Annotated in this window: 53 protein-coding genes, 2 tRNA genes and 1 pseudogene (1 of these 56 cut by a window edge); 37 read left to right on the top strand and 19 right to left on the bottom strand. The window is 70.8% G+C overall.

Going from position 1 to position 56278, the window contains the following annotated elements:
• Positions 1-797 carry the 5' end (the start) of a transglycosylase domain-containing protein gene (locus ACPXB1_RS21280; RefSeq protein WP_355593936.1) on the bottom strand. The gene continues 1336 nt to the left of window position 1, outside the view, so the window shows 797 of its 2133 coding nt (coding positions 1-797); it begins with the start codon at positions 795-797; its stop codon lies off the left edge, out of view.
• 122 nt (positions 798-919) lie between these two features.
• On the opposite strand from ACPXB1_RS21280, the gene cobC reads away from it, so the two are divergent.
• From cobC to cobA, 3 genes are read left to right on the top strand one after another with little or no spacing between them, the layout of a single operon-like run.
• Entirely contained in the window at positions 920-2017 is a 1098-nt protein-coding gene (gene cobC, locus ACPXB1_RS21275) for an Rv2231c family pyridoxal phosphate-dependent protein CobC (protein WP_355593937.1), read from the top strand.
• Positions 2017-3105 (top strand): nicotinate-nucleotide--dimethylbenzimidazole phosphoribosyltransferase, encoded by a 1089-nt coding sequence (gene cobT, locus ACPXB1_RS21270; RefSeq protein ID WP_355594018.1) that lies wholly within the window; start codon positions 2017-2019, stop codon positions 3103-3105. Before cobC ends, cobT begins: the two co-directional genes overlap by 1 nt.
• Positions 3106-3133: 28 nt before the next feature.
• On the top strand, positions 3134-4366 hold the full coding sequence (gene cobA / locus ACPXB1_RS21265) for a uroporphyrinogen-III C-methyltransferase (RefSeq protein ID WP_355593938.1): 1233 nt from the start codon (positions 3134-3136) through the stop codon (positions 4364-4366).
• Positions 4367-4683: 317 nt separating this feature from the next.
• Here the strand turns inward: cobA and otsB are convergent, their stop codons facing one another.
• Together otsB and ACPXB1_RS21255 are read right to left on the bottom strand one after the other, a co-directional pair.
• Positions 4684-7245, bottom strand: a complete 2562-nt coding sequence (otsB, locus tag ACPXB1_RS21260) for a trehalose-phosphatase (protein WP_355594020.1) — start codon at positions 7243-7245, stop codon at positions 4684-4686.
• Between the two features lie 41 nt (positions 7246-7286).
• Positions 7287-8687 carry an alpha,alpha-trehalose-phosphate synthase (UDP-forming) gene (locus ACPXB1_RS21255; protein ID WP_053653015.1) on the bottom strand — a complete coding sequence of 467 codons (1401 nt, stop codon included), beginning with the start codon at positions 8685-8687 and terminating at the stop codon, positions 7287-7289.
• A 364-nt stretch (positions 8688-9051) separates the two neighbouring features.
• On the opposite strand from ACPXB1_RS21255, the gene ettA reads away from it, so the two are divergent.
• From ettA to ACPXB1_RS21235, 4 genes are all read left to right on the top strand, one after another.
• On the top strand, positions 9052-10728 hold the full coding sequence (gene ettA, locus ACPXB1_RS21250) for an energy-dependent translational throttle protein EttA (RefSeq protein ID WP_355594022.1): 1677 nt from the start codon (positions 9052-9054) through the stop codon (positions 10726-10728).
• Positions 10729-10740: 12 nt separating this feature from the next.
• Positions 10741-11187: an acyl-CoA thioesterase gene (locus tag ACPXB1_RS21245; RefSeq protein WP_053653013.1), complete on the top strand. Its 447-nt coding sequence runs from the start codon at positions 10741-10743 to the stop codon at positions 11185-11187.
• The gene (locus ACPXB1_RS21240; RefSeq protein WP_425735707.1) at positions 11184-11915 is read left to right on the top strand and encodes a hypothetical protein; all 732 of its coding nucleotides are present in this window, start codon (positions 11184-11186) and stop codon (positions 11913-11915) included. The genes ACPXB1_RS21245 and ACPXB1_RS21240 overlap by 4 nt, the downstream gene beginning before the upstream one ends.
• 131 nt (positions 11916-12046) lie before the next feature.
• Positions 12047-12631, top strand: a complete 585-nt coding sequence (locus ACPXB1_RS21235) for a YbjN domain-containing protein (RefSeq protein WP_355593940.1) — start codon at positions 12047-12049, stop codon at positions 12629-12631.
• Between the two features lie 33 nt (positions 12632-12664).
• Here ACPXB1_RS21235 and ACPXB1_RS21230 read toward each other — a convergent pair whose 3' ends face one another.
• From ACPXB1_RS21230 to ACPXB1_RS21220, 3 genes are all read right to left on the bottom strand, one after another.
• Positions 12665-13051, bottom strand: coding sequence for a globin (locus ACPXB1_RS21230; RefSeq protein ID WP_425735706.1), 387 nt, complete (start codon positions 13049-13051; stop codon positions 12665-12667).
• A 137-nt stretch (positions 13052-13188) separates the two neighbouring features.
• Entirely contained in the window at positions 13189-14649 is a 1461-nt protein-coding gene (locus ACPXB1_RS21225; RefSeq protein WP_425735705.1) for an MFS transporter, read from the bottom strand.
• Between the two features lie 247 nt (positions 14650-14896).
• Entirely contained in the window at positions 14897-16063 is a 1167-nt protein-coding gene (locus tag ACPXB1_RS21220) for a mechanosensitive ion channel family protein (RefSeq protein ID WP_355593943.1), read from the bottom strand.
• Between the two features lie 158 nt (positions 16064-16221).
• Between ACPXB1_RS21220 and ACPXB1_RS21215 the strand changes: the two genes are divergently transcribed.
• On the top strand, positions 16222-16758 hold the full coding sequence (locus ACPXB1_RS21215; RefSeq protein ID WP_053653125.1) for an HNH endonuclease: 537 nt from the start codon (positions 16222-16224) through the stop codon (positions 16756-16758).
• A gap of 39 nt (positions 16759-16797) precedes the next feature.
• Here the strand turns inward: ACPXB1_RS21215 and ACPXB1_RS21210 are convergent, their stop codons facing one another.
• The 3 genes from ACPXB1_RS21210 to ACPXB1_RS21200 all read right to left on the bottom strand — a co-directional run bounded on the left by ACPXB1_RS21210 (position 16798) and on the right by ACPXB1_RS21200 (position 18772).
• Positions 16798-17574 (bottom strand): class F sortase, encoded by a 777-nt coding sequence (locus tag ACPXB1_RS21210; protein ID WP_355594026.1) that lies wholly within the window; start codon positions 17572-17574, stop codon positions 16798-16800.
• Positions 17575-17649: 75 nt separating this feature from the next.
• The gene (locus tag ACPXB1_RS21205) at positions 17650-18123 is read right to left on the bottom strand and encodes a hypothetical protein (RefSeq protein WP_053653124.1); all 474 of its coding nucleotides are present in this window, start codon (positions 18121-18123) and stop codon (positions 17650-17652) included.
• 184 nt (positions 18124-18307) lie between these two features.
• A complete protein-coding gene (locus tag ACPXB1_RS21200; protein WP_053653008.1) occupies positions 18308-18772 on the bottom strand; it encodes an Lrp/AsnC family transcriptional regulator in 465 nt (154 codons plus the stop codon).
• Between the two features lie 144 nt (positions 18773-18916).
• Here ACPXB1_RS21200 and ACPXB1_RS21195 point away from each other — a divergent pair, with 144 nt between their 5' ends.
• The 14 genes and pseudogenes from ACPXB1_RS21195 to ACPXB1_RS21130 all read left to right on the top strand — a co-directional run bounded on the left by ACPXB1_RS21195 (position 18917) and on the right by ACPXB1_RS21130 (position 32107).
• Entirely contained in the window at positions 18917-19819 is a 903-nt protein-coding gene (locus tag ACPXB1_RS21195) for a tryptophan 2,3-dioxygenase (protein WP_425735704.1), read from the top strand.
• Between the two features lie 74 nt (positions 19820-19893).
• Entirely contained in the window at positions 19894-21195 is a 1302-nt protein-coding gene (gene kynU, locus ACPXB1_RS21190) for a kynureninase (protein ID WP_425735725.1), read from the top strand.
• Entirely contained in the window at positions 21192-22529 is a 1338-nt protein-coding gene (locus ACPXB1_RS21185; protein WP_425735703.1) for an FAD-dependent oxidoreductase, read from the top strand. The genes kynU and ACPXB1_RS21185 overlap by 4 nt, the downstream gene beginning before the upstream one ends.
• Before the next feature lie 23 nt (positions 22530-22552).
• Positions 22553-24034, top strand: a complete 1482-nt coding sequence (locus ACPXB1_RS21180; protein ID WP_355594030.1) for a 2-hydroxymuconic semialdehyde dehydrogenase — start codon at positions 22553-22555, stop codon at positions 24032-24034.
• A gap of 22 nt (positions 24035-24056) precedes the next feature.
• Complete coding sequence (locus ACPXB1_RS21175; protein WP_425735702.1) at positions 24057-24854, top strand: 2-keto-4-pentenoate hydratase; 798 nt, start codon at positions 24057-24059, stop codon at positions 24852-24854.
• Positions 24851-25846, top strand: a complete 996-nt coding sequence (locus tag ACPXB1_RS21170) for an acetaldehyde dehydrogenase (acetylating) (RefSeq protein ID WP_425735701.1) — start codon at positions 24851-24853, stop codon at positions 25844-25846. The genes ACPXB1_RS21175 and ACPXB1_RS21170 overlap by 4 nt, the downstream gene beginning before the upstream one ends.
• A pseudogene (gene dmpG, locus ACPXB1_RS21165) lies at positions 25843-26895 on the top strand (4-hydroxy-2-oxovalerate aldolase); the annotation flags it as partial. The gene ACPXB1_RS21170 and the pseudogene dmpG, both read left to right, overlap by 4 nt.
• Positions 26896-27020: 125 nt before the next feature.
• Complete coding sequence (locus ACPXB1_RS21160; protein ID WP_355593953.1) at positions 27021-27794, top strand: 2-keto-4-pentenoate hydratase; 774 nt, start codon at positions 27021-27023, stop codon at positions 27792-27794.
• On the top strand, positions 27791-28213 hold the full coding sequence (locus ACPXB1_RS21155; protein ID WP_053653000.1) for a RidA family protein: 423 nt from the start codon (positions 27791-27793) through the stop codon (positions 28211-28213). The genes ACPXB1_RS21160 and ACPXB1_RS21155 overlap by 4 nt, the downstream gene beginning before the upstream one ends.
• Complete coding sequence (locus tag ACPXB1_RS21150) at positions 28210-28734, top strand: 3-hydroxyanthranilate 3,4-dioxygenase (protein ID WP_355593955.1); 525 nt, start codon at positions 28210-28212, stop codon at positions 28732-28734. The genes ACPXB1_RS21155 and ACPXB1_RS21150 overlap by 4 nt, the downstream gene beginning before the upstream one ends.
• Positions 28734-29735 carry an amidohydrolase family protein gene (locus tag ACPXB1_RS21145; RefSeq protein WP_355630669.1) on the top strand — a complete coding sequence of 334 codons (1002 nt, stop codon included), beginning with the start codon at positions 28734-28736 and terminating at the stop codon, positions 29733-29735. The genes ACPXB1_RS21150 and ACPXB1_RS21145 overlap by 1 nt, the downstream gene beginning before the upstream one ends.
• Before the next feature lie 154 nt (positions 29736-29889).
• The gene (locus ACPXB1_RS21140; RefSeq protein WP_355630667.1) at positions 29890-31356 is read left to right on the top strand and encodes an amidase; all 1467 of its coding nucleotides are present in this window, start codon (positions 29890-29892) and stop codon (positions 31354-31356) included.
• Positions 31357-31428: 72 nt separating this feature from the next.
• A complete protein-coding gene (locus ACPXB1_RS21135; protein WP_355630672.1) occupies positions 31429-31713 on the top strand; it encodes an aa3-type cytochrome oxidase subunit CtaJ in 285 nt (94 codons plus the stop codon).
• Complete coding sequence (locus tag ACPXB1_RS21130; RefSeq protein WP_167943004.1) at positions 31700-32107, top strand: DUF5130 family protein; 408 nt, start codon at positions 31700-31702, stop codon at positions 32105-32107. The genes ACPXB1_RS21135 and ACPXB1_RS21130 overlap by 14 nt, the downstream gene beginning before the upstream one ends.
• 70 nt (positions 32108-32177) lie before the next feature.
• Here the strand turns inward: ACPXB1_RS21130 and ACPXB1_RS21125 are convergent, their stop codons facing one another.
• Both ACPXB1_RS21125 and pepN read right to left on the bottom strand, forming a co-directional pair.
• Positions 32178-32741 carry a Uma2 family endonuclease gene (locus tag ACPXB1_RS21125; RefSeq protein ID WP_355593961.1) on the bottom strand — a complete coding sequence of 188 codons (564 nt, stop codon included), beginning with the start codon at positions 32739-32741 and terminating at the stop codon, positions 32178-32180.
• 81 nt (positions 32742-32822) lie between these two features.
• On the bottom strand, positions 32823-35372 hold the full coding sequence (gene pepN, locus ACPXB1_RS21120; protein WP_355630665.1) for an aminopeptidase N: 2550 nt from the start codon (positions 35370-35372) through the stop codon (positions 32823-32825).
• Positions 35373-35593: 221 nt separating this feature from the next.
• Between pepN and ACPXB1_RS21115 the strand changes: the two genes are divergently transcribed.
• The 4 genes from ACPXB1_RS21115 to ACPXB1_RS21100 all read left to right on the top strand — a co-directional run bounded on the left by ACPXB1_RS21115 (position 35594) and on the right by ACPXB1_RS21100 (position 38873).
• A complete protein-coding gene (locus ACPXB1_RS21115; RefSeq protein WP_355593965.1) occupies positions 35594-36220 on the top strand; it encodes a disulfide bond formation protein DsbA in 627 nt (208 codons plus the stop codon).
• Positions 36221-36401: 181 nt separating this feature from the next.
• Positions 36402-37028, top strand: a complete 627-nt coding sequence (locus ACPXB1_RS21110; protein ID WP_355593967.1) for a hypothetical protein — start codon at positions 36402-36404, stop codon at positions 37026-37028.
• Positions 37029-37117: 89 nt separating this feature from the next.
• The gene (locus ACPXB1_RS21105) at positions 37118-38317 is read left to right on the top strand and encodes a DUF1015 family protein (protein ID WP_355593969.1); all 1200 of its coding nucleotides are present in this window, start codon (positions 37118-37120) and stop codon (positions 38315-38317) included.
• Positions 38318-38405: 88 nt separating this feature from the next.
• Entirely contained in the window at positions 38406-38873 is a 468-nt protein-coding gene (locus ACPXB1_RS21100) for a ribose-5-phosphate isomerase (protein WP_355593971.1), read from the top strand.
• A gap of 51 nt (positions 38874-38924) precedes the next feature.
• On the opposite strand, the gene ACPXB1_RS21095 is transcribed toward ACPXB1_RS21100, so the two are convergent.
• On the bottom strand, positions 38925-39272 hold the full coding sequence (locus tag ACPXB1_RS21095) for a hypothetical protein (protein ID WP_355593973.1): 348 nt from the start codon (positions 39270-39272) through the stop codon (positions 38925-38927).
• Between the two features lie 138 nt (positions 39273-39410).
• Between ACPXB1_RS21095 and ACPXB1_RS21090 the strand changes: the two genes are divergently transcribed.
• Positions 39411-39959, top strand: a complete 549-nt coding sequence (locus tag ACPXB1_RS21090; protein ID WP_355593975.1) for a hypothetical protein — start codon at positions 39411-39413, stop codon at positions 39957-39959.
• A gap of 161 nt (positions 39960-40120) precedes the next feature.
• Here ACPXB1_RS21090 and ACPXB1_RS21085 read toward each other — a convergent pair whose 3' ends face one another.
• From ACPXB1_RS21085 to ACPXB1_RS21075, 3 genes are all read right to left on the bottom strand, one after another.
• Positions 40121-40387, bottom strand: coding sequence for a hypothetical protein (locus tag ACPXB1_RS21085; protein ID WP_355630659.1), 267 nt, complete (start codon positions 40385-40387; stop codon positions 40121-40123).
• A gap of 95 nt (positions 40388-40482) precedes the next feature.
• On the bottom strand, positions 40483-42621 hold the full coding sequence (locus ACPXB1_RS21080) for a M14 family zinc carboxypeptidase (RefSeq protein WP_355593979.1): 2139 nt from the start codon (positions 42619-42621) through the stop codon (positions 40483-40485).
• A 90-nt stretch (positions 42622-42711) separates the two neighbouring features.
• Positions 42712-43347, bottom strand: a complete 636-nt coding sequence (locus ACPXB1_RS21075) for a hypothetical protein (protein WP_355593981.1) — start codon at positions 43345-43347, stop codon at positions 42712-42714.
• A gap of 123 nt (positions 43348-43470) precedes the next feature.
• On the opposite strand from ACPXB1_RS21075, the gene ACPXB1_RS21070 reads away from it, so the two are divergent.
• On the top strand, positions 43471-44013 hold the full coding sequence (locus ACPXB1_RS21070) for a hypothetical protein (protein WP_355593983.1): 543 nt from the start codon (positions 43471-43473) through the stop codon (positions 44011-44013).
• Positions 44014-44120: 107 nt separating this feature from the next.
• Complete coding sequence (locus ACPXB1_RS21065) at positions 44121-44567, top strand: hypothetical protein (protein WP_355593985.1); 447 nt, start codon at positions 44121-44123, stop codon at positions 44565-44567.
• Positions 44568-45162: 595 nt separating this feature from the next.
• Here the strand turns inward: ACPXB1_RS21065 and ACPXB1_RS21060 are convergent.
• Positions 45163-45804, bottom strand: coding sequence for an SIMPL domain-containing protein (locus ACPXB1_RS21060; RefSeq protein WP_355593987.1), 642 nt, complete (start codon positions 45802-45804; stop codon positions 45163-45165).
• A gap of 194 nt (positions 45805-45998) precedes the next feature.
• Here ACPXB1_RS21060 and ACPXB1_RS21055 point away from each other — a divergent pair, with 194 nt between their 5' ends.
• On the top strand, positions 45999-46934 hold the full coding sequence (locus tag ACPXB1_RS21055; RefSeq protein ID WP_355593989.1) for a hypothetical protein: 936 nt from the start codon (positions 45999-46001) through the stop codon (positions 46932-46934).
• 1184 nt (positions 46935-48118) lie between these two features.
• Here ACPXB1_RS21055 and ACPXB1_RS21050 read toward each other — a convergent pair.
• A tRNA-Gly gene (locus ACPXB1_RS21050) sits at positions 48119-48192 on the bottom strand.
• A gap of 308 nt (positions 48193-48500) precedes the next feature.
• Between ACPXB1_RS21050 and ACPXB1_RS21045 the strand changes: the two genes are divergently transcribed.
• From ACPXB1_RS21045 to clpX, 5 genes are all read left to right on the top strand, one after another.
• A tRNA-Pro gene (locus tag ACPXB1_RS21045) sits at positions 48501-48574 on the top strand.
• A gap of 117 nt (positions 48575-48691) precedes the next feature.
• A complete protein-coding gene (gene tig, locus ACPXB1_RS21040; RefSeq protein WP_355593991.1) occupies positions 48692-50038 on the top strand; it encodes a trigger factor in 1347 nt (448 codons plus the stop codon).
• Between the two features lie 194 nt (positions 50039-50232).
• The gene (locus tag ACPXB1_RS21035) at positions 50233-50874 is read left to right on the top strand and encodes an ATP-dependent Clp protease proteolytic subunit (RefSeq protein WP_053652979.1); all 642 of its coding nucleotides are present in this window, start codon (positions 50233-50235) and stop codon (positions 50872-50874) included.
• Between the two features lie 10 nt (positions 50875-50884).
• On the top strand, positions 50885-51547 hold the full coding sequence (locus ACPXB1_RS21030; protein ID WP_053652978.1) for an ATP-dependent Clp protease proteolytic subunit: 663 nt from the start codon (positions 50885-50887) through the stop codon (positions 51545-51547).
• Positions 51548-51758: 211 nt separating this feature from the next.
• Positions 51759-53054: an ATP-dependent Clp protease ATP-binding subunit ClpX gene (gene clpX / locus ACPXB1_RS21025; protein ID WP_053652977.1), complete on the top strand. Its 1296-nt coding sequence runs from the start codon at positions 51759-51761 to the stop codon at positions 53052-53054.
• Positions 53055-53079: 25 nt separating this feature from the next.
• Here the strand turns inward: clpX and ACPXB1_RS21020 are convergent, their stop codons facing one another.
• On the bottom strand, positions 53080-53703 hold the full coding sequence (locus tag ACPXB1_RS21020; protein ID WP_355593994.1) for a helix-turn-helix domain-containing protein: 624 nt from the start codon (positions 53701-53703) through the stop codon (positions 53080-53082).
• 41 nt (positions 53704-53744) lie between these two features.
• Here ACPXB1_RS21020 and ACPXB1_RS21015 point away from each other — a divergent pair, with 41 nt between their 5' ends.
• Positions 53745-54578: a DMT family transporter gene (locus ACPXB1_RS21015; RefSeq protein WP_355593996.1), complete on the top strand. Its 834-nt coding sequence runs from the start codon at positions 53745-53747 to the stop codon at positions 54576-54578.
• Between the two features lie 39 nt (positions 54579-54617).
• Positions 54618-55415, top strand: coding sequence for a carbon-nitrogen hydrolase family protein (locus ACPXB1_RS21010; RefSeq protein WP_355593998.1), 798 nt, complete (start codon positions 54618-54620; stop codon positions 55413-55415).
• Positions 55416-55419: 4 nt separating this feature from the next.
• Here the strand turns inward: ACPXB1_RS21010 and ACPXB1_RS21005 are convergent, their stop codons facing one another.
• Entirely contained in the window at positions 55420-55644 is a 225-nt protein-coding gene (locus tag ACPXB1_RS21005) for a hypothetical protein (protein WP_355594000.1), read from the bottom strand.
• Positions 55645-56278: the final 634 nt, after the last annotated feature.

The raw sequence follows: 56278 nt of genomic DNA, 5'->3' as shown, positions 1-56278 counted from the left end.
GGGGAGAGGTAGCCGAGTTGGCTCATCCGGTCCAGCACGTAGTTGCGCCGCCCGGTGGCCTCCTTCTGGTCGGAGTCGGCGGGGTCGTACTCGGATGGGGACTTGACCAGGCCGGCGAGGGTGGCCGCCTCGACGGGGGTGAGGTCCTTCGGGGTCTTGGAGAAGAAGATCTCGCTTGCCGCGTAGATGCCGTACGCCCGGTGACCGAAGTACGCCGAGTTCAGGTAGCGCTCCATGATCTGTTCTTTGCTCAGCTCCTTCTCCAGGTCCAGCGCCATCCGCATCTCCTTGACCTTGCGCAGGCTGGTCTGCTGGGTGGCTTCCTGGACCTCCTTGGGCGTTGTCGCGCTGTCCCGCAGGGCCATCCGGACGTACTGCATGGTGAGCGTGGAGGCACCTTGGGAGACCCCGCTGGAGCGGGCGTTGGACACGAAGGCGCGGGCCACGCCCTTCGGGTCGACGCCGTGGTGCTGGTAGAAGCGGGAGTCCTCGGCGGCGACGATCGCCTGCTGGATGTTCGGCGACATGTCCGACAGCTTCGTGTACTGCCGGTACTCCTCGTAGAACATGGTCAGTACGGTCTTGCCGTCCGGGGCGTAGAGGTAGGAGGTCTCGGCGGGCAGGGCGGTGGCCAGCAGCTTGGTCTTGTGCTCCACGGCGTGTGCGGTGGCCTTCGCGCCGAGCCCGGTCAGGGCGACGAGCGGGTACGCGGCGGCGGCGATCACGATGCCGGCGATGAGCCCGGCGCGCAGGAGAGGAACGAGTCGACCAGCGGCAGCAAGGGGTCGGTTGCTCACATGGCCAAGTTATGACATTTCAGAATCGAACATGAGAAAAACTCATAAACCAGCGCTGTGGTGATGTGCCTTACGCCGGGATCGACTGTCCCGCCGGCCGCCTTCCCGGCAGGATCGCGGGCATGCGTGATCAGCCGAGCGACGTACCGCCGGTCGCCGCGGCCGACCCGGCGCTGGCGCCCGAGCCGGATCTGGCACACCACGGGGACGCGGAGGTCGGCAACGGCCTCATCGACCTCGCCGTCAACGTCCGCCAGGCACCACCGCCTGCCTGGTTGGCCGAGCCGATCGCCGCCACCCTCACCGACCTGGCCCGCTACCCGGACCCGACGCAGGCCCGTGCCGCCGTCGCCGCCCGGCACCGGCGTCCCCCGAACGAGGTAGTGCTCACCGCCGGGGCCGCCGAGGGCTTCGTGTTGATCGCCCAGGCGCTGCGCGGCATCCGCCGACCGGTGGTCGTGCACCCCCAGTTCACCGAACCGGAGGCGGCGCTGCGGGCCGCCGGTCACCAGGTCGAGCGGGTGCTGCTCGACCCGGCTGACGGCTTCCGGCTCGACGCGTCCCGGGTGCCCGCCGACGCCGACCTGGTGATGATCGGCAACCCGACCAACCCCACGTCGGTGCTGCACCCGGCCCAGACGGTGGCCGCGCTGGCCCGCCCGGGTCGGGTGCTCGTTGTCGACGAAGCGTTCGCCGACACCACAGGCGGGCACAGCGGCGAGCCGGAATCACTCGCCGAGCGGCGCGACCTGCCCGGACTGCTCGTGGTGCGCAGCCTCACGAAGACCTGGGGGCTCGCCGGCCTGCGGATCGGCTACCTGCTCGGCGCCCCGGAGCTGCTGTCCCGGCTGGCCGCCGTCCAGCCGCTCTGGGCCGTCTCCACGCCCGCGCTGGCCGCCGCCGCGGCGTGCGCCACGCCCGTCGCAGTCTCCGCCGAGCGCGCGATCGCCGTCGACCTCGCCGCCGACCGCGACCACCTGGTGGCACGCCTCGCCAGCATCCCCGGTGTACGCGTCGCAGGCCGCCCCGCCAGCGCGTTCGTGCTTGTGCACCTGCCCGGCGCGATGCGGGTGCGCTCGGCCCTGCGGGACCGGGGCTGGGCGGTGCGTCGCGGTGACACGTTCCCGGGTCTCGGCCCGGACTGGCTGCGCCTGGCGGTACGTGACCGAAACACCACCGACGCGTTCGTCGAGGTGCTGCGCGAGATCATGGAGGCATGATGCTGGAGACCACGATCGCGGCCATCGCGCCACTGGACGAGTCGGCGATGGCCGCGGCCCGGGAGATGCACGGCCGCCTGACCAAGCCGCCGGGCTCGCTCGGTGCGCTGGAAGACCTGTCGGTACGCCTCGCGGGGCTCGCCGGGGTCTGCCCACCGCCGTTGCCCGAGCCGGCCGCAGTGGCGATCTTCGCGGGAGACCACGGGGTGCACGCCCAGGGGGTGACCCCGTGGCCGCAGGAGGTCACCGGGCAGATGATCGGCAACTTCCTGGCCGGCGGCGCGGTCGTCAACGCGTTCGCCCGGCAGGCCGGCGCCTCGGTCACAGTTGTCGACGTCGGGGTCGCCAACCCGCTGCCCACCCCGGACGAGGTACCCGACCCGGCCGTGCACGATCCGGCCACGCCCCGGCTTGTCACCGCGTCAGTACGCAGGGGCACCCGGGACTTCACAGTGACCGCCGCGCTCACCCGGGACGAGGCGCTCGCGGCGGTGTGCACCGGCATCCGGATCGCCGACGAGTTGATCGATGCCGGCGCCGGCATCCTGCTCACCGGCGACATGGGCATCGGCAACACCACCCCGGCGGCCACCCTGATCGCCGCGTTCACAGGCGTCGACCCGCTCGACTCCACCGGCCGGGGCACCGGCGTCGACGACCCGACGTACGCCCGCAAGGTGGCAGTGGTGCGTGCCGCGCTGGCCCTGCACGAGCCCGACCCGGCCGACCCGCTGGGCGTGCTGGCCGCCGTCGGCGGCCTGGAACACGCGGCGCTGGCCGGGCTGATCCTGGGCGCGGCAGCGCGCCGCACACCTGTGCTTCTGGACGGCGTGATCGCTGTCTCCGCCGCGCTCGCCGCCGCCGCGTTCGCGCCGAACGCGGTCTTCGCCATGGTCGCCGGGCACCGCTCAGCCGAGCCGGGTGCCACGGTGGCGCTGCGCAGCCTGGGCCTTGACCCGCTTATCGACCTGGGGCTGCGTCTCGGCGAGGGCACCGGGGCGCTGCTGGCGCTGCCGGTGGTCACCGGCGCGGTGCGGGTGCTGCACGAGGTGGCCACGTTCGACTCCGCAGGGGTGGCCGAGAAGTGACAATGCGCGTCCGGCTCGGAGGTGCGCTGTGAGCGCCAGCCCGTACCCCCTCGGTCTGCGGCTCGACGGGCGTCGGGTGGTCGTGGTGGGCGGCGGCGCGGTCGCCACCCGGCGCGTCCCGGCGCTGCTGGACGCCGGCGCGGACGTCCTGCTCGTGGCACCGGAGCTCACCCCGGCGTTGCGTGCGCACGCCGACGCGGGGCGGCTGCACTGGGTGCCGCGCCGGTTCACGCCCGACGACCTGGACGGGGCGTGGCTGGTCCAGGTGGCGATCGACGATCCCCTCGCTGCGGCGTCGGTGAGCGCCGCCGCCGCCGAACGGCGGATCTTCTGCGTCCGGGCCGACGACCGGACGGCTGCCACCGCGTGGACCCCGGCGGTGACCCGGCACGGCCCGGTCACAGTAGCGGTGCTCGGCGGCGGCGATCCGCGACGGGCGATGAGTGTCCGAGACGCGATCCGCGACCTCCTCGGTGTAAGGAAGGGCCCCCTGTTAACGCCTGCGGTAGAGGAAGGGGCCCTTCCTAACGCGGGCGGCGGGCGGGTGGCGCTGGTCGGGTCCGGTCCCGGTGACCCGGAGCTGATCACTGTGAAGGGCTGGCGGCTGCTCACCGAGGCTGACGTGGTCGTCGCCGACCGGCTGGTGCCCGGGCTGCTCCTGGACGAGCTACGTCCCGATGTCGAGCTGGTAGACGCCTCGAAGATCCCCTATGGCCCGTCCCGGGCACAGGAGGAGATCAACCAGATCCTGGTCGACCGTGCCCTGGCTGGCGCCTTCGTGGTGCGGCTCAAGGGCGGCGACCCGTACGTCTTCGGCAGGGGCGGCGAGGAGTTGCTGGCGTGCGCGGCGGCGGGCGTACCGGTGACCGTGGTCCCCGGGGTGACCAGCTCGATCGCCGCTCCTGCGGCGGCCGGGATTCCGGTCACCCACCGGGGGGTGGCGCACGAGTTCACAGTGGTCTCCGGGCACCTGGCACCCGACTCGCCGGCGTCGCTTGTGCGTTGGGACGCCCTTGCGGGTCTGCGTGGAACCCTTGTGATCCTGATGGGGCTGAAGAATCTCGCCGCCATCACGGCAACCCTGATCGCGCACGGCCGACCGCCGCAGACGCCGGCCGCCGTCGTCCAAGAAGCCACCACGGGCGCCCAGCGGGTGCTGCGGTCGACGCTCGACGCGGTGGCTGCCGACGCGGTGGCGGCCGACCTCCGTCCGCCCGCCGTCGTGGTGGTGGGTGACGTGGTGGGTGCCCTCGACGGGTGACCGGTGGCACGGGTCCACGCGGACCGGAGCGGCCCTGGGCGGTGCGGGCGCGGAGCGGCCCCTGGGCGGTGCGGGCGGCAGAGACCGGCCGGTCCCTGCGGGCCCTTTGCTCTGCTTCAACCGACGCAACACGGAGACGTCGTTTGTGTTGCGTGGAGTGAAGCAGAGCAAAGGACGCGCGGAGGGCCCATGGCGAGGGCGGTGACGGCGGCGCTCGGGTGGCCGCTACCGCCGGTGCGGTCCACCGACCGACGCCGGCCGGAGCGACGACGGGCCGGAGCAGCGCTGCTCCGGCCCGTCGTCGAACTGCCTGTCGGCTACTGCTTGAGCATGTTGTCCAGCAGCAGGGCGCAGCGGATCAGCCCCAGGTGGCTGTACGCCTGCGGGTGGTTGCCCAGGCCCCGCTCGGCGAGCGGGTCGTACTGCTCGGGGAGCAGCCCTGTCGGGCCGGCCGTGAGCACCATCTGCGCGAACAGTTCCTCGGCGTCGGTGCGGCGGCCGGTGCGCAGGTACGCCTCGATCAGCCACGCCGTGCAGATGTGGAAGCCACCCTCACGGCCGGGCAGGCCGTCGTCCCAGTGGTAGCGGTAGACGACCGGCCCGCTGCGCAGGTCCGCCTCGATCCGCAGGACTGTGGACAGGAAACGCGGGTCGTCGCCCGCGAGCAGGCCGGAGAGCCCGATCCAGAGCGACGAGGCGTCCATGTCCTCGTCGCCGTAGGCGACGCTGTACGCCTCCACGTCGGAGTGCCAGCCGTGCTCCAGCACGTTGGCGCCGATCCGGTCGCGCAGGTCCGTCCACTCCGGCCGGTCCTCGCCGCCGTGCTGGCGCATCACGTGCAGCGCCCGGTCGACGGTCATCCAGCACATCACCTTGGAGAAGACGTGGTGCCGAGGTGGGAGCCGAGCCTCCCAGATGCCGTGGTCGGGCTCGTGCCAGCGGCGGCGGACCGCCTCGACCATGTTCTCCAGGACCCGCCACTCGTCGTCACGCACCGAACCGCGGGCGTCGGCGACGGCCGCGATGAGGTCGGCGATCGGGCCGAAGACGTCCAGTTGCAGCTGGTGGTTGGCGAGGTTGCCGACCCGGACCGGCCTGGAGCCGGCGTACCCGGGCAGCGTGTCGATGACCGCCTCGGCACCCAGCTCGTAGCCGTCGATCGTGTAGAGCGGGTGCAGCCGCTCCGGGTGACCGCCGGTGCGTTCGATGCAGCCGTCGACCCAGAGCAGCAGCGCTTCGGCCTCCTCGATGGAGCCGAGGTCGACAAGCGCGCGGGCGGTTAGCGCCGCGTCCCGTAGCCAGCAGTAGCGGTAGTCCCAGTTGCGGACGCCGCCCAGCTCCTCGGGGAGCGAGGTGGTGGCCGCGGCCAGGATCGAGCCGGTCGCCTCGTGGCAGAGCCCTCGCAGCGTGAGGGCGCTGCGGGCGACCAGGTCGCGGGCGGTGGACGGCAGCCGCAGCGAGGCCACCCAGTCCTTCCACGGCTGCTCGGCAGCGGCCTGCCGCTCGTGGACCGGCACCCGGTGGTGCTCCAGGCTGTTCGTGCCGAAGCGAAGCTCCAGCACGATCTGCCCGCCGGCTGCCGAGAGGTCGACGATCGCCTTGGCGGTCTCGTAGCCGCCGTCGTTCGTGACGTCCCACTCCACCCCGGGGGAGTAGAGGGCGATCGGCTCGTTCGAGCCGAGCACCAGGAGGCCGTCGCCGAGCGGTTGCAACTGCACGGCGACCTGACCGAATTCGGGTCGCGGCGCGAAATCCACCCGGACCCGGCCACTGCCGGTCAGCACCCGGACCAGCGTCGAGTCACCCGTGATCACCGCGGCGCCGTCCGGGATGGTCTCCCTGGTCGGCTTGTCCAGCCAGTCGGTGACGGTGAGCCCGGACCACCGGGTCTCCACTGTCATCGTGCCGGAGCGGTAGCGCTGGCCCAGAGGAATACCGCCGCGTTCCGGGGCGACGCTGAAGTGGCCGGCGGGGCTGCCGCCGACCAGGTCGGCGAAGATCGCCGCCGAGTCCGGCTTGGGGTGGCAGAGCCAGCTGACCTTGGCCTCGGGGGTGAGCAGCGCGACGGTACGGCCGTTGGCCAGCATGGAGTGCCGTTCGATAGGCACCGCCCGCTCACCGAACAGCCAGTGCCGACGGGTCTCCAGCAGCAGCCCGAGCGCGCGGGCCGCCTCGATCGGCTCGGCCACCCGGTAGTCGGCCTGCGTCTCGCCCGGACCGATCTTGATGCCGAGGTCCGGTCCGTGCAGGTTGCCGAACGCGTTCTCGTCGGTGACGTCGTCGCCGATGAAGAGCACCGCGCTTGCCGCGAGCTGGGTCCGGAGCTGGTCGATAGCGGTGCCCTTGTGGGTGGCCACCACTGACAGCTCGATGACCTCCTTGCCCTGCGTGACCGTGACGCCGTCGAAGGTCGCCGGGCCGCTCAGGGCCGCTTCGATTGCCGAGGCGGCGACCTGCGGGTCGACTCCCCGGGTGTGCATGGCGACGCTTGCCGGCTTGCGTTCCAGCCGGATGCCGGGGTGCTCGGCGGCGATCTCCCGCAGCGCGTTGCGCACCTGCTGGCGTACTGCCACCAGCTCGGGGGAGAGCCGCTCGACGAAGCCGATGTCGAACTCGGAGCCGTGGCTGCCGACGAGGTGCACCTCGCTGGGCAGCCGGGAGAGCGCGGCCAGATCGCGCAGCGCCCGGCCGGAGACCACCGCCACGGTGGTCTGCGGCAGCGCGGCGAGCGCGCGGATCGCGGCCACCGCCTCGGGCAGCGGTACGGCTGTGCTCGGATCCTCCACGATCGGCGCGATCGTGCCGTCGTAGTCGCAGGCGATGAGGAGTTGGGGAACCCGGGCGATCCGGCCGATGGCGGATCGTAGTTCCGGGTCCATCACTGCGGCGGCGATCGCCGCTCCGTCGGTGACGGACGTGTTCACGCGGCCTCCGCCTCGGACACTCCGAGCTCGGAGAGGAAAGACTTGGCCCAGTGCCCCACGTCGTGGGTGCGCAGGTGGCGTTGCATTGTCCGCATCCGGCGGCGTGCCTCGGTTTTCTCCACGTGCACTGCCCGGAGCAGGGCGTCCTTGACCGCGTCCGGGTCGTGCGGGTTACACAAAAATGCCTGGCGCAGCTCTGTTGCGGCGCCGGCGAATTCACTGAGCACGAGCGCGCCACCCTGGTCGGCGCGCGATGCGACGTACTCCTTGGCCACCAGATTCATTCCGTCTCGCAGCGGGGTCACCATCATCACGTCGGCAGCGACGTACATCGCGGCCAGTTCACTGCGACTGTACGACTGATGCAGATAATGCACCGCCGGCACGCCGACCCGGCCGAATTCGCCATTAATCCGACCAACCTCGCGCTCAACCTTGACTCGAAGTGCCTGGTAGTGCTCGACGCGCTCGCGGCTCGGCGTGGCCACCTGCACCATAACCGCATCCGGAACTGTCAACTTTCCGTCAGCAAGCAGTTCGCGGAAGGCCTTCAGGCGCAACTCGATGCCCTTGGTGTAGTCGAGCCGGTCCACACCCAGGATGATCGTCTTCGGGTCGCCCAGTTCGGCGCGGATCTGCTTGGCCCGGGCCTGGATCGCCGGGTCCTCGGCAAGCCGCTCCATCTCCTTGGTGTCGATCGAGATGGGGAACGCGCCCGCCTTCACCTGCCGCCCGTCGACCTGGATCATCTGACCCTCGTAGCGCAGGCCGAGCAGGTGCCGGGCCAGCCGGACGAAGTTCTGCGCGGCCAGCCGCTGCTGGAAGCCGACCAGGTCGGAGCCGAGCAGGCCGCGCAGGATCTCCGTACGGAACGGCATCTGCATGAACAGCTCGATCGGCGGGAACGGGATGTGCAGAAAGAAGCCGATCCGCAGGTCCGGTCGCAGCTCACGCAGCATCGCCGGGACCAGTTGGAGCTGGTAGTCCTGCACCCAGACCGTCGCGCCCTCGGCGGCCACGTCCGCCGCGGCCTCCGCGAACCGGGCGTTCACCAGGCGGTACGCCTCCCGCCAGCGACGCTTGTACGCAGGTGTCTCGACAGCGTCGTGGTAGAGCGGCCAGATCGTCGCGTTGGACTGGCCCTCGTAGTAGCGCTCCAACTCCTCGGCGCTCAGCGGCACCGGGTGCAGTCGGATGCCCTCAAGGTCGAAGGGCTCGGGGGCGGCGCCGGTGCCACCGGCCCACCCGACCCAGGTGCCCTGGTGTTCGGCGAGCACGGGGTGCAGCGCGGTGACCAGCCCGCCGGGGCTGCGTCGCCACTGCCGTCCCTCGGGTGTGCTCACCTCGTCGACCGGCAGACGGTTCGCCACTACGACAAAGGAGCTACGGACGGTCACGATCGGCCACCTCCGGGTACTGACGGGTCCACCGCGATGAGCGTACTGAGCGTAGCTGCGGTGTCTGGGCCCCCGTGCCGGAGTCTCCTACCCGCTCACGCTTCGGCGAATCCTCAAGGTGATCTTGTCGACAACCGGCAGGTCCAGAGGTCCGGCGAGCGGCTCGCGGCAGCCGGCAGCGGGTCCGGCCGGCGGCGCGCCGCGTACCCCGGAGGCGGGGTGATGTGGGCGAAGCGCGCCGTACCTGTCAGGATTGAGGGTGGCGTGCGCGTGGCCGGCTCCCGGCCGGCGGCGGCGGGTGGAGATTCGAGCCCGCGCCGCGCCGCCGATCAGCGACAGCAAACCGACGGAGGTAGCCCGCACCGTGGCCCAGTACATCTACGTCCTGGAAAAGGCGCGCAAGGCGCACGGCGACAAGGTCGTGCTCGACAACGTGACGCTGAGCTTCCTGCCGGGGGCCAAGATCGGTGTGGTCGGCCCGAACGGCGCCGGTAAGTCCAGCCTCCTCAAGATCATGGCAGGGTTGGACAAGCCGAGCAACGGCGAGGCCCGGCTCATGCCCGGTTACACGGTCGGCATGCTCGCCCAGGAGCCTCCGCTCAACGACGCCAAGACCGTGCTCGGCAACGTCGAGGAGGCGGTCGCCGAGACGAAGGCCAAGCTGGAGCGGTTCAACAAGATCGCCGAGCAGATGGCGACCGACTACTCCGACGAGCTGATGGAGGAGATGGGCCGGCTCCAGGAGGAGCTGGACCACGCCGACGCGTGGGACATCGACTCCAAGCTCGAACTGGCAATGGACGCCCTGCGCTGCCCGCCGCCGGACGCCGACGTGACCCAGCTCTCCGGTGGTGAGCGGCGCCGCGTCGCGCTCTGCAAGCTGCTCCTGGAGGCCCCCGACCTGCTGCTGCTCGACGAGCCCACGAACCACCTGGACGCGGAGAGCGTCTCCTGGTTGGAGCAGCACCTCGCCAAGTACGCCGGCACCGTCATGGCGATCACCCACGACCGGTACTTCCTGGACAAGGTGGCCGGCTGGATCCTGGAGCTGGACCGGGGCCGGGCCATCGGGTACGAGGGCAACTACTCCACCTACCTGGAGAAGAAGGCCGCACGGCTGGCCGTCGAGGGCCGCCGCGACGCCAAGATGAAGAAGCGCCTCACCGAGGAACTGGAGTGGGTGCGCTCCAACGCCAAGGCCCGGCAGACCAAGTCCAAGGCCCGCCTGGACCGGTACGACGAGATGGCCACCGAGGCGGAGAAGACCCGCAAGCTGGACTTCGAGGAGATCCAGATCCCGCCGGGCCCGCGTCTGGGCAGCACGGTGATCGAGGCGTCGCACCTCAGCAAGGGCTTCGGCGACCGGCTGCTGATCGACGACCTGTCGTTCTCGCTGCCCCGCAACGGCATCGTCGGCATCATCGGCCCGAACGGCGTCGGCAAGACCACGCTCTTCAAGACCATCGTCGGGTTGGAGGAGCCGACCAGCGGCGAGGTCCGGGTCGGCCCCACCGTCTCGCTGTCGTACGTCGACCAGAACCGGCAGGGCCTCGACGGCGACAAGACCGTCTGGGAGGTCGTCTCCGACGGTCTGGACTACCTGATGGTGGGCAAGGTCGAGATGCCGTCGCGGGCGTACATCGCCGCGTTCGGTTTCAAGGGACCGGACCAGCAGAAGCCGACGAAGGTTCTCTCCGGCGGCGAGCGCAACCGGCTCAACCTGGCGCTGACCCTGAAGATCGGCGGCAACGTCATCCTGCTCGACGAGCCGACGAACGACCTGGACGTGGAGACGCTGTCCAGCCTGGAGAACGCCCTGCTGGAGTTCCCCGGCTGCGCCGTTGTCATCTCCCACGACCGGATGTTCCTCGACCGGGTCGCCACGCACATCCTGGCCTGGGAGGGCGACGACCAGAACCCGGCGAAGTGGTTCTGGTTCGAGGGCAACTTCGAGGCGTACGAGAAGAACAAGATCGACCGTCTCGGCGCGGAGGCCGCCCGTCCGCACCGGGTGACCTACCGCAAGCTGACCCGCGACTGACCGGCCGAGAAGGTGTCTGACCGGTTCGTCTACCACTGCACACTGCGCTGGTCCGATCTCGACGCGTACGGCCACGTCAACAACTCGCGCTTCCTCACCCTGTACGAGGAGGCGCGGGTGGCGTTGATGTTCGCCGGCGGTCGGGCCTGGGGAGTGGGCTCGTTCGCCGACGGCGTCGTGATCCGTCGGCACGAGGTCGACTACCTGCGCCCCGTCGACTACGCGCTGGGTCGGGCCACCGCGGAGGCCGCGCCCACGGTCCGCATCGAGCTGTGGGTGGAGGAGATCAGGCCCTCGCGGTTCACCGTCGCCTACGAGCTGTACGACGGCGACGTGCTGGCCAGCCGCGCCCGCTCGGTGCTGGTGCCGTTCGACCTGACCCGCCAGGTGCCCCGGCGGATCACCGCAGAGGAGCGGGCGTTCCTGCTCACGTACGCCCCGCAGGGCGGTGACGGGTGACCCGGCCGGACACGGCGGGGCCGGACCGGGCGGCGGCGTCGCAGCCCGGTCACGGCCTGACCGGGGTGGCCGACGCGGGCGCGTTCCTGGCCCGCCTGGTCCGACTGGACCCGGGTGCGCTGGTCCGGCTGCGGCCGGGTGGCGCGCCCGGCCGGGTCGCACTCTGGGCCCGGTTGCCGTGGCAGGCGCTCGTGGTCCGTACGGTGGCCGGCGGTCCGACCGACGGCACCGCCGTGGACGTCACCGTGAGCGCCGCGCAACTGCTGGCGGAGCTGGAACGCGGTGGCGTGACGTTGCCGGCTCCCAGGGACGCGCAGTGGCAGTGGCCGTTGCCGCCGGCACGCAGCCAGCCGGTGGAGGTGTTGCCCACCGCGGAGCTGCGGCGGATCGCGGACGCGGCGGCAGGCGCTCTGCGTGCCGCGAGCGAGCAGGGTGTCGCAGGTCGTGCGGTGGGTCAGCGTGCCCTGCGTGACGCGCTTCTCGACCACGTGGCAGTGCTCGTCACTCCGGACGACCCGCCGGGCCCGCCGGTGGAGGTGTCGCAGCGGTTGGTGCAGGGGCTGGTCCGGATGGGCTTTCTCGGCCCGGCCGACGGCGCCGCGCGGTCGCAGGTGCAGGTGCGTGTCGCCGGCCGATGGGTCGGCCTGGTGGGACCATATGGAGCCACTTGGTTGCAGAAGGCCACCGATCTTGGCCTGACCCCCCTCAACACTCGTACGAACGGATGACCCTGGCTCATTCTTCTGGGTCGGTGCGGTCGTTGGGGGGGTGCTTCAACTCGGCTGTCCGGGTACCGTCCATCCTCGGATCCAACGCACCGTAGGCGGCTGGATCCGCTGGGGAGTGAGGTGCGCGAGCGATGCCGTGGTGGTCATGGCGCCCCGGTCCCGCCGACGGCGGGAATCCGGAAACCGGAAGCGGGATCACAGTCGACAGCGCGGTCCGGGTCGGGCCGCCCAGCCCTCGCCAGCCGGGGGACGACTGCCCGGGCAACGACAGGCCCGCGCTGGCCGACATGTCGGTCACCGTCGAGCCGGTGAGCCTGGGGCGGGTCTGTGACGCGCTCGATCTACTCGACGTGCGTTACCTGGCAGACGGCGACGGCAATCTCCTGGCCATGTGGGAGCGGCACGCGGTGCTGGTGACCCTCGAAGGCCCGGAGGACGAGATCCTGGTCATGCGGGCCCGCCCGCACGCCACGGTCCCGCCGGACTGGGCTGACCGGGCCTACCGGGTCGTCAACGAGTGGAACCACACCCGTCGGTTCTGCAAGGCGTACATCGGTGACCCGACCGAACGCGGTCAACTGCCGATCTACGCCGAGCTTCAGGTGCCGCTCGGCGCCGGCACCCACGACGCGCTGCTTGTCGAGATGCTCGACTGCGGCGCGGCGGTGGCCACCAGCTTCGTGGACTGGCTGCACGACGAGGGCGCGCTGCTCTGAGCCTCGCGCCTGCCGACGGCCCGGTGCGGGCCGTCAGGCGGGCTCGGCCGGGTCTTCCATGGCGTTGACCATGAAGTACGCGGCCCGCTCCAGGTAGTCCCAGAGGGCGGTGGCGACCTGCGGCTCCAGATCGAGCTTGTCCACCGCGTTGCGCATGTGCCGCAGCCAGGCGTCCCGTTCGGCAGCGCCGATCCGGAACGGGGCGTGCCGCATCCGCAGCCGCGGGTGCCCACGCTGGGTCGAGTACGTGTTCGGGCCACCCCAGTACTGCATCAGGAACAGGGTCATCCGGTCGGCAGCCGGGCCCAGGTCCTCCGGATACATCGGCCGTAGCAGAGGATCGCCTGCCACGCCGACGTAGAACTCGTCCACAAGCCGGCGGAAGGTGGGCTCGCCGCCGACCGCTTCGAAGAGGGTCATCGACGCACCGGGACGGTCGGATTCACCTGCGGGGTTCACCGTTCCATCCTGCCAGGTGCGGCCCGGCCCGGCCGGACCCGTAGGCCGTGCGTCGGGTCACGGCAGCTGGGCGCCGGCCCCCGGGGCTGGACCGACGGTCAGGTGACCGCCTGCCGGTGACGGTCGTCACCTGAGCGTGGATCGGTGCTCCGCGCCATGTCGCCGGCTGCGGGGCTACGCGGGCCGGGTGCGGGCGCGGCGCCAGACGAGGTGCCTGCCGCCGACGTGGCCGGTGCGGGGGTGGCCGGTGCGGGGGTTGCCGGTGCGGGGGCGGGCGTGGCATTGGCCGCGGTGGCCGCCGCGATCGTCGCGTCGATGGTCTGCTTGTCCGGCCAGCGCAACGCGGCGATCGTCATCAGCACCACCCCGACGGCGCTCCACACCCCGACCACCATCGGAATGGAGAACCGCTCGGAGAGCATTCCGGTGATCAGCACCGCGAGGCCCTGGATGACCTGGACGCCTGTCGCCATCACGCCGAAGGCGCGCGCCCGGAAGCCGGCGGGCAGCGCCTGGACGAACAGCCCGTTGGCCATCGGCAGCATGCCGGCGACCGCGAACCCGCAGAGGGCGGCCAGCAGCGCCACCACCAGCGGAGACGGATTCAGTAGTGCCGGCACCAGCACCAGCGGTGAGAGCACCGCGAGCGGGCGCATCAGGGCCAGCCGGCGGGCCGGGCCGAACAGCCGGCTCACCAGCAGCCCGCCGAGGATGAAACCCACCGGATTGGCGACCATGATCACCGCTTGCGCCGTGCCGGGGTTCATGTTGACGTTCGGGTGCTCGTTGGCCCAGGCGGCGGCCAGCCCTTCCGGAACGATCGAGAAGAGCATCGCGCTGAACACCAGCACCGCGATGGCCCGCAACACCGGTGTGCCGAACACGATCTGGAACCCCTGCGCGGTCTCCCGGAGCAGGTGGCTGCGGTGCGCGCTTGTCATCAGCGCCGGTCGGTTGCGCACCCCGAGGCGGACCAGCAGCGCGGAGACACCGAACGTGACCGCGTTGAACAGCAGCGCGGCCCTCGGATCGATCGAGGCGATGGCCGCGCCGAACAGATAGCCGACAACCTGGGCTGCCTGCCCGATGCTGCTGTTCAGCGACAACCCGACCACCAGCCGGTCCCCGGTGAGGATCTGCGGCATCAGCGCGGACTTCGCGGCCTGACTCGGTGGGTTGGCGAGCGTCGTGGCGAAGATGAGCACCAACAGCGCCGGGACCGGCAGGTTCGGAAGGGCGATGAGCAACATCAGCGCCATCCGGATCAGGTCACACAGCACCATCACCCGCCGGTACGGGTAGCGCTCGGCCAACGCCGCGAGCAGCGGGCCACCGACCAGCCACGGCAGGTAGCTGATGGCGAACGCGGCGGCGGAGAGCGCGACCGACTCGGTCTGCCGGTAGACGAGGAGGGTGACGGCGGCCTTGGCGACGTAGTCGCCGATCCAGGAGAGGGCCCCGGCTGCGAAGACAGCTCGGAACTCGCGCTGGGCGAACACTTCGCGAAAAGTGGCCGGCCCCTCCGCGGAAGGTCGCTCGTCAGGCACCGTCGCCTCCATCGGCCCCCGGAACAGCCGCTCGTGACAGCCCGGCCGGGAACACTCGTCAGATCTACGGGTCAGCGAGGATGTGACCACGTTCCGGCGGGAACGCGTGTTTCGGATTCTGCCCGATCGTCTGACAACTAGCTAGGGCGAACGGCTCGTTCGTCGCATCCCCGACTGAACGAACGGACGATACCTGAGGGGCCGGGCGGCTCGCGACCCCTGCATCGGCGGCCAGCGCTGCCGGGCCAGATCGCCGAGGTCAGGTGGCACCACCCTGACCCGTCTCACCTTCGGCCAACGGTCGGCTCGGCGCACCCTGATAGATGCGGGAGGCGGCGATCTGCGCGGTGATCCCCGAGTTCTCCAGCGCCTCCGCCAGCCTGCGGCGCAGCTCCCGGCCCACAGCGAACTGGCCGTCCGCTGTCGTCTTCACCACCGTACGGATCACCGCACCATCCACTGTCATCTGCTCGACACCGAGCACCTCGGGCGCCTCCACGATCTCCGGCGACAGCTCCGGGTCGAGCGCCACCGAGGCTGCCGCCGTCCGCAGTACGGCGCTCGCCTCCTCGGTGCCGCTGAACCCGATCGGCAGGTCCACGACCACAAGCGCCCATCCCTGGCTCTTGTTGCCCACCCGGATGATCTCGCCGTTGCGGATGTACCAGAGCACGCCCCGGCCGTCGCGGACCGTGGTGACGCGGAGCCCGACCGCCTCGACGACACCTGTCGCCTCTCCCAGATCGACGTTGTCGCCCACGCCGTACTGGTCCTCGATGAGCATGAACAGCCCTGCCAGCAGGTCCTTGACCAGGCTCTGCGCGCCGAAGCCCAGCGCGACGCCGGCGATGCCGGCGCTGGCCAGCAGTGGCGCGAGGTCGAAGCTGAACTCGCGCAGGATCATCAGCAGCGCGATGCCGAAGACGAACGCGGTGGTCAGGCTGCGCAGCACCGAGCCGATCGCCTCGGCCCGCTGCCGACGCCGTTCGGGTACGAACTCGGCCGGGTCGACAGCGGCGGTGGGCACCCGCTCGCGCAGCGGCCGCAGCATCGTCGGCACAGCGCCCTCGGCTGTGGTCCGGACCAGACGGTTGATCGTCCGGTGCAGCGCCCAGCGGGCCACCATCGCCAGCACCAGGATCAGCAGCACCCGCAGTGGCTTGAGCAGGATCCAGTAGCTGCCCTCCGCGAACCATTCCGACCTGGTCATGCGGTAGAGGAATTCGCAGGAGGTGCTGCCCTGGCAGTTCACCGATCCGACGGTGGGCAGGGCGAAGGGGGTCACGCTGGCGGCACTCACACTGCCTTCGTACCGCAAGGGGCCCGGCCGCCCATCGGCGACCCACCGGCCGGGTGAGATCCCGCCGAGGGCTGGGTCGGACCGGCCTGAACCGGCCATCGTGACAGGTGCGGTAAGGAGCTTCATGTCCGACCCCGGATTAGTACGTGCAATCCGGGGTCCGATCAGGGACGATTGGCGCAACGGACGTCGGTGATCGGACGGGCGTCGACCGTTCGGGCCGTCATGCCCGACCTCGGTCGGCGGTCCTCCGCAGCAGCCGCTGAACCGGGAGGGTGACCGCGATGCCTGACATACGACCCACTGTGGGCTCCGGCGCGCTTGTCCTCAACGCCACCTACGAGCCCCTGTGTGTCGTGTCGGTGCGTCGTGCCGCGATCCTCGTGCTGACCGCCAAGGCTGTCTGCGTGGCCGACGGCGACGGCATCCTGCACAGCGCCCGCGACGCGCTCCCGGTGCCGTCAGTGGTTCGGTTGACCCGCTTCGTCCGGGTGCCGTACCGCACTCATGTGGGGTTGTCCCGGCGGGCGATCTTCGCCCGGGACGGTTGGCGCTGCGCCTACTGCCGCGGGCCGGCCGAGACCATCGACCACGTGTTCCCGCGTAGCCGGGGCGGCCGGCACGCCTGGGAGAACGTGGTCGCCGCGTGTGCCAGGTGCAACCACACCAAAGGTGACAAGACGCCGGCGGAGTTGGGCTGGCGGCTGCACGCGCTCCCGGCCGCTCCGAAAGGCACCGCCTGGCGGGTCCTCGGGCACCGCGCTCCGGACCCCCGCTGGGCGGACTGGCTCGACCTGCGGGAGCCCGAAGCCGCCGCCTGAGCCGAGGCCTGGTCGCGGCAGGGCCTGCGTCTCCCGCCGTCAAGCGCCACGGGCCTTGACCAGCGACGCGAAGACCACCACGTTGTCCGAGTAGCCGGTCTCACCGCCGACCCATCGGCCGCCGCAGGTGATCAGGCGTAGGCCGGGGCGGCTGAAGTCGCCGTACACCTCGTCGACGGGCAGTCGCCCCTTGTCGAAGTGGTCCACCGAGTCCACCTCGAAGACCGCCACGCTGTGGTCGGAGCGGGTCACCTCGATCTCGTCGCCGGAGCGCAGTTCGCCGAGCTGGTGGAAGACAGCAGGCCCGCTCGTGGTGTCCACGTGTCCGACGATCACCGCCGGGCCGTACTGGCCGGGGGTGGGGCCCTGGTCGTACCAGCCGGCCTCCTGGGCGCGGGCGGCGTCCGGCACGGCGATGGTGCCGTCGGCGGCGATGCCCACGTCATGCACCGGAGCCCGTACGTCGATCTTGTTGATGGCCAGGTCGGTTGGTCGACTGGCCGGCAGCACCGGGAACTTCTTCGGCGGTGGCCGCAGGCCGGCGCTGAGACTGTCCGGCAGGACGTTGATCCCAGTGACCTGTTCGATGCCGAGCATCGTGACGATCAGCACCATCACGGCAGCGACGGCAAGCACCGGCAGCCCCGGCCCCGGGCCGAACCGGCGACCCGCCAGCGGCGACCCGACGGGACGACGGCGCGGCGGCAGCGGGCGGGCATCCGGGTCGGTGGTGGCGACGCTCGCTGCAACCGCCTGGCCGGCGACCCGACGCAGTCGGCGCGAGGCGCCGGCCACCAGCCGACCGGAGGCGCGCAGCGCCGTCCCGGCCCGCTGTCGGGCACGGCGCTCCGGCCGCGTACGCGCGGATCTGCGGGTCATGGCCTGCCCGGCTCAGGAGCCGGCTCCGGTCCGACGCCGGCTGCCCGCCATGCCCAGCGCGACTGCGACGCCCACCACTGCCACGCCGCCGAGCACGAGCATCGAGCCGGTGCCCCGGCCGCCGGCGGTGCCGCCACCACCGGTCGCCGGTCCCTTGCTGGGCGATGCCATGTTCAGCACTGTCAGCATGGTGGAGGCCGTCTGGTTGTTCTGGCACTTCAGGTCGACCGGGTAGTCACCGGGCTGCTTGTTGGCCGGCACTGTGACCTCCCCCTTGAGGAAGCCGTTGTCCGGCCTGAGCATCACGTGCCCGAACGCGTCGGAGTGCACGTTTGCCTGCCGGTCGTTGTTGTTGTCGCAACTCGCCTTGATGCTCACCCGGCTGCCGGCCTGGACGCTGTTGGGCGTCACCTCGATGAAGGTGTTCTCACCGGCTCGCGCCGGTGCCACCGACAACAGGACGAACGCCCCGACCAGCCCCAACAGTGTCAGTGCGGACGAGAGCGCGCGGTTGATCGTGCGAAGTCCCTGCATGATTTCCCCCTCCCGGCGTCGACCGCCGGAACCCTCCCCTGGGCACGCCGCTGAGTTCCCGCTGGCCCGGGGGCAAACCCGCGAACGAGCAGGGTCAGCGGCGGGGACGGCAGGGTCAGCGGCGGGGACGGCAGGGTCAGCGGCGGGGGACGGCGGGGTCGGCGGGCGGGAGTGGGTGGATCGGCTGCCAGTGCAGCGGCGACGAGAGGACCATCGTGCTCGACGGCTGGCCGTACGGGGCGAGCCGGTCGATGACCCCCTCGAAGTCGTCGATCGAGCCGGCGGCCACCTTGAGCATGCTGCACGCGTCCCCGGTGATCCGGTGGATCTCCAAGATCTCGGGCCAGCCGGCCACCTCCGGGTCGTGCAGGATGCAACGCGCCCCATAACAGGACATTCGGATCAGCGCGACCACCGTACGACCGGCCCGGGTCAGGTCGACGTGGGCGTGATAGCCGACGATCACCCCGGTCTCCTCCAGCCGGCGGACCCGCTCCGCAACCGCTGGTGGGGACAGGTGCACCCGTCGCGACAGCTCGCTGAAGGAGAGCCTCGCGTCGGCCTGCAACTCGCGCAGCAGCGCCCAGTCCATGTGGTCCACGCTGCGACCTTACTTTCGTGAAGCCGATTCGCCCACCTGCCTTTCGTTCGCCATCTCAGGCCGGGAAGTGCCGTTGATCAGGCATTCCATCTGCCGATCCAACCGCGGGATCATGTTGTCGGCACATCCGGAGGGAGACGACTGGTGGATCAGACGGAGCAGCGGGCGCCTAACCGCGGCGTCACGGTACGACCGGTGACCCCGCGTCAGCGGGCCGCGCGGGCCGCACGCAACGGCGGCGAGCCGACGCTGGAGTTCGCCGAGCTGGTGCCGTATGACGCCTACGTGCGGGCGAGCGCACTGCACCAGTTGCAGCAGCCACTGAGCGACGACCCCGGCGAGATGTCCTTCCTGGTGGTCAGCCAGATCATGGAGCTGTACTTCGGGCTTACCTGCCACGAGCTGCGCGACGCCCAGCGCCTGCTGCGCGAGGACCGGATCACGGAGGCCCTGGCCCCGCTGCGCCGCGCCACCCTGCACCTGGAGGGCCTCAACGCCTCCTGGAAGGGTCTGCGCTGGATGACCCCTGCCGACTTCAACAGGTTCCGCAACCTGCTCGGTGAGGGCTCCGGCTTCCAGTCGGCCATGTACCGGCATCTGGAATTCCTGCTCGGCCTGCGGGACCCGGCGCTGATCCGACCGTTCCGCCGGCAGACCGAGGTGTACGCGGCGCTGACCGCCGGGCTGGCCGCACCGAGCCTCTGGGACGACGTGGTGGCGCTGCTCGCCCGGAAGGGCTTCGAGATGCCCGCCGACCTGCTCAACCGGGACGTGGCTGTCGAGCACGACCCGCACCCGACGGTCGAGACGGCGTGGGTGCGGATCTACGCCGACGGCGACGCGGACAACGAGCTGCGGCGGCTGGGCGAGGCGCTCAGCGGTGTCGCCGAGGAGTTCGGCGACTGGCGCTGGAACCACGTGAAGGCAGTGCAGCGGACAATGGGCGCGAAGGTCGGCAGCGGCGGCTCGGCCGGCCTGGCGTGGCTGCAACGGAGCATGGCCCGGGTGGTCTTCCCGGAGCTGTGGTCGGCACGTACGGCGATGTGAATCGAGAGCGAGACACCCCTGTGGACACCCCTGCAACCGACCTCCTGGCCTTCGTCGCGGGCGAAGTCGACGGACTGGACGTCGCCACCGCCGAAGCGCGGGCGCTGCGTCTCGACGAGGCCGACCCGGGTCACCGGCACCTCTTCCACGTGCCGCCCGCCGACGGCGGCGAGCACCCCGAGTCGGCGTACCTGGCGGGCAACTCGCTCGGCCTGCAACCACGTGCGACCCGTGACGAACTCCTCGCCGACCTGGACGACTGGCGCCGGCTCGGCGTCGAGGGGCATGTGGAGGCGGGGCGGCCCTGGCTGCCGTACCACGAGCTGTTGACAGCGCCGGCCGCCCGACTGGTCGGCGCCCGGCCCGCGGAGACCGTGGTGATGAACTCGCTCACGGTGAACCTGCACCTGCTGATGGTCAGCTTCTACCGCCCGGCGGGGGAGCGCACCCGCATCGTCATCGAGGACACGGCGTTCCCCTCGGACAGCTACGCGGTGCGCAGCCAGGCCCGTTTCCACGGTCTGGACCCGGACGCCACGGTCGTGCGGCTCAAGCCTCGCCCCGGCACCGACACGCTCGGCACCGAGGACGTCCTGGACTTCCTGGCCTGCGAGGGGCACACGGTGGCGCTGCTGATGCTCGGTGGCGTCAACTACCTCACCGGCGAGTTGATGGACATCCCGGCGATCACCGCAGCCGGGCGGGCCGCCGGCGCGGTGGTCGGCTGGGACCTGGCGCACGCCGCCGGCAACGTGCCGCTGGCCCTGCACGACTGGGACGTCGACTTCGCCGCCTGGTGCTCCTACAAGTACCTGAACTCCGGTCCGGGCGCGCTCGGTGGCGTCTTCGTGCACGAGCGCCACCTCGGCAACCCCGATCTGCCCCGCTTCGAGGGCTGGTGGAGCACCGAGGCGGCCACCCGTTTCGAGATGACCCCGGAGTCCCGCCCACCGGCCACCGCCGACGCCTGGCAGATCTCCAACCCGCCGATCTTCGCGATGGGCCCGGTGCGCACCTCGCTGGAGCTGTTCGACTCGATCGGCATGCCGGCGCTGCGCGAGCGCAGCCTGCGGCTCACCCGCTGGCTGGAACTCCTGCTCGACGAGGTCACCGCCGACCGGCCGTTGCAGGTCGTCACCCCCCGTGACCCGGCCCGCCGGGGCTGCCAACTCTCCGTCCGGGTCGGTGCCGGCAACGCCGCCGAGCTGACCAAGCGGCTGCGGCACGAGCACGGCGTGATCGCCGACGCCCGGGAACCGGACATCGTCCGCTTCGCCCCGGTGCCGCTCTACTCCACCTACCACGACTGCTGGCGGGCCGCCGCCGCGCTCGCCGCGACGGTCGCGCAGTCCTCGACGAAGGGGCAACCGCGATGACCTCCCGGCGCGACGAGATCGCGATCATCGGCGCCGGGCTGGCCGGCAGCCTTGCCGCCTGCTTCCTCGCTCGACGCGGCTACCCGGTGGTCCTGTACGAGCGTCGGCCCGACCCGCGTGCCGGCACTGCCGAGCGTGGGCGCTCGATCAACCTCGCGCTCTCCGAGCGTGGCCTGGACGCGCTGCGCCGGGTCGGTCTCGACGAGCAGGTGATGGCCGACGCGCTGCCGATGCGTGGCCGGATGATCCACCCGGTCGAGGGGGAGCCGCAGTTCCAGTCGTACAGCGCCGCCGGTGACCGGGCGATCAACTCGATCAGCCGGGGCGCGCTGAACAACGCCCTGCTGGACGCCGCCGCCGCGCTGCCCGGTGTACGCGTCGTCTTCGACCACCGTCTCGTCGGGCTCGACCCGACGAACGGCAGCCTTACCTTCGAGACCCCGCAGGGCCAGGTCGCCGCCAAGGCGTCCGTGGTGCTGGGCGCCGACGGTGCGGGTTCCGCAGTACGCGGGCAGTTGCTCGCCGACGGTCTGCTTACCGAGAACGTGGACCTGCTCGACTACGGCTACAAGGAGCTGACCCTGCCGCCGCTGGGTGGGGACTTCGCGCTTGACCCCGACGCGCTGCACATCTGGCCGCGCGGCACCTCGATGATGATCGCCCTGCCGAACCCGGACCGGTCGTTCACCTGCACGCTGTTCTGGCCGAACGAGGGCGCGGGCAGCTTCGCGGCGCTTGACAACCCGGCGGCCATCGAGCACTACTTCGCCAGGCACTACCCGGACGTGGTGCCGCTGGCCCCGAACCTTGTCGACGACTACGAGAACAACCCGGTGGGTGTGCTCGGCACCGTCCACTGCGCCCCCTGGCAGGTCAACGGCACCGTCGGCCTGCTGGGCGACGCGGCGCACGCCATCGTGCCGTTCTACGGGCAGGGCGCCAACTGTGCCTTCGAGGACGTCGTCGAACTGGACCGCTGCCTCGACGAGTGCGCCGACGAGTGGTCGGAGGCGCTGCCGCTGTACCAGCAGCGGCGGCACGAGAACGCCGAGGCCATCGCGACGATGGCGCTCACCAACTTCGTGGAGATGCGCGACAAGGTCGCCTCGCCGGTCTTCCAGCTCAGCCGTCGGGTGGAGCACGCTCTGGAGCGGGCGCTGCCCGGCCGGTACGTCTCCCAGTACGAGCTGGTGTCCTTCTCCACCACCCCGTACGCCGAGGTTCGCCGTCGGGTCCGGCGGCAGCACCGGGTGCTCGGCGCGATCGCCGGTGGTGTCGCGTTGTTGCTGGCCGGCGCGGTCGGCACGGCGCTCAGCCGAGGACGGCGCGGATGACCGGCCACTGGGATCCCGAGCTGATGACCGGTCGGGCGCCGGCCGGGCCACAGCGGTTGCGCAACTTCGTCGGCGGTGAGTTCGTCGACGGCGGGTCGACGTTCGCCAAGGCCAGCCCGGTGACGGGTGAGCAGGTCTTCGAGGTGGACGAGGCATCACGATCCACTGTGGACGACGCGGTGGCCGCCGCCCGCGCGGCACTGCGCGGCCCGTGGGGCCGGATGGGGGAGCGGGAACGCGCCGAGGTGCTGCGCCGGGTCGCCGACGAGTTGGAGCGACGCTTCGACGACCTGGTCACGGCGGAGGTCGCCGACACCGGCAAGTCCATCTCCCAGGCCCGCACCCTTGACATCCCGCGCGGCGCGGCGAACTTCCGCGCGTTCGCGGAGATCGTGGCGACAGCACCCACCGAGTCGTTCACCACTGTCACCCCGACCGGCGGCCGGGCTCTCAACTACGCGGTCCGCAAGCCTGTCGGTGTGGTCGCTGTCATCGTGCCGTGGAACCTGCCGCTGCTGCTGCTCACCTGGAAGGTGGCTCCGGCTCTGGCCTGCGGCAACGCGGTGATCGTGAAGCCCAGCGAGGAGACGCCCGCCTCGGCGACAGTACTCGCCGAGGTGATGGCCGCGGCCGGCGTACCGGCGGGTGTGTTCAACCTGGTGCACGGCTTCGGGCCGGACTCGGCGGGCGAGTTCCTCACCCGCCACCCGGGGGTGGACGCGATCACCTTCACCGGCGAGTCGGCCACCGGCGGGGCGATCATGCGGGCCGCCGCCGACGGCGTGAAGGCGGTGAGCTTCGAGCTGGGTGGCAAGAACGCCGGCCTTGTCTTCGCCGACGCCGACCTGGACGCCGCGGTGGCCGGATCGGTGCGGTCCAGCTTCACCAACGGCGGGCAGGTGTGCCTGTGCACCGAACGCATCTACGTGCAGCGCCCGGTTTTCGAGGAGTTCACCGCCCGGCTCGCCAAGCGGGCCGGCGAACTGGCGTACGGCTGGCCCACCGACGAGGCCACCGCCACCATGCCGCTGATCTCCCGGCAGCACCGGGCCAAGGTGCTGAACCACTACGACCTGGCCCGCGCCGAGGGTGCCGAGGTGCTGGCCGGCGGGGGTGTGCCCACCTTCGGGGACACCCGTGACGGCGGATCGTACGTGCAGCCGACAGTGCTCACCGGCCTCGGCCCGGACGCCCGTACCAACCGTGAGGAGATCTTCGGCCCGGTGGTGCACGTCGCGCCGTTCGACACCGAGGACGAGGCGTACGCGCTTGCCAACGGCACCGAGTACGGCCTGGCGGCGACAGTGTGGACCCGGGACGTCGGCGTCGCGCACCGGGCCGGCGCCCGGCTGGACGCAGGCATCGTCTGGGTCAACACGTGGTTCCTGCGGGACCTGCGCACCCCGTTCGGCGGTGTGAAGGCGTCCGGCATCGGCCGTGAGGGCGGCGTGCACTCGCTGAACTTCTATTCCGAACTCACAAACGTCTGCGTGGATCTGTCGTGACCCGACGCAGCGAGGAGCGGGCATGAGAGCTGACATCGAGGGTGCGAACCGGGAGCTGGCCGAGGCCCGCAGCACCGGCAAACCGTGTCCGCCGCTGCGCGGGCGGCTGCTGCCGGAGGGGGACGTCGAGTCGGCGTACCGCGTGCAGCAGCTCCAGGCGCGGGCCTGGCAGGACCGCGGCGAGCGCCGGGTCGGCGCGAAGATCGGGCTCACCTCCCGGGTCGTGCAGGAAGCCTTCGGGGTGTTCCAACCGGACTTCGGCGTGCTCACCGACGTGATGGCTGTCGGCGACGGCGTCGAGGTGGACATCGACCGGCTGCTTCAGCCTCGGGTCGAGGCGGAGATCGCGTTCGTGCTCGACAGGGACCTCGACGACCCGCAGATCACCACAGTCGACCTGATCCGCGCTGTCGACCACGTGCTGCCGGCAATCGAGATCGTCGACTCGCGCATCGCCGCCTGGGACATCTCCATCGTGGACACCATCGCCGACAACGCCTCCAGCGGGCTCTTCGTGCTCGGCACCTCGCCGCGCCGGCTCGCCGACGTCGACCTGCGGCTGTGCGGGATGGTGCTGGAGCACGCCGGTGAGCCGGTGTCGGTGGGCGCGGGCGCGGCCTGCCTGGGCAACCCGTTGCACGCCCTGCACTGGCTGGCCGGCACGCTCGCGCGCGCCGGTGACCCGTTGCGTGCCGGCGACGTGGTGCTCTCCGGGGCGCTCGGGCCGATGGTGTCGGTCACCCCCGGCGCCGCGTACGAGGCACGGATCTCGGGGCTCGGCTCGGTGCGGGCCTGCTTCTCGCGAGGAGAGTCAGCATGAGTGGCGGCGTGGCGGTGCTCGGTTCCGGGAACATCGGCACCGACCTGATGATCAAGGTGTTGCGGCTGAGCAGTGCCGCCGATGGGTCGCGACTGCGGGACTCCGCTTCGCTGCGTTCCTCGCGCTCCCCGGCGAGCCTCCGGATGGTGGCGATGGCCGGCATCGACCCGGCCTCCGACGGCCTGGCCCGTGCCCGCCGGCTCGGCGTCGCCACCACCGCCGAGGGCGTCGACGGGCTCGTCGCGATGCCCGAGTTCGCCGACGTCGAGCTGGTCTTCGACGCCACCTCGGCCGGCGCGCACCGACGTCACGACGAGGTGCTGCGCGCCCACGGCCGTACCGTCGTCGACCTGACCCCGGCCGCCATCGGCCCGTACGTGGTGCCGCCGGTCAACCTGGACGAGCACCTGCACGAGCCGAACGTCAACATGGTCACCTGCGGCGGGCAGGCGACAGTGCCGATCGTCGCCGCCGTCGGGCGGGTCACCCCTGTGGCGTACGGCGAGATCGTCGCCTCGATCGCGTCTAAGTCGGCAGGGCCGGGCACCAGGGCCAACATCGACGAGTTCACCGAGACCACGGCGCGAGCCATCGAGGTGGTCGGCGGCGCCGAGCGGGGCAAGGCGATCATCGTGCTGAACCCGGCCGACCCGCCGCTGCTGATGCGCGACACCGTCTACTGCCTCTGCCCGGACGCCGACGCCGACACCACAGCCATCGCCGCCTCGGTGGCGCAGATGGTGGCGGCGGTCCAGGAGTACGTCCCCGGCTATCGGCTCAAGCAGGACGTGCAGTTCGAGCGGGTGCAGGCGTACCTGCCGACGCTCGGGCGGCAGCTCACCGCCCTACAGGTGTCGGTCTTCCTGGAGGTCTCCGGCGCCGGGCACTACCTGCCGGCGTACGCCGGGAACCTGGACATCATGACCTCCGCCGCGCTGCGCACCGCCGAGCGGCTGGTGGCCCTGCGCTCCTCGGAGGTGGCTGCGCGATGACCGACCTGTACATCCAGGACGTGACGCTGCGCGACGGCATGCACGCCGTCGCCCACCAGTACACGGTCGACCAGGTGCGGACGATCGCCGCCGCGCTGGACGCCGCAGGGGTGGCCGCGATCGAGGTGGCGCACGGCGACGGGCTCGCGGGGTCAAGCGTCAACTACGGTCACGGCGCGGCAAGCGACGCCGAGTGGATCTCGGCAGCCGCCGAGGTGCTGACGACGGCGAAGCTCACCACCCTGCTGCTGCCGGGCATCGGCACCATCGCCGACCTGAAGGCCGCGAAGGCGCTCGGCGTGACAAGCGTGCGGATCGCCACCCACTGCACGGAGGCCGACATCTCCGCCCAGCACATCTCCTGGGCGCGGGAGAACGGCATGGACGTGTCCGGCTTCCTGATGATGTCGCACATGAACGATCCGGCCGGGTTGGCCGGGCAGGCCAAGCTCATGGAGTCGTACGGGGCGCACTGCGTCTACGTCACCGACTCCGGCGGCCGGCTGCTGATGTCCGACGTGGCGCAGCGGGTCGACGCGTACCGGCAGGTGCTGGAGCCGGAGACGCAGATCGGCATCCACGCCCACCACAACCTGTCCCTCGGCGTGGCCAACAGCGTGCTCGCCGTCGAACACGGCCGGATCTCCGGGTCCGCAGCCGTCGGCGCCGACGCGACACACGGGCGGACCGTCCGCGTCGACGCCTCTCTCGCCGGCATGGGCGCGGGCGCCGGCAACGCGCCGCTGGAGGTCTTCGTGGCGGTCGCCGAGTTGCACGGTTGGAAGCACGGCTGCGACGTGTTCGCGCTTATGGACGCGGCGGACGACCTCGTCCGCCCTATTCAGGATCGGCCGGTCCAGGTGGACCGGGAGACGCTCTCCCTGGGCTACGCGGGGGTCTACTCCAGCTTCCTGCGGCACGCGGAGCGAGCTTCGGAGCGCTACGGCGTCGACGTCCGGTCGATCCTGGTCGAGTTGGGTCGCCGTCGGATGGTCGGCGGCCAGGAGGACATGATCGTGGACGTGGCACTCGACCTGGCCGCTAAGCAGCCTGCGGGCGCGAGGAGTGAGCCGGGTCTGCGAGCCCCGCAGTCGCGAACGAAGGATGAGTCCGTGAGCGCGAGGAGTGAGCCGGGTCTGCGAGCCCCGCAGTCGCGAACGAAGGATGATGCAGCATGATCGGCGTGGACACCCTGGGCGTCGCGGCGAAGCTCGGCGAGGCCGCCGACACCGCCACCGCGATCCCGCAGCTCGCCGCCGAGGTGGGGCTCGACGTGCCTACCGCGTACGGCGTGCAGGCCGCGCTCGTGCAGCGCCGGCTGGAACGCGGCGAGCGGCTCATCGGGCTGAAGATGGGGCTTACCAGCAGGGCGAAGATGGCCCAGGTCGGTGTGGACGAGGTGATCTGGGGGCGGCTCACCGACGCGATGCGGGTGCCCGACGGCGGTGTCGTGGACCCGGCCGCGTACATCCATCCCCGGGTCGAGCCCGAGGTGGCGTTCCTGCTCGACCGGCTGCCCGAGCCGGGCGAGCCGGTGGGCGACTTCACAAGCGCGGTCCGCGCGGTGGCGCCGGCCATCGAGCTGATCGACTCCCGGTACGCCGACTTCCGCTTCTCGCTGCCGGACGTGATCGCCGACAACACCTCGGCCGCCGCTTTCGTGATCGGGCCGTGGTCGCCGGTTCCGGCGGGACTTGACAACCTCGGCGTGCTGCTGGAGGTCGACGGCCGGGTGGCGCAGGTCGGTTCGACGGCGGCGATCCTCGGCGACCCGCGTCGGGCACTCGACGAGGGCATCCGGCTGGCCGGCCGGCACGGCGTACGCCTGCAGTCCGGCTGGGTCTTCCTGGCCGGCGCTGCCACCGCTGCCGTCCCGCTGCGTCCGGGCGCCCACGTCCGCGCTGTTGTGGAGAAGCTGGGCACCGCGTCGCTGAGGGCGGCGTCATGACGGCGCGGGTCGTGGCCGGCAAGGCCGTGCCACGCGGCGCGTTCCCGCACGTCAAGGTCGCGGGCGGGTTCGTCTTCGTCTCCGGTACGTCGTCACGGCGGCCGGACAACACGTTCGCCGGAGTCGAGGTCGACGAACTCGGCACCACGAACCTCGACATCCGGGCACAGACACGTGCGGTCATCGAGAACATCCGGGACCTGCTGCGGTCGGTCGGCGCAGACCTCACCGACCTGGTGCAGGTGACGTCGTACCTGGTCAACATGAATGACTTCGGTGGCTACAACGAGGTGTGGGCGGAGTTCTTCGACGCGTCGGGGCCGACCCGCACCACAGTGGCGGTGCACCAGTTGCCCCACCCGCACCTGCTCATCGAGATCCAGGCCGTGGCCCTTCTTCCCTCGGGAGGTCAGTCGTGAGTGAAATCGCCGAACCGTTCAGCTTTCCGGGCTGGATCGCTGACAACCAGCACCTGCTGAAGCCGCCGGTTGGCAACAAGGAGATGTTCCCCGGCGGCGACGACTTCATCGTGATGGTGGTGGGCGGCCCCAACCAGCGCACCGACTTCCACGTCGACCCGTACGAGGAGTTCTTCTACCAGGTCAAGGGCAACATGCACATCAACCTCATGACCCCGGAGGGTCCGCGTACGGTGCACGTGCGCGAGGGGCAGATGTGGATGCTGCCGCGCAACACCCCGCACTCCCCGCAGCGCCCCGAGGCCGGCTCGATCGGTGTGGTCGTCGAGCGGGTCCGCGAGGAGGGCACCCTGGAGAAGTTCCAGTGGTACTGCCCGGAGTGCGGCAACAAGGTGCACGAGGTGGAGTTGCAGGTCCGCGACATCGCCGCCGACCTGCCGCCGGTGTTCCAGGCGTTCTACGCCGACGAGCAGGCGCGTACCTGCGCCAACTGCGGCACCCTGCACCCGGGTAAGGGCTGATGGCGGCAGGCGTCGTCGACGTGCACACGCACGTCGTACCGAAGGGTTGGCCGGATCTCGGCGCGGCGTGCGGCGGGTCCGGCTGGCCGTGGCTGCGTGTCGACTCCGAGCGCGCCGCGATGATCATGGTGGGGGAGACGGAGTTCCGCCCGATCGGCGCCGAGTGCTGGGACGCGTCCCGGCGGCTTGCCGACATGGACGCCGACGGCGTTGACGTGCAGGTGGTTTCGCCGACCCCGGTGTTCTTCAGCTACGACCGCCCCGCCGACCAGGCGGTGAAGATAGCCCGGATCTTCAACGACCTGACACTTGAGGTCACCGCTGCCGGCGGCGACCGGCTCGTGCCGTTCTGCCAGGTGCCGTTGCAGGACCCGGACGCCGCCTGCGCCGAACTGGACCGCTGCCTGGCCGCCGGGCACGTCGGCGTGGAGATCGGCAACCACGTCGGCGACATCGACCTGGACGACGCCGGCGTGGTCACCTTCCTGCAACACTGCGCCGAGGTGGGCGCTCCGGTCTTCGTCCACCCGTGGGACATGCCGAACAGCCCTCGGCTGGACCGGTGGATGGCCCGCTGGCTCACCGGCATGCCCGCCGAGACGCATCTGTCGGTGCTGGCGATGATCCTGGGTGGCGTCTTCGACAAGGTGCCGGAGACGCTGCGGATCTGCTTCGCGCACGGCGGCGGCAGCTTCCCGTTCTGGCTCGGCCGCGCCGACAACGCCTGGCACCGACGGGGTGACCTGGTTCGTGGCGCGTCCGCAGGCCCGCCCAGCAGCTACCTCGACCGCTTCCACGTCGACTCGGTGGTCTTCGCGCCTCCGGCGCTGCGGCTGCTCGTCGACACCATGGGGTCCGACCGGGTGCTCGTCGGCAGCGACTACCCGTACCCGTTGGGCGAGCGCCCGGCCGGTGCGGTGGTCCGGGCCGCCGACTTCCTGACCGACGACGAGCGCCACAAGCTGCTGTCCACAAACGCCCTGCGCTTCCTGTACGGCTGAGCGTCCGCCCGGCCGGGGCGCGCCGCCGTCCCCACGGGCGCGAGCAGATCTTGGACAGTTTCCGTTCGGGGCGGACGGAAACTGTCCAAGATCTGTTTGGTCTGCGGTCCGAGTGTCGGGTACGGCGGGTGGCGGCGGACGGCAGGATGACGGGATGGTTGAGCCGCACGACCTGACCGCGTTGGAGCAGGCAGCCGCCATGGCCCGTGGCGAGTTGTCAAGCGTCGACCTCGTCGAGCACTACCTGCACCGGGTGGCGGCCCTCGGCGACAGCGTGGGCGCGTTCGTCACTGTCACCCCGGAACTCGCCCGGGAAGCCGCCAAGGCCGCCGACGCCGCACCGGCCGAGGCGCGCGGGCCGCTGCACGGCGTACCGACCGCGATCAAGGACCTCACCCTCACCGCAGGGGTCCGCACCACCTTCGGCTCGGCTGCCTTCGCCGACTACGTCCCGCCCGTCGACGCCGACGTGGTCCGGTTCATCAAGGCCGCCGGCCTGGTCAGCCTCGGCAAGACGACCACCTCCGAACTGGGCTGCTCGCTCTACTCCGAGGGCCGCGTCGCGCCGCCGGCCCGCAACCCGTGGCAGTTGGCGTACACCGCAGGGGGTTCCAGTGGCGGCGCGGCGGCGGCGGTGGCGGCCGGGCTGGTCCCGGTCGCACAGGGCTCCGACGGTGGCGGCTCGCTGCGCATCCCGGCGTCGCTCTGCGGCCTGGTCGGCTACAAGCCCAGTCGCGGCGTGGTGTCCGGCGGACCGCTCGGCTCCGGTGCGTTCGGCCTGCCCACGAGCGGCCCGCTCGGACGGACCGTCGCCGACGTCGCCGCGCTGCTCGACGTGCTGGCCGTGCCGGTGCCCGGCGAGCCCTACCTGGCGCCGCCCGCCCCGCCCGGGGGATACCTGGCCGCCGCCCGCCGGGCCGACCCCGGCCGACTGCGGATCGGCCGTTTCACCACGCCGATGCTCGCCGACGAGCCGGTGCACCCCGACTGCGTGGCCGCCGTCGACCGGGCCGCCGCGCTGCTCACCGCCGCCGGCCACGAGGTGGTCGAGGTGCCACCGCCGCTCGGCCCCGAGGCGTGGCCGCTGTTCGAGACCATCTGGTACGTGCTTGCGCTCTCCCCGGTGGACCCGCAGCGGGAGGCGGAGCTGCTGCCTCTGACCCGGCTGCTGCGTGCCCGGGGCGCCGAGATCTCCGCCGGCACGTTGGCAGCCACCCTCGGCGAGTTGCAGGCCCAGGTCCGCCTCGGTGCCCGCCGTACCGCCGGATGCGACATGCTGCTCTGCCCCACGCTCGCCGCACCGCAGGCGCCCATCGGCTGGTTCACTGCCGACGGTGACCCGGCAGCCGACTTCGACAGGCAACGCCGATTCTCGCCCTACTGTGCCATTTTCAATGTCACCGGTGACCCCTCGGTGTCCCTGCCGGTGGGCACGACGGCCGCCGACGGGCTGCCCGTCGGCGTGCTGCTCACCGGCCGGTACGGCCACGACGCGCGGCTTCTCGAGACTGCTGCGCAACTGGAACACGCCAGTGACTGGTGGGATCGCCACCCCGCAATCTGGCGGGCGGTCGACTCCGCTAACGTGAATAGCGACGGAATCGGCCGGCCACCATTGTGACCGTCCATCCGGCCCGGTTGTTCGAGGTCCTTCTTCCGCCTGGGGGCGTTGGGATTGTCTGTTACCGAGACGTTGCTGGTCTTCGTCGGCATCCCCGTGGCTGCGGTGTTGGTGATCGCCGGCCTGGCGTACGCCGGAAGCCGCGGCGGTGGCGGTGGCGCCAAGCGCTACCGGCCCGGCCGGCCCTTCGACTTCACCCCGGTCTGGTTCCTGGGCCGCCCGGGGCAGCTGGCCGACTCGGCCGGCACCGCGCTGGCAGCGGGCGCGCAGGCACCCGCCCTGACCAGCCACAAGCTTGAACAGGCCAGCGTCGAGGCGCCGGCCGGTGGAACCGGAGGCGCAAGTGACCGTTGGTGAGAAGCAGACCGGGACGGAAAACCCGCCGGAGGTGCTTGACGGGCCGTTCTCGACCCGCCAACTGCTGCGCATCGACGAGGCCCTGCGCCTGGCCGACCAGGGCACCGGCCTGGTCTTCTCGATCTTCGTCGGCGGCCTCGACGAGCCGGTCCGTGAGCACGCCCAGCGGCTGCACCGCCAGCTCGCCGACCCCGACCGGTCGGTGCTGATCGCGGTGTCGCCCAACCAGCGCCAGTTGGAGATCGTCACCGGGCGGCACGCCCGCAAGCGCATCCCCGACACGTACGCCAAGCTGGCCGCGCTCTCCATGGTCGGCGCGTTCAGCGGCGGTGACCTGGCCGGCGGCATCATCAACGGCCTCGACCAGCTGGCCAGCCACGCCGGCAAGGGCTGAGCCCTCCTCGTACGACGAAGCCCGGTCCCGCTCTCGGCGGGCCGGGCTTCGGCCTGTCCAGAGCTGCCGGTCAGCGCGGCCAGGCGGACGGGTCGAGTCGCATCTCCCACGGCTCGTCAACGGTCACCGGGTCGTCCGGGCCCACAGTGCCCAACAGCTCGTAGTGGTCGCCCTTGCCGAGCCGATAACGGTAGACCACCGGGCCGAAGTCGCCACGTTCCACACGCCAGTAGTGCGCGATGTCCGCCTCGGCGTAGAGCGCCGGCTTGGTGAACCGGTCATGCCGGCGGCTGCCGACCGACTCGACTTCCAGGACGAGCGCGATATCCGCCGGCTCGGCCCACATCCGCTCGCGCGGTGCGCCTGGGCGCAACACCGTGAGGTCGGGGATGAGGTTGGCGCCGGGCACCCGCACGCCGATCTCCCGGATGACCCGCCAGCCGGTGGGTGCCGCCTGGCGCAGCGTCATCCGTACCTCGTCGGCCAGCTCGTGGTGCTCGGGACCGGCTGGAGGAGTCACGTGCAGGCTTCCATCGATGATCTCGTAGCGGTTGCCGTCGGTGGGCAGGTCGAACAGGTCCTGCTCCTGCCAGCCCCGATCCGGTGGTTGCCACTGGTAGATCGGATGTGCCATCTCGTCCACCTCCTCCCGTCACGATAACGCCGGGGGCCGGCGCGGGTTCACACCCACGCCGACCCCCGACGGTAGTAGCGGTCAGGCGCCCTGGGCGTCCTTCGCGCGTGCCTTGAGCGCCCGCACCACACCGTCGCGGCCCTCGGCGACAAGGCGGCGCAGCGGAGCGGGGTGCCCGTCCTCGGCCAGCCACGCGTCGGTGGCCGCCACCGTGTCGTCGTCCACCAGGTAGGTCGGGTACGCCAACTGGGCGAACTCCTGCGCCGGCTCGCTGTCCCGAGTTGCCCACACCTGACCCACCGCCGCGAAGTAGCGTTCCCGGTAAGGGGTGACCAGCTCCACCTGCGTCGGGTGGGCGAAGCCCTGCAACAGCGCCCGGTGCCGCCAGTTTGGCAGCGCCTCCGTGCCGGTCAGCAGATCCCACACGGCCGCCTTGTTGGCAGCGGTGGACACCAGCGCGTGCACGTACGCGGCCTCCCGCTCGCCACTTGCGGTGCGGTCACCGGCCAGCTCCGCCTCGATCTCGGCCGGGCCGGCCGCGCCGTTGGCCACGAGCGCGCCGAGAACCGCCCAGCGCAACTCCGTGTCCACGGTCAGCCCTTCGGGTGCGCCGGAGCCGTCCAGCCAGCCGCGCAGCGTCGCCAGGTCCTCGTCGGAGCGGGCCGCCGACGCGTACCCCCGAGCCCAGGCCAGCTGGAAGCCGCTGCCCGCCTCGGCAGCGGCGAGCGCGTCCTTTGCCGTGCGGGCCAGGTCGGCCCAGCCGGTCGGCGCCCACGCCGGGTCGGCGTACAGGGTGAGTGCGGTGGTGGCCTGACGCAGGGTGGCGGTGACCAGGTTGATGTCGGTCTCCGCGGGCAGCCCCGCCAACACCAGCGCCACGTAGTCGCGGGCGGCCAGCTCGGCGTCACGGGTCATGTCCCACGCGGCGGTCCAGCACAGCGCACGCGCCAGCGACGAGTCGAAGCCGCCGATGTGCTGCACCACAGTCGACATCGACCGGTCGTCCAGGCGCAGCTTGGTGTAGCTCAGGTCGTCGTCGTTGAGCAGCAGCACGTCGGCCGCCCGCACACCGCGCAGCTCGGCGAGGTCGGTCCGCTCGCCGGTCACGTCGACCTCGTACCGCTCGCGGCGCACCAGCCGGCCGTCGGTCAGGTCGTACAGGCCCACGCCGATCCGGTGCGTACGCAGCGTCGGGTACGCCGCCGGCGCCTCCTGCCGGACCACCACCTGCTCGTACGTGCCGTCCGCGCCGATCGTCAGCTCCGGCCGCAGCGTGTTCACCTGCGCGGTCTCCAGCCACTGTGCCGCGAACTTGCGCAGCTCCCGCCCCGAGGCCGCCTCCAGCTCGGTGAGCAGGTCGTCGAATGTGGCGTTGCCCCACGCGTACTTCGCGAAGTACGCCCGCAGCCCGGCCACGAACGGCTCCTCACCCACGTACGCGACGAGCTGCTTGAGCACGCTCGCGCCCTTGGCGTAGGTGATGCCGTCGAAGTTGACCTCGACGGCCTCCATGTCCGGCATCTCGGTGTAGACCGGGTGGGTGGAGGAGAGCTGGTCCTGCCGGTAGCCCCAGTTCTTCCGGATGGACAGGAACGTCGTCCACGCCTCGGTGAACCGGGTGGCGTGGGTGTTGCACCAGTGGCTGGCCCACTCGGCGAACGACTCGTTGAGCCACAGGTCGTTCCACCAGCGCATGGTGACCAGGTCACCGAACCACATGTGGGCCATCTCGTGCAGGATCGTGTTGGCCCGCTGCTCGTACTCGAAGTCGGTGACCTGCGAGCGGAACAGGTAGTGCGACTCGGCGTGCGTCACGCAGCCGAAGTTCTCCATCGCGCCGGCGTTGAAGTCGGGCACCCACAGCTGGTCGTACTTCGGCAGCGGGTAGCGCACACCGAACTTCTCGTGGAAGAAGTCGAAGCCCTGCTTGGTGATCAGGAACAGGTCGTCGGTGTCCATGTGCTGCGCCATCGACGCCCGGCAGAACGCACCCAGGTCGATGCCGTCGTGGGTGTCGCGCACCTCGTGGTACGGCCCGGCGCACATCGCCGTGATGTAGGTGCTCATCCGGGGCGACTCGGCGAAGTGCAGCGTCTTGAGCCCTTCACCCGCCGGCTCCTCGCGCTGCACTGGCATGTTGGACACGGCCCGCCAGTGCGCCGGGACCGTGGCGTGCCAGGTGTAGACGCTCTTCAGGTCGGGCTGGTCGAAGCAGGCGAACACCTTCTGTGCGTCGGCCGTCTCGAACTGGCTGTAGAGGTACGTCTCGCCGTCGACCGGGTCGACAGTGCGGTGCAGCCCCTGGCCGCTGTTGGAGTAGGCGAAGTCCGCGTCGACGACCAGGACGTTCTCACTGGCCAGGCCGGACAGCGTCAGGCCCTTCTCGGCCGACCAGTCGGACAGGTCGACGGGAGCGCCGTTCAGAGTGGCGGATCGCACCGACTCGGCGGCCAGCTCGATGAACGTGCTCGCCCCCGGCTCGGTACAGCCGAACCGGACCTCGGTTGTCGACCGGAACGTGCGGCCTTCGGCCGCCAGCACGGCGGTTGACAGGTCCAGACTGATGTCGTACCCGATCACGTCGAGCAGGCTGGCCCGCTCGGTCGCCTCCACCTGCGTCAGGTTGCGCACTCCCGGCACTGTTCGTCTCCATCCCACAATTCGCCGTACGCCCGGCGGCGCCCGTCTGCCGACCACTTGTGGCGCCGGCCCGGCCCCGAGTCTTCCACGTACGGGCAGCCCGCGGTGGCCGAGGTCACGCTCTCACTCAGGTGCCGGTCGATGGGCTGCGGGGTGAGGATCGAGGGTGCGGCGTCGCACACCTGACGCCACCGTCATGAAGGGACCTCACCGTGACCGATCGTGTCACCGCCGACATGTGGTTCGACCCGGCCTGCCCGTGGGCGTGGATCACGTCCCGCTGGCTGCTCGAAGTCGAGCAGGTCCGAGACGTGGACATTCGTTTCCACGTGATGAGCCTGGCCGTACTCAACGACGGCCGGGACGAACTGCCCGAGGAGTACAGGGAGTTCCTGAAGACCGCGTGGGGGCCGGTGCGGGTCTGCATCGCCGCCGAGCAGCGGTACGGCAACGACGCCCTGCGCCCGCTCTACACCGCGCTCGGCACCCGGATCCACCTCGGCGGGGAGGAGCGGGGCCACGACCTGTACGTCGCCGCGCTCACCGACGCCGGCCTGGACCCGGCGCTGGCCGCGGCGGCCGACAGCACCGAGTACGACGAGGCGCTGCGGGCCAGCCACGAGGCCGGTATGCGTCCGGTCGGCCAGGACGTGGGCACCCCGGTCGTCCACGCGCCCGGCCCCGACGGCTCTCCTGTCGCGTTCTTCGGCCCGGTGATCACGCCGGCGCCGAAGGGCGAGGCGGCCGGTCGGCTCTGGGACGGCGTGCTGCTGGTCGCCGGCACTCCCGGCTTCTACGAGCTCAAGCGCACCCGCGAGGAGGGCCCGATCTTCGACTGATCCACGCCTACCCGCGCCCCCGCCCGGTCAGCCTCGGTTGCCCTGGCGGGGGCGTGCCGCGCCGGACGACGGGTACGCCTCGCGGTCACGGCGTCACCGGTAGGCGGGCGGCGTCGTTTCCCTCGGTGTCCGCCGCAGCGACCCGCAGGGCCGCACACCGCAGCTCGTGGAGGCAATCCCGATGGCGAAGCACCGTGCGACCGGTGACGATCAGTTGACCCGACAGGGGGTGATCGAGACTCCCGACCCGGCGTACTGGTCGGTCGACGACTCCCGCTGGCCGGTGGTCCGGCCCGACCTTCCGGCCCACCTCGTGGACCTGCTCGCGCCGCCCATCGTGGTCGGCGTGGCCCGGGTGCCGGTCACCTCCCGCCTGACCCCGCCCACCCCGCCGACCGGGAGCGCACCCGTCGCGCCGTCCGGCAGCGCGCTGGTGGTGTCGACCACGTCGGCCGCCGAGCCCGTGTCGGCCGCCGAGCCCGCGGTGCCCGTGTCGGCCGTCCCGCCCCCGGCACCCGTGCCGGCCGCCGTGCCCGCGCCCGTCGTGCCCGTGGCGGCGGCTGCTCCGGCTGAGCCGGCCCCGCCTCCGCCTGCGCCCACCGCTCCGCGTCCCGTGCCGACACCGCCGTTGAGCCCGCGGCCGGTTCCGGCGCCGCCGCCCGAGCGTCCCGTGCCGGGGCCGCCCGCGTCGCCCCGCCGCAACGCGATCGGCGGCCCGGTCGGGACCGGCCGGCGAGGCAACAACGGCGGTCCGGTCGTCGCCGGCCGGCACCGCCGGCACAACGGCGCGTCCGGTCGCGCCGGCTGACCTCGCAAGCCCGGTACAGCACTTTCATCTGGTGGACGCCGCGCGGGTCCCCGCCGGTGGTGCCGCCAGCGCCGGTAGCGTCAGTGGACATGACGGTCGTGCATCCGATCGCCCGGGCCTGGATCACCACTGGCGGCACCGGCGCGCAGAACTATGACGAGTTCGCTGACGACGCGGAGATCACCTCGATCATCGAGGCGAACCCGCACAGTGCCCTCGGCATCGAAATGCCGCACCGGGCGCCGGGCAGCCTGGGCAAGTCCTTCCTCGACGCGCTGCCGGACTCGGTGGCCCGCCTCGCCGAGGCCAAGGCCGACGGCAGCTACACCCCCGCCGAGCAGGTGGTGGTGCTGTACCGGATCAGCGCCCCCGACGAGGCCCCGGCGTACGGGCTGTTCGCGATGGTGGACACCGACCAGATCTCCACCCGGGCCGACGAGCCGGGCCTGGTCATCCGCAACGAGGACGTCTTCATCGCGAAGGTGCGCGAGCGGGTGGCGCTTGCCGAGGCGCTCGGTCACCTGCTCTCACCCGTACTCCTGTTGCAGACCGGAAGCGGCGACGAGCTGCACACCGCGCTCGCGGCGGCGACCGAGACGGCCGGCGTGCCCGCCGCGACGGACACCGACCAGGCGGGGCGCACCCACGCCATCTGGCTGATCGGCCCTGGGCCGGAGCAGGACACGCTCACCGCCCTCGCCGGCGGGGGCGAACTTGTCGTCGCCGACGGCAACCACCGCAGCCTGGCCGCCCAGACCGGTGGGCTGCCGCGCTTCCTGGCCGTGGTGACCACCCCCGCGTCGGTGGCCATCCAGCCATACAACCGCCTGGTCAGCGAGCTGACCACCACCTCCGCCGAGCTGCTCGACCGGCTGCGCGCAGCCGGCGCGGAGGTCGAGCCGATCGACGGCCCGGTCGAGGTCCCGGCGGCCGGCGGCACCGTCCATCTCCGGCTCGCGGGCCAGGGGTACGCGGTGCGGCTGCCCGCCACCGCCGCCGACCGGCTGGAGAACCTGGACCACGCCCAGGTCGAGCGACTGCTGCTGCGCGACGCGTTGGGGCTGGAGCCGGGCGACAAGCGGATCACCTACGTCGGCGGTGACTACCCGGCGAGCTGGCTCACCGGTGAGGTCGACGCCGGCCGGGCCGAGCTGGCCATCCTGATCGCACCGGTGACGGTGGAGGACTTCGTCGCGGTGAACCTGGCCCGGGAGAAGATGCCCCGCAAGAGCACCTGGTTCACCCCGAAGGCGCGCGGCGGTCTGGTGGTCGCGGAGCTGCCGCACTGAGCGGTGACCCGCGCACCCGTGTGACATACCCGGCTCGGGGACGCCGCCCATGCGGCGTCCCCGACAGCGGCCTGACAGACTGCGCGGTATGCGCGTCTACCTGGGATCCGATCACGCCGGTTTCGAGTTGAAGGTGCACCTGGCCAACTACTTGGCCAAGCAGGGGTACGACGTGGTCGACGTCGGCCCGCACAACTACGACCCCGACGACGACTACCCGACCTTCTGCCTGCACACCGGCGACCGGGTGGTGGCCGACGAGAATTCTCTCGGCGTTGTCATCGGCGGGTCCGGCAACGGTGAGCAGATCGCCGCGAACAAGATCGCGGGCGTACGCGCCGCACTGGCCTGGAGCGTCGAGACCGCGGAGTTGGCCCGCCAGCACAACAACGCGAACGTGGTAGCCGTCGGTGCCCGCCAGCACACCCTGGACGAGGCCACCGCCATCGTCGAGGCGTTCCTGAACACCCCGTTCTCCGGCAACGAGCGGCACGCACGGCGTATCGACCAGGTCGGCGAGTACGAGCGGACCCGGCAGCTGCCCGACCTGCCCTGACCTGCTCGCGGGCTACCGCTGACCGTGCCTGCGCTGACCGGCTCGGCGCGGTCAGCGTGGCGCGCGGGGGAGGTCCTCGCGGGGCACCCAGTTCCGCCGCACGACCACCACCCGGGCTTCCGCCTCGGCGAGGTCGGCGTCGGTGGGCCGTGCCGCGTCCCGGGCCCGCAGCGCGGCGCTCAGCCCCACCTGGGACGAGCCGGAGCCGACCAGCCCGCGCAGGCCCCGCTCCCCGTCACGCTCGTCACCGTTGCCGTTGCGGCGGCGCGGTGGCGGTGGCGAATCCACGCCGTCGTGCACACCGGCCGTGCTGACCGTCGAGCCGTCGACGCCCGGCCCGGCCGGGTCGGGGGCGATCTGGTGCCGCAGCCGTCGCCTGCGTCGGTCCGGGTCACCCATCAGTCGACCGTACCCCGGCCGGAGGCGTATCCGACACCTGGTGCCGGTCCGCGACGTACGGGATTCGGCGACCGATTTGCCGGCTGGCTACCCTCGGGTTCAGGCGGTGTTGGTGCCGCCGGTCAGGGGGAGGACAAGATGGCAGACCAGACGCAGCCGTGGGCGGAGCGAACCGTGGAGGTGCCACCGCAGGCCGGCGTCGGTGTGCCGCCACAGCGGGACGGTTTCCGCCGTGGTGTGGCGCCGGTGGGTCAGCCCGCCAACCCGCGTACCGTACCGTTCCCGGTTGTCGGGCAGGAGCCGACCGGGACGGGCTGGCCGGGTGAGCCGGCACCGCGCCGGCCGTTGAGCTGGCGGCTGGCGCAGCTACGTCGCGGCGGCGAGTGGAGCGCGGCGGGTGGCCTGTTCGCGTTCGTCTGCTGGGGGATCTGGGCGCTCTCCGGTCAGGGTGACCTGTCGGGCCCGCTGCTGGTGCTGGTGTTGAGCCTGCTGGTGGCTGTCGGCCTGTTCGCGCTGTTCCGGTTGATCGGCCGGATCGTGCTGGAGCGGCAGCTCGGACGGGTCCGGCGTACCGCTCGGGGTGCCCATCTGGCGACTGCCGTCTTCCTCGTCGGTCTTGGCGTGGCGTGGCTCCAGCAGACCGAGTGGGTCGTCTCCGCCTGGAACTGGATCTCCACGAACACCTGATCCGGCGTACGCCCGGGCGGGCGGGCTCTCGCCGCCCGCCCGCGCGACACCGGTCGTCTCCCCACCAGGCAGTGCGGCTGCTTACCCGGCCGGCCACGGTTCATCCGTGGCCGGCCGGTCCGATTGGTGCCGTCGATGTGTCGGTCAGTGGCTGCCGTCGGTCAGTGGCTGCCGCCGTGCCCCTCGGCGTCGGCGCGGGGCGAGACGACCCGGGCGGCCGGGTCCTCGACGCCGGGCTCGCCGCCGTCGGGCGCGACCATCCCGTCGTAGTTGTAGAGCGGCCCACCGTCGTCGTGCTGCTTGGTGGTCCGGATGTAGCGCTGCATCATGCCGTCGATTTCGATCTCTACGAGGGCGTCTCCACCGGTGTCGTGGGTGCTGCCGTCCCGGGGGCCGCCGATCAGGTGTGCGGTGCTCTTCGTCTCCATGAGGACAGGCCGTACCCGACGGCAACCAGCCGGAAACAGCCGAAATGCCACCAGGCGGTGCCGCGCCCACTGTCGGACGCGGCACCGACTGAGGCTCAGCCCTGGGCGGCTGCGTAGTCGCGGGCCACCCGGACCAGCTCGACAAGCCCGCCGGCGTACTCCTGGGATTCGCCGTGTGCCTCGTCGAACGGCGGCTGGAAGCCGACGCCCTCCCACTCGCCTGTCGTCGGGTTCCACCTGTCGTTGCCGACCTCGAAGTCCCAGGCGAAGATGCCCAGCTCGTAGTAGAGCTGGTCGGCGGAGTTGCCGGCGGCGGAGTAGAGCACGTCGGCGACCGGGCCGGTCTGCGACGGCCAGGTCACGGTGCCGCGTTCCTGCGCGATGGCACCGACGATCCGTCGGGCGCTGTTGAGGAACAGCGTCGACTCGTCGATCGACGGCCGGGGAAGTGTGATCCGCCCGTCGGCCCGGTACGCCCCCGGCGGCCACATGAAGTACCCGCCGTAGGAGTGCACGTTCATCGCGAACTTGATGTTGGTGTGGGCCTTGGCGAGCGCGATGACGTTGCTGCTCTCGGCCTCGGACAGCTCAGCCGTGCCGGCGTAGGTGCCGGACAGGCAGTTGGCGCTGGCGCCCACGTACCCGTCGAAGTACGACCCGACCGTGTAGTTGCGGTTGAGGTCGACGCCCCACGAGTTGCGGTTCTTCGGGTCGCGCGCCGGCCCGGTGCAGTGGTTGACCAGGTTCTTGCGCTGGAAGTTGTAGTCGTTGAACGAGTAGTTCGCGCCATCCGGGTTGACGGTCGGGATGACGAAGATGTCCACCTGTTCCAGCAGTTCACGGGTCGCCGGGTCGGTGCGGTAGTTGGCAAGCATCCGCTCGGCGAACTCAAGCGTCACAAGCGGCGTGGCCCACTCCCGGGCGTGTTCCTGGGAGTACGCGAGCACGCCGACCCGGGAGCCGTCCCGGTGTACGCCGAGGCGCAGCGCCTGCACCGTCCACGGCTTCGCCGGCACCTCGGTGCCCTGGAGGCCGTCGTCGAGCCGGGCGGGGCCGGCGACCGGCATGGGCAGCCCGGCCGAGCCGTCCTCGACGGTGGCCCGGAACCGGTTCGGTTGCCGGGCGTTGATCGCCGCAGCGACCTCGTCGGTGGTGCTCACCGTCTTGCCGGCGGTATCGGTGGCGAGTGAGACCGTGAGGACCCGGTCGCGGTAGCCGACCGTCAGCGGCCGGTTCCGCCGGCCCGGGTCGACGGTCCGCACCTGCACGCCGTTCATGTTCTGGTCGCCGAAGCGGACCGACTCGACGACCACGGCGGCGACCGCCGGGTCACCGAGGTACGCGGCGGCGGTGCGCCGGTAGCCCTGGGTCTTGTTCGGCAGGTCGATGACGTCCACCAGGTCCCGGTACTGGCGGGCCAGCCGCTTGATCCGCGCCTGGATGTCCACAGGCGTCAGGTACGCGTCGATGAAGTCCTTCTGGTAGCCGGCGGGCAGCGGCGGCGGGGTGGCGTTCGGCCAGAGCGCCGGAGTGACCATCCGGCTGACCCCGCCCAGGCTGGAGGTGGCGGTCAACTGGACCGGGCGGCTCGGCACCGGCTGGGGGAGGTTGTAGTGGTACTGGTACTCACCCGAGTCCTCGAACCGGTAGAGCGGAAACGACCCGGTGGCGCCGTCGGCCGTCCGCCAACTGACGGTGATCTCCACGTCCGGGTCGTCGGTGGCGGTGGTCGCCACCTGTGCCTGCAGGAACGTCTGCCCGCCTGTCGTCCACCAGTACGCCTGCTGTACCTGGAGGGTGTCGACGGCGGCGGCGGTGGTCCGTTCGTCCGCGCTGGCCGAGGGTGCCCGCAGCCCGGCGGCGGTGCGGGCCTGTGCCGCGCGGACGCTGTCGGCGAAGTGCCGACTGCCGTCCCCGGCGCGCTGCACGATCTGCACGGCTGTCGCGCCCTGTGCGGTCAGGTCGGCGAGCTGCGCGCCGGTGAGCACCAGGTCGGCGAGGATCCGCCCGTCGCGGGCCCTGGGCCGGTTGGCGAGGTCCGCGCCGCTGGCGACCAGCCGGTCGAGCTGAGCCTGATCGCGCAGCTGCACCCGTACCAGAGCGGTTTCGGTGGTGGTCAGGGTGATGGGTGCGGGCGCGGTGGGTGCCGCGGTGGCCGGACCGGGGTGGGACAGTGCCGCGCTGATCAGGATCGCTGTGGTGGCGGCAGCTGTCCACCGTCGTCGGACGATCATGTGCCCTCCTGACGGACGTCGATGTCACTGTTCCTCACACCAGTGCACGGATCGACACCTGTCAAGTGATCTGGGGGCACCCGCAGCGGGTCAACCGCCCTGTGCGGCGGTGGGCTGCGGGTGGAGGCGGGCGCGGTGCATGCCGCGTCGGACCGCCACGACCACCGCCAGCACCAGGCCAGCGACCACACCGGTGCTGGTCACACCTAATGCCGCAAGGCTGCCCATAGCGGTGTCCTGGGGACCGTAGAAGCGTGGCGGATCACCGATCGAGAGGGCCGGTTGCGGGCCGGCCCCGGCCGCCGTGCAGATCACCTCGTACCTGCCGGCTGGCCTGGCGTGAAGCGTGAGCAGGCCGCGCCACTGGCCGTCGTCCACCTTGGCGCCCGCGACGAGCACGTTTGTCTGTCCGAATTCGACCATTTTCCCGCCGTCCTTCGGGGACGCCGCACATTCGACGTCAGGAGGTCGCCCATCGGCCGTCCTGAACCACACCATCTTTTCGTCAGAGAGCTGCACAGTGACAGGCTGGCCGAGCGTGAGGGGCTGTCCCAGGTCACCTTCGGAAAGAAAGACGAGCAGCAACACCCCGACGGCGGCCACCGCGCCACCAACGGGAATCAGTGCCGCGATGAAGAACCAGATGCGGCGGGGCCGCAGTTCCACGGGACTGATGACCGGAGCGGGAGTCATGGCGAGATCATGGACGATGAGCGGGCGCAGCAACAGGGGGTGTGCTGGCGGCCGCGGTGAAGGCCGTGACTATCCCGAAGCGGGGATCGAAGGCCCGAACGAGCGGTTGCGACGCGGCCCCTCACCGGCCTGCTGCGCCTCGGGGAGCAGGCGGAGGTGGCCACCCGCCTCGACGACACCGCGTCGCTGGTGCGGGCCATCGCCCGGGAGGCCGTTCGCCGCGTCGGCATCGACGCCCGGGCGCGGTACCAGGCGTCGATCAGCGACCCGGAGCCCACGCCGGGTGCGATCGCCGGGTTCAGCGAAACCGCGTCGGAGTCCGACGCGCACCTGCTCGACGGACTTCTCACCCACCCGGCCGCGAAGATCCGCGCTGCGGCCGTACGCGGCCACCGCCAACTCGGCGTGGTGGACGCCCACCAGCTCACGCCACTGCTGACGGACCCGTCACCGTCGGTCGTCCGCGAGGCCGTCAACGCCCTACGACCCGTCGCGGCAACCCTTGCGGCGGAGCTGCCCTGGCAGTTGCTCGCCGGGTCGCGCGTGGAGTTGCGGCGCGCGGGCTACCGGCTGCTCGGCACCCGGGACGTACCCGAGCGGTTGCGTGCCGCCCTGCTGCTGGCCGTCGACCCGGATCCGGGGCTGGCCCCGACGGGGCCGCGCCGAGCTCACCCGGCTCGTGCGGGACGCCGCGGATGACCGGACCCCGGCGGCACTGATGTCGCTCCGGCGGACGCTGACCGGCACACGCCTCGGCTCCTGTCGATGCCCCGCGTGGTGGCATCGACTGTTGTAGGGTGCGCGCCGTGGGATACCTGGTGACGCCCTCGGGCCGTCTGCACCTCTCGCAGTCGGACGACGCCGCCGCGGTCGGCGCGGCCGGGGCGGCGATGGCTGCCCGAGACGGCTGGTTTGCGCCGGACGCGGCTCCGTCAACCACCACACTGGCCGACCTGGCCGAGGCCGCCGGAGCGTCGATCACGCGCGACGGAGACTGGATCGAGTTCGGCCACGACGACGCGGGAGACCCCAAGTGGTCGGCCCAGGCCACGGCCTTCTACGTCGCGATCGCGCCGTTCGTCCGCCGAGGTACCGTCCACATCGAAGGTGAGGACGGCGCTTCCTGGTCCTACACCTACGCTGACGGGCAGGTCACTCAACAGGGCTGGAACGGTTGGGACGGATCGGTCGAGCCGTTCGGCGAGAGTGTCGACCCTGGAACGTCCCCAGACCCGTCCCGGTCCGACCGCTGATTGGTCCGTTCGTGGTACGCGCCGAAGTCGAAGAAGCGCCTACCGTCCACCGACAACTCGTCGGCGATCTCCTCTCGCGTCCACGGATGGTCGGAGTAGTCGTCCATTGCGACACCGCCCCGAGCGAGCAGCGCCAACGTCAGACGGCGTACCTCCGCTGTCCCGTCGACCCGGCCCGAGACATCAACCTGAACCGCCCATCCGGGTAGCCGGCCGCACGCTTGACTCAGCCCTCGCACGGCCGTCGGCTCCCAGTCCGCGTACAGGTGTTCGCCTGCACTGGTCAGCTCCCCGTACAGGCACCCGTCCACCAGCCACGGATTCCTCTGGCCCGGAGACAACCGGTCGAGCAGAGCGACGACGGAAGCCTGCTCCGATTCCGGAAAGACGAAGACGGTACGCACGGCAGGAGCGTCGCACACGTCAGCCCATCCGACGGGACGGGTCTGCACGACTGCCGGCTTCGCGCTCGCCACGGCAAGATCCGCAGCGGGGGAGAAGTAAACGGGCCGGCGGGTAACCCGAGCCCTGATGATCTCGCGCCTCGCGGCAGCTGCACGCACATGATGTTGAGCGTCCGCGCTTGCGGGTTTGGTCAGGCACAAGCTACGGCATAGCCAAGGACCACGGCGGCGGACACGACGACGTGGCCTGGGGCGAGGTCCTGGGCGCTCGTCGCGGCGGCCTCGGCGTGGCCGCGGTAGCGGGCAGCGCCCGGCTGTTCCGGGTCGATGTCCTCAATGTGCAGGACCGCACCGATGCGTACGCTGGCGGCCTCGGCGTACAGCTCGGCCTTTGCCCGGGCCGCCGCCACTGCCTGGCGCCGAGCCTCGGCCCGCAGTTCGCGCTTGCCTGTGACGTCGAAGTCGACGCCCTCGATCTCGTTGGCACCCGCCGAGACGATGTCGATCAGCAGTGGTTCGACGTCGTCCAGTACGCCGGACTGGACCGCAAAGGCCGCCTGGCACTGGTAGCCGATGAACCTGCGTGACCCGTCCGCGTATTCGGTGGCTGTCTTCAGGTCCAGGCGCGAACCCTCGACCGCCGCGTCGGCTATTCCATGCTCGCGCAGTGCGCCGCGCACGGCCCGCACGGCTGTACGGGCCGCCTCGAACGCGGCGGCCGGGGTCTGCTCCAGCCGTACGATCTTGAACCTTACGCGCACAAGATTCGGTAGCGCCTTCACGCTCGCCGCACCGAACGCGGTGATGCCCCAGGGGCGTTCCACCATCTGCATGAACGTCGATCCAACCAGACTGTCTTCCGCCCCGTGCTCCCGGTACGCCAACCACCTGACCGACTGCGCGGACGCCAGGTACACGACGTCCCCCAGGGGATGTCGGCCTTACGCGATATGGGGTTCGCGCGGGCCGCGGATGTCACCCCGACACCTCATACTCAACGTGACTCGACGGCGACGAGGAGGCTCGCGTGGGGGAGCTCAACACCCAGGACGTCAACGTCGTGAAACGCCTCGCCACCGTCGCCGCCATCGTCGGCATCGTAATGGTCGGCTGTGGGGTGGGAACCCTGCTGATACCCCTGTCGGGTGCCGACTCTCCTGAACCAGGGGCTCCGGTGCCGCCGGAACGACCTGAGGGCCTGGACCCAGGGGCACCAACGGCGAAACCCACGCCGGAGCCAAAGCAGAGCGAATACCTGAACGCCCTCCTCACCGACCGGGCCGCCCTCTACAGCGGCAACGCCAGCGCCCGCCTGCGACAGCAGGTCGAAGTCGGTGAATCATTCCCCGTCGCCCTCGCCGTGTGCGCCCCCGGCGACATCCCCTGCACCGTCAACCCATTCGAACCACCACAGCAACCGCCCAAGAACCCCACCCGTCCAGCTCAGGCGGAGGAGTTGGGCAGCGTGCCGGTCGGCGGCCGAGTGCAGGCGGAACTGTCCTGGTACGGCAGTGACGCAACAGTCAGAGCCAGCAGCCCACCGGAGCAGGTCATAGCCGCCCCCGGTGATGTTGCTGAGTGGCGCTGGTCGGTGCAGGCCGGCGCGAACCCGGGGCGGCTGATTTTCCAGATCAGCGTGACAAGCCTGAGGGGCGACAGCAACGTACCGCTGTTCCCCACCCGCTACTTCGACCTTGACGTGGAGGTGACGGACACGGTCCAGAACCGCACCAGCGTGATCGTGGCCGCGCTGAACCGCTTTGTGGTTGGTGCAGGGTCGGGGATGGCCGCGCTGGGCGCCACGATCGTCGCCTATCTGACGTATCGGCGTGCGCGGCAGGAGCGAGATGGCAAGCGTGCCGCCGAGCAGGGGTCGGGCGATGACGGGGGCGGGCGGGAGGCCGGTCTATCGCTGCGGAAGCGCCGCCGCCGGCCACGAAAGCCTGGCCGGGGCGAGACCTGATCCCAGCACCGCCGCAGCAAGCGCGCGGATCGCCGCCCGCCGCGGGCGCGACGTTGACCCAGGCGCTCGCGGGTGCGCGTCCGGCGTGATGTGACACCGCGTGTGATAGATCAGCGGCACGAAGGCCGATCGCCAACGACCACGGTTGAGCCGGCGGTCGCCCAGCTGCGTCTCGTGCCCGCTCGTGACCGCTACGTGCCCCGGTTACTGGCCCATGGATGGCCCATCCTGGGCATGCTCCCGGCGCGGTTGCGGGATCTCCTCGCGCAGCCCTCGTGGTGTCTGACCGAGGAGATCCCGCTACCCCCGTCCGTTGCTGATCTCTGAGGGAAGGCCGGGGTTCGGGGCGGAGCCCCGAAGGTCTAACCGCCCGCTAGGCTCCTCGCCTCAACATCAGAGCGCGGGAGCGTGCGTGATCAAGCTGGTCAGGACCAAGAAGTCCGCGTGCCGCTGTCGGCCCCGGTGGCCGGCTCTCGTTACGGAGATGAACGGTCATGTCATGCCGTGCCAACCATCCGAGCACGGCAGTCCGATGACCAGGCTCTTGGAACTGTCAGCCCGGTGCGCCGAATGCTCCGCGACCTACCCGGGCAACTTCATCATCGAACCAGGCACGCCGCCTCCGTTCGAATGGGCGCACGAGCCTGAGAACACCGTGTGCTCCTGCGAGCCGCGGTGGCCGAAGCTGATGGTCAAGCTGCGCGGCCAGTGGTACCTCGGCTACCCAGGTACGGACGGCCAACTGGTAGTTGACGGCGCAGAGGGAGCCTTCTGTGATAGCTGCGGAGCCCGCTTTCTGGGGGCCATGGTGGTCGACCTCGATGATAGGTCGCACCTCGAAGATCCTCACGAGACGTAGCAAGTGTGGCCAGCCGGCCCGGCCGATGCCGGCCGGAGGTCGCCAGCAGGCCGGGGCCGGGCCGGCGCGGCCCGCTTGCGGGCCGCCTTGACCGCCGCCGCCGCTGACGCCCTGGTTTTCACCGGCGACAAGGGCGCGCTGCGGCGATCCGGCAACTTCGGCCGTGCGGTCAAGTGGCCATGGACCGGCGGATCGCCCGGCAGGTCCGGCGCAAGGGCAGCCAGAACAGCTAATGGCCCACGGATGGCCCGCAAGATCGAAGCGGGGGAGTGGTCGACCGGCCCAGGATCGGGGGATATCGCCCCTGGCCTGGGCCGGAGGACATTGGAGCGGGCGACGGGAATCGAACCCGCACCGTCAGTTTGGAAGACTGAAGCTCTACCATTGAGCTACGCCCGCGCACACCCCGCCGAAACGGGGCGCGCCGACAGCGTACCCAATGCCTGAGACCCGCGTGCAGCCGCGCCACCGCGTTGCGGCGGTGCATGGTGGCCGCGTCGCGTCTCCATCCACGCCCAAGATCCGCGCAACTTCAGGGATGTAGGGGCCTCCGCGCGCCGCGAGGCCACACTTTCCCCGAAGTTGCGCGGATCTTGCGCCCGCGCCCCGCGCCCCCGGGTGGTTCGCGATCTTTTGGGGAATCTGTCCCGGTGGGGACGCCCCGGCACCGCTCGCGGGGCGGCGACGGCATAGACTGCACGTCGCCACGGGGTGTGGCGCAGCTTGGTAGCGCACTCGCTTTGGGAGCGAGGGGCCGTGGGTTCAAATCCCGCCACCCCGACTGTCGTCAGCGCCTGGGTCGCCCCGGGCGCTAGTGGCCGGCCGCGCCGGCTCGCCTACACTCGATGGGCCAATCGAAGGCCCAGACTAAAACCAAGATCCGTCAAGGAGTACGCCTGTGAAGAGCACCGTCGAGACTCTGAGCCCGACGCGCGTGCGGCTCGCCATCGAGGTGCCGTTCGTCGAGCTCGAGCCGAGCCTCAAGAAGGCGTACCGGGAGATCGGTTCGCAGGTCCAGGTTCCGGGCTTCCGCCGGGGCAAGGTGCCGACCGCGGTCATCGACCAGCGGGTGGGCCGGGGCACCGTCCTCAACGAGGCGGTCCAGGACGCCATCCCGGAGAACATCCTCGCCGCCGTGCGGGAGCACGACCTGAAGACGCTTGGTCGTCCGGAGGTCGAGATCACCGAGTTCAACGACGGTGACTCGCTGAACTTCACGGCCGAGGTCGACGTCCGCCCGGAGATCACCCTGCCCGACGCGAGCACCATCGAGGTGACCGTCGACGAGCTGCAGATCGACGAGAGCGAGATCGACGAGCAGGTGAAGAACCTGCGGGAGCGGTTCGCCACCCTCAAGACGGTCGAGCGGGCCGCGGCCGAGGGCGACTACGTGCAGATCGACCTGAACGCGACCGTCGACGGTGAGGACGTGCCCGGCGGTCAGGCCAGCAACATCTCCCACGAGGTGGGCAGCAAGCAGCTCCTGCCGGGCCTGGACGAGGCAGTGGTCGGCCTCGCTGCCGGCGACAGCACCACCTTCACCACCCAGTTGGTCGGCGGCGACTTCGCCGGCCGGGACGCCGACGTGGCGGTGACCGTGCGCACGGTCAAGGAGAAGGAGCTGCCGGAGCTGAACGACGACTTCGCCCAGATGGCGAGCGAGTTCGACACGATCGAGGAGCTGCGCGGCGACCTGCGGGCCCGGGTCACGCAGGGCAAGCAGGTCGAGCAGATCTACGCCGCCCGGGACAAGGCGCTGGCGCAGCTGGTCGAGGCCGCCGAGGTGCCGGCGCCGGAGGGTGTCATCCGCGAGGAGGTCGCCAGCCGCAAGCAGGCCATGGTCGACCAGCTGGAGCGGATCGGCGCCTCCCTGGAGGAGTACCTCGCCGCCGAGGAGAAGACCGAGGAGCAGATCGACGCCGAGCTGACCGAGGCGGCCACCGAGGGCGTCAAGGTGCAGCTCCTGCTGGACACGCTTGCCGACGCCGAGGACGTGCAGGTCTCCGACGACGAGTTCGGTCACGAGATCGTGCACCGGGCGCAGCGCGCCGGGATGGCTCCGCAGCAGTACTACGACCAGCTGGTGCGCTCCGGCGCTGCCGCCGCGGTCTTCGGTGACGTGCGCCGGGGCAAGGCGCTCGCCGCCGTCATGGAGCGGATCACGATCAAGGACTCGGCCGGCAACGAGGTCACCCTGGACGCGCTGCGCGCAGCCAACGAGGCGGAGCACAACCACGAGCACTGATCGTCGGGTGCGGCCGCCGTCCGCCGCTGCGCGGTGCACGGCGGCCACACTTATTCCGGGGTACGCCCGGAAGCCCGCGCCGCGGGTGCGCCCGACCCAACTGCGCTGAGAGCGAACAGTGCCCCGACCGGGACTCTGCCGCCTCTGGTAGCGGTTAGTGTCGGGAAAGACGGTACGGAGAGCGAAGGGCTGCCATGACCGACATGCACATCCCAACGACGTCGCGCCGGGCGATCGATGCCCGCGGTGGCGACTCGATTGGCAACCTCGACGACTCGGTCTACAACCGGTTGCTCAAGGAACGCATCATCTTCCTGGGCAGCGAGGTGACCGACCAGGTCGCCAACCGCATCTGCGCGCAGCTGCTGCTGCTCGCCGCGGAGGACCCGGACCGCGACATCAACCTGTGGATCAACTCGCCGGGTGGCTCGGTCTACTCCGGCATGGCGATCTACGACACCATGCAGTTCATCGACAACGACGTGTCGACCGTGGCGATGGGCATGGCTGCCTCGATGGGCCAGCTGCTGCTCTGCGCGGGCACCAAGGGCAAGCGGTACGCGCTGCCGCACGCCCGGATCATGATGCACCAGCCGTCCGGTGGTCTGGGCGGCACGGCGTCCGACATCGCCATCCAGGCGGAGCAGATGCTCTACACGAAGCGCATGTTCCAGGAGCGGGTCGCGCACCACACCGGCCAGAGCCAGTCGCAGATCGAGGCGGACTCGGACCGGGACCGTTGGTTCACCGCCCAGGAGGCCATGGACTACGGCTTCATCGACAAGGTGATCATCGGGGCCGCTCAGGTTCCGGATGGCGCCGGGACCCTGAGCTGAGGAGCTGACGATGACCGATCTGAGCTTGCCGCCCCAGTTCGCGGCCGTGCACAACCGTTACGTCCTCCCGTCGTTCGTCGAGCGCACGTCGTACGGGGTCAAGGAGTCCAACCCGTACAACAAGCTCTTCGAGGACCGGATCATCTTCCTCGGTGTGCAGGTGGACGACGCGTCGGCAAACGACGTGATGGCCCAGCTGCTCACGCTGGAGGGCACCGACCCGGACCGCGACATCATCATGTACATCAACTCGCCGGGTGGCTCGTTCACGGCCATGACGGCGATCTACGACACCATGCAGTACGTCCGCCCGGACATCTCCACGGTGTGCCTCGGGCAGGCCGCCAGCGCGGCTGCGGTGCTGCTGTCGGCGGGCACCGCTGGTAAGCGGATGGCTCTTCCGAACTCGCGGATCATCATCCACCAGCCGGCCACCGAGGGCGGCTACGGGCAGGGCTCGGACATCGAGATCCAGGCTCGGGAGATCCTGCGGATGCGGACGCAGCTGGAGGACATGCTGTCCCGCCACTGCAACCGCCCGATCGAGCAGGTTCGCAAGGACATCGACCGTGACAAGATCATGACGGCCGAGGAGTCCAAGGAGTACGGGCTGGTCGACACCATCCTGACCAGTCGTAAGAAGGGCCTGCTGGCTGCCAACGCGGCCAGCTGACTCAGCACCGGGTCAGAGGTTGGCCGGGGCACCCGTTCCCGGCCGACCTCTGACACACCCGTTTTGGGGGTCGGAGAATGCCCCGTCAGCGGGTAACGTCGGGTCCGTACCGCTTCGCCGGTTGGGCCGGTGAGGTGAACCAAGCCGGGCGGCGCGCAGCGTCCGCAGGTCAGGGCCGGGTCTCCGGCCGATGAGTGCAGGGAGAACGTAGGTGGCACGGATCGGTGACGGCGGCGACCTACTGAAATGCTCCTTCTGCGGCAAGTCGCAGAAGCAGGTAAAGAAGCTCATCGCGGGCCCAGGGGTCTACATCTGCGACGAGTGCATCGATCTCTGTAACGAGATCATCGAAGAGGAGCTGGCCGAGTCCGGCGAGGTGAAGTGGGAAGAGCTTCCCAAGCCGATGGAGATCTGCCAGTTCCTCGACAACTACGTCGTGGGGCAGGACCAGGCGAAGAAGGCGCTCGCCGTCGCGGTCTACAACCACTACAAGCGGATCCAGGCTGAGGCGGCCGGTGCGCCGGGCTCCGGCAATGATGCCGTCGAGCTGGCCAAGTCCAACATCCTGCTACTCGGCCCGACGGGTTGCGGTAAGACCCACCTGGCGCAGACGCTCGCGCGGATGTTGAACGTCCCGTTCGCCATCGCCGACGCCACTGCGCTGACCGAGGCGGGTTACGTCGGCGAGGACGTGGAGAACATCCTCCTCAAGCTGATCCAGGCCGCTGACTACGACATCAAGCGCGCCGAGACCGGCATCATCTACATCGACGAGGTCGACAAGATCGCCCGTAAGTCGGAGAACCCGTCGATCACCCGGGACGTCTCCGGCGAGGGCGTGCAGCAGGCACTGCTCAAGATGCTCGAAGGCACTGTGGCGAACGTCCCGCCGCAGGGCGGTCGTAAGCACCCGCACCAGGAGTTCATCCAGATCGACACCACTAACGTGCTGTTCATCTGCGGTGGCGCGTTCGCCGGCCTCGACCAGATCATCGAGTCCCGCACCGGGCAGGGCGGCACCGGCTTCGGTGCCCGGCTGCGGTCGGTGTCCGAGCGGTCGACCGATGACATCTTCAGCCAGGTCATGCCGGAAGACATGCTCAAGTTCGGGCTGATCCCCGAGTTCGTCGGTCGTCTTCCGGTGATCACCAACGTCCGGAGCCTGGACCGCAGCGCCCTGGTGCGGATCCTCACCGAGCCCCGCAACGCCCTTGTGCGGCAATACCAACGCCTCTTCGAGTTGGACGGCGTCGAGCTGGAGTTCGACGAGCCGGCCCTGGAGGCGATTGCCGACCAGGCCATGCTGCGCGGCACCGGCGCCCGTGGCCTGCGGGCCATCATCGAGGAAGTGCTGCTCTCCGCGATGTACGAGGTGCCGAGCAACCCCGACGCCGCCCGGGTGCTGATCACCCGCGAGGTCGTCCTGGAGAACGTCAACCCGACGATCGTTCCGCGCGAGTTCACCGGGCGTCGTGCCCGGCGGGACCGCGAGGAGAAGTCGGCCTGATCCTCCCCGCGTCACGCCGGTCGCGTCAGTCCTGACGCGGCCGGCGTGATCGCGTTCGGCGGTCCCACTCGCCCGACGGGATGACCACCACCATCATCAGTTTCGCTGGCTCGTCGCCGTCGTTGCGGTAGCCGTGCTCCCGGTCGGCGTGGAACTCGATCGTCTCGCCGGCCTGGACTGTGTGGTCCTGCCCGTCGACCCGGACGACAACGGTGCCGGTCAGTACGTGCACCACCTCGCGGGTGCCGCGTGAGTGGTCGGCGGAGCGGTGCGCCTCGCCGGGCTCCAGCCTCCAGTCCCAGAGCTCGACAAGGTCCGGTTCGCCAAGCCCACTGAGCAGGTGGGCGGTACCGCCGTGCTCGCCCTGCCACAGCACCGGCGCCTCCGCAGCGGTGGTGATCTTCACGGCGCGTTCCTCGTCGGGCTCCAGCAGCCGCGCGATGTTGACGCCGAACGCGTCAGCGACCCGGCACAGTGTGCCCACGCTCGGATTGGTGCGCGCGTTCTCGATCTGCACGAGCATCGCCTTGCTCACCCCGGAGCGACCGGCCAACTCCTCGAAGGACCAGCCCCGGGCAGCGCGTAGCTCACGTACCTGCCGGGCCACAGCGGCTGTCACCGCGCCCACCCGGCCTGCGGCCTCGGTCATCAAACTATCCTTCACGGTCACTATTATGGTACGACTGACGCATGCTGCCCATTGTCCTCGCCGCCGTGTCGGCGGTCGCGTTCGGCGTCGCCGACTTTTCCGGTGGAAAGGCGTCCCGCCGGGCCGACCCGATCGCTGTGACAGTGGTCTCCCAACTGCTTAGCGTCCCGCTGCTGATCGTTCTGGTGCTCGTCGTACCCGGAACCCCGACCGTCGGCGACATCGCCTGGGGCCTGCTCGCCGGCGTTGCCGGCGCGGGCGGCGTCATGCTGCTGTACCGGGCGCTCGCCGGCGGGATGATGGCCGTCGTGGCACCGGTCACCGCGATCACCGCCGCCGTCGTGCCGATCGTCGCCGGCCTGTTCACCGCGGCCTTCCCAGGTGCGCTGGCGCTCACCGGCGCCGGTCTCGCGGTGGTGGCGATCGCGCTTGTCAGCCTGGGTGAGCGCGGCGGCGGAGCTGCCGTCCCGGTACGGCTGGTCGGGCTCGCGCTCGCCGCTGGAGCGCTGTTCGGCGTCTTCTTCACACTGCTGGGCCAGGCCGACGAGAGCGCCGGCATGTGGCCGGTGGCGGCAGTGCGGGCCAGTTCGATCGCGTTCGGCCTCGCGCTGGCCGCCGGCACGGGGGTGCGGCTGCGACTCGGGCGACGGGTGCTGGTGTGGGCTGCCGTCGCCGGCCTGCTCGACAGCGCCGCCAACGCGCTATTCCTGGCTGCCGCCGGCCGTGGGCACCTCAGCATCGTGGCGGCGATCGCCGCGCTGTATCCGGCCAGCACTGTGCTCCTCGCGCTCGCCGTCGACCGGGAGCGCCTGCGGCCGATCCAGGTCGCCGGCCTCGGGTTCGCCGCCGGGGCCCTGGTGCTCGCCAGCATCTGACGCTGTCCGTACCGGCCGTCCCGGCCGTACTCTGGGGTCATGCGCGTCGCAGTCTGCCAGCTGAACGCCCGGGACGACCGCAAGGCAAACCTGGCCGCCGCCGAGGTTCTGCTGGAACGCGCCGCCGCCGGCGGCGCGGACCTGGCCATCCTCCCGGAGTACGTCGACTATCTCGGCCCCGCCGCGCGGATGCCCGAGCCGGAGCCGGTCGACGGCGAGGTGGGCAGCTTCTTCGCCGAGGTCGCGCGGCGGCTCGGCATCTGGGTGGTGGCCGGCTCGTTCCACGAGGTCGGCCCGGACCCGGCGCACACCTTCAACACCTCGCTGGTCTTCGACCGGACGGGCAGCCTGGCCGCGAGCTACCGAAAGATCCATCTGTACGACGTGGAGATCCCCGGACGCGTCTCCTATCTGGAATCCGCGAGTGTCGCGCCCGGCGCCCAACCCGTCGTCGTGGACGTCGAAGGGCTCCGGGTCGGGCTGTCGATCTGCTACGACCTGCGTTTCCCCGAGCTGTACCGGCAGCTCGCCAGCGAGGGCGGCGCCCAGTTGCTCGTGGTCCCGGCGGCGTTCATGCTGCACACCGGCCGCGACCACTGGGAGGTGCTGTTGCGGGCGCGGGCGATCGAGAATCAGTGTTTCGTGGCGGCGGCCGGTCAGACCGGTGACCACGACCCCGGCCGCACCTGCTTCGGGCGCAGCATGGTGATCGACCCCTGGGGGACGGTCCTCACCCAACTGCCGGACGGGTCCGGAGTGGCATTCGCCGACCTCGATCTCGATAGGCTCGCCACGATCCGCGCCGAACTGCCCAGCCTGGCCAACCGCCGACTCTGAGCGGTCACCCCTCCAGCAGGACGCCGATCGTCGCGAGACCGACGATGACCCCGCCGGTCACCAACAGGGCGGTGGTCATCCGGGACCTGCCGCGCCGGGCCAGCTGTCGTACCGAGAGCAGCAGGACGACAAGCACGACGGTGCCGATCACCACCTGCCAGAACGGCAGAAGGAGGCCGAGCAGCGCTTCCTCGGCGAGCACCGTGGCGTCCGGCCCGGGTTCATCCATGCCTGACACTCTGGCACGCCGTTGCGCTCCGCGTCGGGCACCACTCGGTCCTGTGGCCCAGAACCCACGCCGCACTGTGTGCCGTCCGTTGGAGCCTGTGTTCTTTCGGTGGAGAGCAGAGCCCGCGCCGGACGTCGTGAGGTCTTGCGGTCAACCAGTGATGAACCCTGATTTGCCTTCTCGGGACGGCCCGCGTAACTTTCTCTCTGCACGGGGGAGGCCGGACAAACGGGCCAAGACCGGGCGCCAGGCTCGTGGCGGCAACGCCGAGCGAGGCTGGAGATTCGGGCGGTGCGGAACACTCCGGATACGGGGTTGCGGACGCGAAGCCGACCGGGTAGAGTGCTGAAGCCGGCAGGAGCCGGGCGGAGAGCCGCGAAGCGGTGATCGGCCGGTCTGCGGCTTCCCACGACAGTAACGACCACCGGGTACGGTGTGCGTCATCGTGGGTCCCGGACGAACCACAATTGATCGCCTCGGACACGAGGTTGACAATGAAAGTTCGACCAAGTAAGTTTGAGCGGTTGCCCCGAAACGGGAGCCTACGGGTTTCCGGTCGGTGTGTGGTTGTTCTTTGAGAACTCAACAGGGTGCTTTGTAAAGCCAGTGCCAATTATGATTTATACCCCGGACT

Source organism: Micromonospora sp. DT68, from assembly GCF_049847245.1.
GTDB classification, from domain to species: domain Bacteria; phylum Actinomycetota; class Actinomycetes; order Mycobacteriales; family Micromonosporaceae; genus Micromonospora; species Micromonospora profundi.
The sequence above is the reverse complement of the archived record's forward strand: the minus strand, read 5'-3'. Positions and strand labels throughout refer to the sequence as shown.

Bases quoted from the DNA above. Each gene is read 5' to 3' on its own strand.
- cobC (WP_355593937.1), top strand. From the start codon at position 920: ATGCGTGATCAGCCGAGCGACGTACCGCCGGTCGCCGCGGCCGACCCG.
- cobT (WP_355594018.1), top strand. From the start codon at position 2,017: ATGCTGGAGACCACGATCGCGGCCATCGCGCCACTGGACGAGTCGGCG.
- otsB (WP_355594020.1), bottom strand. From the start codon at position 7,245: ATGGACCCGGAACTACGATCCGCCATCGGCCGGATCGCCCGGGTTCCC.
- ACPXB1_RS21235 (WP_355593940.1), top strand. From the start codon at position 12,047: ATGCCGTGGTGGTCATGGCGCCCCGGTCCCGCCGACGGCGGGAATCCG.
- ACPXB1_RS21230 (WP_425735706.1), bottom strand. From the start codon at position 13,051: ATGACCCTCTTCGAAGCGGTCGGCGGCGAGCCCACCTTCCGCCGGCTT.
- ACPXB1_RS21225 (WP_425735705.1), bottom strand. From the start codon at position 14,649: ATGGAGGCGACGGTGCCTGACGAGCGACCTTCCGCGGAGGGGCCGGCC.
- ACPXB1_RS21220 (WP_355593943.1), bottom strand. From the start codon at position 16,063: ATGAAGCTCCTTACCGCACCTGTCACGATGGCCGGTTCAGGCCGGTCC.
- ACPXB1_RS21215 (WP_053653125.1), top strand. From the start codon at position 16,222: ATGCCTGACATACGACCCACTGTGGGCTCCGGCGCGCTTGTCCTCAAC.
- ACPXB1_RS21185 (WP_425735703.1), top strand. From the start codon at position 21,192: ATGACCTCCCGGCGCGACGAGATCGCGATCATCGGCGCCGGGCTGGCC.
- ACPXB1_RS21180 (WP_355594030.1), top strand. From the start codon at position 22,553: ATGACCGGTCGGGCGCCGGCCGGGCCACAGCGGTTGCGCAACTTCGTC.
- ACPXB1_RS21175 (WP_425735702.1), top strand. From the start codon at position 24,057: ATGAGAGCTGACATCGAGGGTGCGAACCGGGAGCTGGCCGAGGCCCGC.
- ACPXB1_RS21170 (WP_425735701.1), top strand. From the start codon at position 24,851: ATGAGTGGCGGCGTGGCGGTGCTCGGTTCCGGGAACATCGGCACCGAC.
- ACPXB1_RS21160 (WP_355593953.1), top strand. From the start codon at position 27,021: ATGATCGGCGTGGACACCCTGGGCGTCGCGGCGAAGCTCGGCGAGGCC.
- ACPXB1_RS21155 (WP_053653000.1), top strand. From the start codon at position 27,791: ATGACGGCGCGGGTCGTGGCCGGCAAGGCCGTGCCACGCGGCGCGTTC.
- ACPXB1_RS21145 (WP_355630669.1), top strand. From the start codon at position 28,734: ATGGCGGCAGGCGTCGTCGACGTGCACACGCACGTCGTACCGAAGGGT.
- ACPXB1_RS21140 (WP_355630667.1), top strand. From the start codon at position 29,890: ATGGTTGAGCCGCACGACCTGACCGCGTTGGAGCAGGCAGCCGCCATG.
- ACPXB1_RS21125 (WP_355593961.1), bottom strand. From the start codon at position 32,741: ATGGCACATCCGATCTACCAGTGGCAACCACCGGATCGGGGCTGGCAG.
- ACPXB1_RS21110 (WP_355593967.1), top strand. From the start codon at position 36,402: ATGGCGAAGCACCGTGCGACCGGTGACGATCAGTTGACCCGACAGGGG.
- ACPXB1_RS21105 (WP_355593969.1), top strand. From the start codon at position 37,118: ATGACGGTCGTGCATCCGATCGCCCGGGCCTGGATCACCACTGGCGGC.
- ACPXB1_RS21100 (WP_355593971.1), top strand. From the start codon at position 38,406: ATGCGCGTCTACCTGGGATCCGATCACGCCGGTTTCGAGTTGAAGGTG.
- ACPXB1_RS21095 (WP_355593973.1), bottom strand. From the start codon at position 39,272: ATGGGTGACCCGGACCGACGCAGGCGACGGCTGCGGCACCAGATCGCC.
- ACPXB1_RS21090 (WP_355593975.1), top strand. From the start codon at position 39,411: ATGGCAGACCAGACGCAGCCGTGGGCGGAGCGAACCGTGGAGGTGCCA.
- ACPXB1_RS21085 (WP_355630659.1), bottom strand. From the start codon at position 40,387: ATGGAGACGAAGAGCACCGCACACCTGATCGGCGGCCCCCGGGACGGC.
- ACPXB1_RS21080 (WP_355593979.1), bottom strand. From the start codon at position 42,621: ATGATCGTCCGACGACGGTGGACAGCTGCCGCCACCACAGCGATCCTG.
- ACPXB1_RS21060 (WP_355593987.1), bottom strand. From the start codon at position 45,804: ATGCAGATGGTGGAACGCCCCTGGGGCATCACCGCGTTCGGTGCGGCG.
- ACPXB1_RS21035 (WP_053652979.1), top strand. From the start codon at position 50,233: ATGACCGACATGCACATCCCAACGACGTCGCGCCGGGCGATCGATGCC.
- ACPXB1_RS21030 (WP_053652978.1), top strand. From the start codon at position 50,885: ATGACCGATCTGAGCTTGCCGCCCCAGTTCGCGGCCGTGCACAACCGT.
- ACPXB1_RS21020 (WP_355593994.1), bottom strand. From the start codon at position 53,703: ATGACCGAGGCCGCAGGCCGGGTGGGCGCGGTGACAGCCGCTGTGGCC.
- ACPXB1_RS21015 (WP_355593996.1), top strand. From the start codon at position 53,745: ATGCTGCCCATTGTCCTCGCCGCCGTGTCGGCGGTCGCGTTCGGCGTC.
- ACPXB1_RS21010 (WP_355593998.1), top strand. From the start codon at position 54,618: ATGCGCGTCGCAGTCTGCCAGCTGAACGCCCGGGACGACCGCAAGGCA.
- ACPXB1_RS21005 (WP_355594000.1), bottom strand. From the start codon at position 55,644: ATGGATGAACCCGGGCCGGACGCCACGGTGCTCGCCGAGGAAGCGCTG.